Below are 56541 nucleotides of genomic sequence, written 5' to 3'. Positions count from 1 at the left end.
AGCCCGCCTATGCGCAGCCGGCTTATGCGGAGTCCCCGTTCGCCGAGGCGCCGGCCGTCAACCCGGTGTTCGCCGGTGGGACGGGACCGACCCCGCTGGTGCCGTCGGTCTACCCGACGCGCTGACATCCGGGCCGCCGCGCGCGGTCCGCGGCCCGGCGCCCGCCTCCGTTTTGGCCGCCGCCGGGCCGTCTCCAGGTCGCCCTGTGCGCAGGGCCTGTTCGTACATCCCGCAGCCCGTCCGGACCCTCCGGACGGGCTTTCTCGCGTGCGCGGGGCGTCCGATGCGGCCCCGCATAAAGATCATTAATGTCGGATAAAGATCGTTCTTTAAGATCTTTTCCGTTAGGGCTCGGGCCGCGCACCCATGCGGATCCCTTGCGGGAAAGGCGATCCCGCCGACCGGCCGCGAAGAAGATCTACCTTCGCAAAGGTAAAGAAATCGCCCATTTGACTCACGTGCGGTAATGCCGGATATAGTCAACGCCAGGTCGAGGTCAAAGCACCGCTGACCTGGCCAATCGCATAGCCGCCGCTTCCCGCCCGCCAGGCGGGATCCCTCCGCCGAACCACGGCCGTACCATGCACCGGCCGTGACCGTGCAGGGCCACCGAGCCCCCGGTCGGCATTCTTCCCGCTTCATCGAAGCCCGCGTCGCGCGCATGCCCGAGAACGGGCCCGCGCATCCGGACGCGAGCGCGGTCCGCCATGCCCGCGGACCGATTCAACGCGGGTTCCTTTTCGCGGCGGCATTCCGAGTCCCGAGTCTCGGACCCCGTTCCCATGCCCGGAAGCCCCCTGTGCCCCGGCGCCGGAACGGCAGCCCTGTACGCCGAACTAAGGATCCATATGCAGCAGCGGACGATCAATCGCGTGTTGACCGGTGTCACCGGCGCGGCTCTTGCCGGGATGCTGGTGGGCGGCGTGGCGGCCGCCAGCCACGACGACTCCGCTCCCCAGCCCGACAAGCTTCTGGCGCAGCAGCAGGACATGGCCGCGCAGGAGAACAAGGCCCCCAAGAAGGACGCCTCCACCAAGACCCTGGCCGAGTCCCGCTCGAAGGCCTCCTCCTCCAAGGACGAGAAGGCCAAGGCGGCGGACTCCAAGACCAAGGACTCCAAGAAGAAGTCCGACGGTCCGAAGGCGATCCTCAGCGGCTCGACCACCGCGTCCTACTTCTGGGACGACGGCTCGGGCGTGAACGGCGACACCGGCGCCCCCGCCAGTGGCAAGCCCATGCAGAAGGGCCTGTTCGCCAGCCCGAGCTGGCCGCTGAACACCAAGGTCAAGGTCACCTACAACGGCCGCAGCGTCACCGGCTTCATCGGCGACCGCGGGCCCGGCGCGCCTTCGCACGACGGCGTCATGCTCGACCTCGACACCTACACCTTCCGCTACCTGCTCGACGGCGAGAAGCCGGACAGCAAGTACGACGCCGGCACCGGCGAGGGACACCTCCAGGGCGTCAAGTGGCAGGTCCTGTCGTGGGGCTCGGGCCCGGGCACCAAGGGCGACCCGCAGCCCCTCGGCTGACGCTGTGAGGGACCTCACGGAGAACCTCTCAGCGACGCTTCCGTGAGCCGTCCCGCACCCGTCTCAGCGGCTATTCCGGCAGGGCTGCCGGAGCGCATGGAACGAGGACGTCCCGGCGATCATCCCGATCGCCGGGACGTCCTCATGCGTGCGGGCGCCGCCGCGCCGCCCGCGTCACGCCGCTAAGCGCGGGCGGGCGGCCAGGAGCCGGTAGAGCGCCTCGGACGCGGCGTCGATGCGCGCGACCGAGCACGTCTCGTCCGTCACGTGCGCCTGCTCGGGGTCGCCGGGTCCGTAGACCACCACGTGCGGCCCGCCGAGCATGCCCGCCAAGACCGACGCGTCGGTGAAGTACGTCGCGTACTCGGGCGTGGCGCCGGAGGAGCCGGGCGCGAGCAGGTCCAGGACCTCCGGCATGCCGGGCGCGGCGGGGTCGGTGGCCACGCCGGGCAGGTCCACGAGCCGTTCGATCTCGACCTCCCCGCCGCACAGCCCGGAGATCACCGCGACCGCCTCGTCCGCGCCGAACCCGGGGACGGTGCGGACGTCCAGCCGCATCTCGGCGTGGTCGGGCACCAGGTTCGGCTGCACGCCGGCGTGGAAGGTGCCCACGTTGACCGTCGCCGCCCCGTGCGTGGCGCTCACCGGCCACCCCGTGTGCGCGTGGACGCGGGCCGCGGCGCCGGCCAGCGCGACGAGGGCGTTGCGGCCGAGCTCCGGCCGGGACCCGTGCGCGGACACGCCCCGCGCCGTGGCCTTCAGCCAGAGCGTGCCCTTGTGGCCGAGGACCGTCCGGTTCCCCGTCGGCTCGGCGACGACCAGCAGGTCCGTGGCCGCGAGCGCGGCCGGATCGAGCACCGCCGCCCCGTCGCAGCCGGTCTCCTCCCCGAACGTGAACACCAGCTGCGGGGCCGGCAGGCCGTCGCGGGCCGCGCGCAGGGCAGCCTCGATCTGGCAGGCGACGCCCGCCTTCATGTCGCTGCTTCCCCGCCCGAGCAGCCGCCCGTCGCGCACGTCGCCGCACAGCGGGTCGAACGACCAGCCGGACGGATCGGCGGGCACCGTGTCCAGGTGCCCGGTGAACGTGACCGGGACGCGCGGCGCCGCAGGCCCGTGCCTGGCCACCACGTTCGCCCGGCCCTGCGCCGGCTCGTCCACGCGCACGTCGAATCCGGCGGCGTCGAGCACGCCGGCGACCAGGTCGGCGGCCATGCGCTCGCCGCCTCCCCGGGTGTCGATCCGCACCAGCCGCCGCGCGAGATCGAGCGCCTCGCCCATCTCCTGACCTCCTCTTCCGGGCCCGGCCGGCGGCCGGGGACGTCTCAGGCCCGCGCCCGCGTGCTCTCCCTGATCACCAGGGTCGGGACGAGCGCGATGTGCGCCGACGGCCCGCGGTCCCCGGCGGCCTCGCCCGCGGCGGCCGCCAGAAGCCGTACGGCCTCGGCGGCGATCCGCTCGCGCGGCTGGTCGACGGTGGTGAGCGCGGGCTCGCTGAGCCGCGAGAACTCGATGTTGTCGTACCCGGTGACCTGGACCCGGCCGGGGACGTCCACGCCGTGCGCCCGGCAGGCCCGGGTGACGCCGAGCGCGATCAGGTCGTCGGCGCACACGATGGCGTCGGGCAGGTCGCCGGCGGCGATCAGCCGCGCGGCGGCCGTCTCGCCCCATTCCACGCTGTAGTCGCCGAGCAGGATCCGGTCCGGGTCCACGGCGATGCCGAGGTCCTCCGCGCGGCGGCGGAACCCGGCGAAGCGCTGCTCGGTGGAGGAGTTGGTCAGCAGCGAGCCGGCGAACGCCGCCGAACGCGCCCCGCCCGCGTGCAGGTGGTCCATGACCTGGCGCATCGCGGCGACGTCGTCGACGCCGACCCAGTCGGTGCTGGTGCCGCCGACGAACCGGTCGAGCTGGACGAGCGGCAGCCGGCCGGCGGTCTCCTGGACGGCGGCGCCGCTCAGCGTGCCGTGGCTCGGGCTGACGATGATGCCGTCGACGTTGCGGGCGACGAGGGTCGCCAGGCGCCGGGCCTCGACCTCGGGGTCGGACCGCGCGTCGCAGAGGAACAGCTCCTTGCCCTCCCGGCCGAGGGCGTGCTCGACGCTCTCCACCAGCGAGGTGAAGAACGGGTTGGAGATGCTCGGCACCACCATGCCGACGGTGTCGGTGCGGCTGTTGCGCAGCGCGCGGGCGATGGAGTTGACCTGGTATCCGAGCTCGTCGGCGGCCTTCCTGACCTTGCGCTGGACCCCCGCGGACACGGGCCCGCGGCCCGACAGCACGCGCGACACCGTGGCGGTGGAGACCCCGGCCCGCTCGGCGACCTGGGCGATCGTGACCCGCTGCAATCGTTTACCTCTCCAGCTTGGCGGAAGCCCGGATGCTGGGCAGTGCAATGACGGCTGATCCGATCATAGCCCCTTGACGGCCTGCGCATCTCGTATCTACGGTGCAGGACAACACGACTGCAATCGATTACACAGGAGGCGACATGGTGAGGGCGACGGGGAGCGAGCGGGCTTTGGGCGTGTTCCCGCCGAAGCCGAACGCCGTCGAGGAGCTGTTCGGCACTCCCAAGGTCGTCGTCGGCGCCGTGCACCTGCCGCCGCTGCCGGGCAGCCCGCACTACGAGGGCGTCCCGCTCGACGAGATCTGCACGTTCGCGATCGAGGAGGCACGGGCCTACCTGGACGGCGGCGCCCACGGCGTGATCGTCGAGAACCACTGGGACATCCCGTTCCTCAAGCCGGGCGAGCACGGCTACGAGACCGCCGCCGCCATGGCCGTGGTGACCGACCGGGTCCGGCACGCGACCGCCGGGCGGGTCGGCGTCAGCATCCTGTCGAACGCCGCCGAGTGCTCGATCGCCTCCGCCTGGTCGGGCGGCGCCGGGTTCGTCCGGGTGAACCAGTGGGCCAATGCCTACGTCGCGAACGAGGGGATCATCGAGGGCCAGGCCGCGCACGCCACCCGCTACCGCAGCCGGATCGGCGCGAACCCCGTCAAGATCTTCGCGGACGTGCACGTCAAGCACGGCGCGCACGCGATCGTCGCGGACCGGACGCTCGCCGAGCAGACCGAGGACGCCGAGTTCTTCGGCGCCGACGTGCTGATCGCGACCGGCTCGCGGACCGGCGACGCGGCCGCCCTGGACGAGGTCGAGGGCATCGCCGCGCACACCACGCTGCCTGTTGTGATCGGCTCGGGGATCAGCGCCGGCAACGTCGGGGAGCTGCTGCCGGCCTGCGACGGAGTGATCGTCGCGTCCTCGGTCAAGGACAACGGCCGCTGGTGGGGCCGGGTCGACGCCGCCAAGGTGCGGGAACTGACCGCCGCCGCGGCGAAGGCGGGCGTGGTCCTGCCATGATCGTCTTCTGCGGCTACGCCAACGCCGACCTCACGGTCGCCGTCCCCGTCCTGCCGGGGCCGGCCGCGCGCGTCCAGGCGACCGCGGTGCGCCGCGGCGAGGGCGGGATGGGGGCGAACGCGGCGGTGGCGGCCGCGCGGATGGGCGCCGACGCGCGCTTCGCGGGCGTCGTCGGGCCGGACGCGGCGAGTACCGCCTTCCTCGACGCGCTCGCCGCCGACGGGGTCGGCACCGAGTGGACGTCCCGCACCGGCGTCCTCACCACGGCCGTCGTCCTGCTGACCCCCGACGGGGAACGTTCCATCATCAGCCAGGACGACCAGGTCACCACCGAGCACGTCGCCGTCGTCGCCGCGAAGGCCCGCGCGGCGGGCGCGGACTGGCTCTACCTCGACGGGTACCGCTTCCCCGCCGCGGCCGGCGTGCTCGGCGAGGGGCGGCCGGGGGTCGTCGTCGACCTCGACGGCTGCGACGGCGCCGAGGCGGCGCGGGCCGCGCTCGCCGCCGCCGACCACGCCGTCGTCGGCCGCGCACAGGCCGCCGCGTTCCTCGGCGACGACGCCGCGCTCGCGTCGGCCGCCACCCGGCATCGGGTAAACCTGGTGGTCACGGACGGTTCCCGGGGCTGGACGCTGTTCACGCCGGACGGCGCCCGGCACGCCGGCGCGGCGATCGAGGTGACCGCCGTGGACGCCACCGGCGCCGGGGACTGCTTCGCCGGCTCCTACTGCGCGGAACTGGACCGCGGCGCCGGCCCGCTGGAGGCGGCACGGGTCGCCGCCGTCGCCGCGGGCCTGTCCTGCACCCGTCCTGGGGCGCGCGCCGGGCTCCCATATCGCGAGGCCGTCCTCGCGTACATCGACTCCGCCGGAGCGGACCTCGCCCAGGCGAACACAACTCGAGCACACCCGGCCCATAAGGAAACAGCCGGCACCGGAACCGGTCCGGAAGCGCCCTCCGCGCTCGCGCGGCGCCAAGGAGAGGAGACATGATGCGACGCACGGTGTCCGCCGCGGTCGCGCTCGGCCTGCTGCTGACGGCGACGACCGCCTGCGACGTGCAGGCCCGCAAGGAGATCGCGGCCGAGAAGAAGGCCACCGAGCAGGGGCCGCCGCCGCCCAAGAGGATCGCGCAGTCCTGCAAGGTGCAGGGGCACACCCCCAAGATCGGGCTCGTCCCGATCAACCTCCAGGCGCTGTTCTTCAACCAGATCAACACGGGTGCCAAGGCCATCGCGGCCAAGGCGGGCGCGCAGGTGCAGGTCGTCAACGGCAACGACGACTCCACCACGCAGGCCAACGCCATCGACGACATGGTCGCCGGCCACTACGACGCGATCATCGTGGACGCGGTGGACACCGAGGGCATCAAGCCCGCGGTCCGGCGAGCCCAGGCCGCCGGCATCCCGGTCGTCGCGGTGGACGCCACCGTCGACGACCCGGCGGTCTCCACGCAGGTCGGCACCGCCAACGCCGAGGGCGGCAAGCAGCTCGCCGACGCGCTGCTCAAGATCTCCGGCGGGAAGGGCGACATCGGCGTGGTCGGCGCCCTCAACAGCACGATCCAGAACGAGCGGCAGAAGGGCTTCACCGACGAGGTCACCGGGCACGGCATGAAGATCAAGAACGTCGTGGACGGCCGCAACATCCAGGAGAACGCGCAGACCGCCGCGGAGAACCTGCTGACCGGCAACCCGGACCTGCCCTACGCCTACGCCACCGGCGAGCCCGCCCTGATCGGCCTGGCCGCCGCCGTCGTCAGCCAGCAGCGCACCAAGGACCTCCAGGTCGTCGGCTGGGACCTGTCCAGCCAGGCGGTGGACGGGCTGAAGGCCGGCTGGATCAAGGGCGTCGTCCAGCAGAACACCTTCCAGTTCGGCTACGACGCGATGAACGCCGCGATCGACCTGGCGTGCGAGCGCACGGCGCCGAAGGACGTCCCCGTCCCGACCCAGATCGTCACCCCCGCCAACGTCGGGGACTACCTGTACTACCTGGAGAAGTGATCATGGGCGATCGACCGCTGGTCACGCTGAAGGGCATCACCAAGTCGTTCGGCGCGGTGCAGTCGCTGCGCGGCGTCGACCTGACGCTGGCGCCCGGCGAGGTCCTCGGCCTCGTCGGCGACAACGGCGCCGGCAAGTCCACGCTGATGAAGGTGCTGGCGGGCGCGGTCCAGCACGACGCCGGGCAGATCGCGATCGACGGCCGGGAGGTGCGGTTCGTCAGCCCGGCGGACGCGCGCCGCGAGCGCATCGGCATCGTCTACCAGGACCTGGCGCTCTGCGACACCCTCGACGTCGCGAGCAACCTGTTCCTCGGCCGCGAACCCCGCAAAGGGCCGTTCATCGACCGGCGCGCCATGCACGAGAAGGCCGCCGAGACCCTGTCGGACCTGCACGTCCGGGTCAAGTCGACCTACCAGGAGATCGGGCACCTGTCCGGTGGGCAGCGGCAGGCCGTGGCGATCGCCCGCGCCGTGTCGTTCAAGCCGCGGGTGCTGATCCTGGACGAGCCGACCGCCGCGCTCGCGGTCGCCGAGGTCCGCCAGGTGCTCGCCATGATCAAGGACGTCGCGGCGCAGGGCGTCGGGGTCATCCTGATCACCCACCGGCTGCAGGACCTGTTCGAGGTCTGCGACCGCATCACCGTCATGTACGAGGGCCGCAGCGTCGAGGACGAGCCGGTGTCCGCGCTGGACATCGAGCGGCTCGTCGCCATGATCACCCGTTCCGGCACCGAGCACACCGAGGAGGTGGCCTGATGAGCGTGCAGGCCCCGCCCGCCCCGACCGTCCTGGCGAAGACCCCGAGCCGCTGGGAGCGCGCCAACAAGGCGACGCTGGCGATGCTCGGCGTCACCGTCGCGCTGTTCGCCGGCTTCGGCTTCGGCGCCGACAACTTCCTGAGCTTCGACAACATGTCGAACCTCGCCACCCAGGTGGCGATCACCCTGATCGTCGCGGTCGCGATGACCTTCGTGATCACCACCGGGCAGATCGACCTGTCGGTGGGCTCCACGGTCGCGTTCGTCGCGGTCGGCACGGCGGAGATGCTGAAGGCCGGCTGGGACTCCTCGATCGTGATCGTCGCGGCCCTGGCGGCCGGGCTGTTCTGGGGCGCCGTCAACGGCTGGCTGGCCGCCTACCAGAAGATCCCGCCGTTCATCGTCACGCTGGCGACGATGTCGGTGATCCGCGGGCTCGCGCAGCTGTGGACCAAGGGGTTCTCGGTGCCGATCGACCGGCGGCTGTACGTCGCCAAGATCGGCGAGGCGAAGTTCCTCGGCTTCTCCGCGCTGGCGTGGATCGCGCTGGCCACCGTGGTGATCGGCGGGATCCTGCTGGCCAGGACCCGGTTCGGCAACTACGTCAACGGCATCGGCTCGCAGGAGGAGTCGGTGCGCCGCGCGGGCGTCAACACCGCCCGGATCAAGATGATCACCTTGATGTTGGCCGGGCTCGCCGCGGGCGTGGCCGGGCTGCTCACCGCGGCGCGGCTCGGCTCCGGCTCGGCCAACTCCGGGCAGGGCTTCGAGCTGACCGTGATCGCCGCGGTCGTGCTCGGCGGCACCGACCTGTTCGGCGGCCGCGGCACCATGATCGGCAGCATCATCGGCGCCGTGATCACCGGGGTGATCGCCAACGGGCTGACGCTGCTCGGGGTGAGCCCGTTCCTCACCCCGATCGTCACCGGGCTGGTGCTGCTCGCCGCGATCTGGCTGAACCTGCGCGGCCGCTCGATCTCCGAGTTGGGCGCCAAGCTGCTGGGACGGACATGACCGTTCCCCAGAGCCGGCCGGGCACCGTGCCCGTGATGACGGTGTCCGGGCCCGTCTCCAGCGACGGGCTCGGGCTCACCCTGACCCACGAGCACCTGCGCAACGACGTCCGCAAGGCGGTGAAGCCGGCCACCGACCCGGCCCTGGCGTTCCTGCGCGATGCTCGGACGACGCCGGGCCTGTCGTGGCTGCTGCGCGAACGTCCCTACGACTGCCTCGATCACTGCACCCTGGACGACGACGCCGCGATGCTGTCCGACCTGCGGGCGTTCGCCGCGACGGGCGGCGGCACGGTCGTCGACGTCACGCCCGGCGGCCTCGGCCGCGACCCCGAGGCGTTGCGCTCGTTCGCCGAGCGCAGCGGCCTGCGGATCGTCATGGGCTCCGGCTGGTATCTGGAGCAGTACCACCCGGCGCATCTGGCGTCGGCGGGCGAGGAGCGGATGGCGGCCGAGCTGGTCGCCGAGTGTGCGAACGGCGTGGACGGCACCGGAGTCCGTCCCGGCGTGATCGGGGAGATCGGGGTTTCGCCCGACTTCACCCCGGCCGAGCACGTCGCACTGCGCGCCGCCGCCCGTGCGCAGCGCGAGACCGGCGTCCCGCTGTACGTCCACCTGCCGGGCTGGCAGCGCCGCGCCCACGAGGTGCTCGACATCGTCCTGGGCGAGTACGGCGTGCCGCCGGGCGCGGTGGTGCTGTGCCACATGGACCCGTCCGGCGGCGACCCCGGCTACCAGCACTCGGTCGCCGACCGGGGCGTGTGGCTGGAGTTCGACATGATCGGCATGCCGTTCCTGTATCCGGGCGAGGGGCAGTCGCCCGCACCGGACGAGACGGCCCGCGCCGTCGCCGGGCTGATCGCGCGCGGGCACGGCGGGCGCCTGCTGCTCAGCCACGACGTGTTCCTCAAGAGCATGCTCACCACCTACGGCGGCAACGGCTTCCAGTACGTGCCGGTGCTGTTCGCGCGGCGGCTGGCCGCGCTCGGCGTCGCCCCGGAGGCCGTCGACGGCCTGCTGCGCGGCAACCCGGCCCGGCTGTTCGAGTCCGCCGCCTGACCGGCCGCCGGCGCCCCGTCCCCCCGCGTTTTCCCATCCGAAAGAGAGGATCGATAGTGAGCCGCGTCCTGATCGCCGGCGAGAGCTGGGTCACGCAGTCCACCCACATCAAGGGGGTGGACTCGTTCACCACCAGCTCGTACGTGACCGGTGTCGAGCCGCTGCGCCGGGCCCTGGAGAGCCGGGGCCACGAGGTCGAGCACATGCCCGCCCATCTGGTGCCGGCCGAGTTCCCCGGGGACGCGGACGCGCTCGGACGCTACGACGTGGTCGTGCTGTCCGACATCGGCGCGAACTCCATCCAGCTCGCGCCGCAGGTGTTCGAGCGGGCCGTCCCTGGCACGGACCGGCTCGGCGCGCTGCGCGCCTGGGTCGCGGACGGCGGCGGGCTGCTGATGGTCGGCGGGTACCTGTCGTTCACCGGCTTCGAGGGCAAGGCCGCCTTCCGCAACACGGTGCTGCACGAGGCGCTGCCGGTCGAGCTGCTCCCCGAGGACGACCGCGTCGAACTGCCCGCCGGGGCGAACGCCGAGGTCGCCGCCGCCGGTCATCCCGCGCTCGGCGGGGCGGACGGCGACTGGCCCGCGCTGCTCGGCTACAACCGGGTCCGCGCCAGGCGGGACACCGACGTCCTGGCCACCCTCAACGGCGACCCGCTGGTGGCCGTCGCCCGGTACGGCACCGGACGGTCCGCCGTGTTCACCTCCGACTGCTCCCCGCACTGGGCGCCCCGGCCGTTCTGCGAGGAATGGGACGGCTACGCCCGCGTGTTCGGCGGCCTCGTCGAGTGGCTCGCGCAGTGACCCGTTCGCGGCGGCTGCTCGACGCCTGTTCCGCGACGATGGACCGGGCGCTGGCCATGCGGTTCGCCGAGGAGGTCGGCTCGGGGACCATCGGCGCCCAGGAGTACGCCGACTACCTGGAGATCGAGGCGTCGTTCGTGGCGACGGCGGCCCGGCTGCACGGCCTCGCGGTGTGGGACGCCCCGGACTGGACGGCGATGGAGCGCAACGCGCGGGCCGTCCACGCGCTGACCACCGAGCAAGCGGACTACTTCCGCGCCGCGCTCGCCGCCTGGCCGGTGCGGGCGCGCCCGGACGTGGCCGAGCGGGCGAGCGTCCTGTCCGACTTCGCCCTCGCCGCGGCCCGTGAGGGCGGGTACGGGGCGGTGACGACCGTGCTCTTCGCCGCCGAGAGCCTGTATCTCGCCTGGTGCACGCGGGCCCGTCAGGAGGGCGGCGCACCGCCCGGCCCGATCGCCGACTGGGTCGCGCTGCACGCGAACGAGGCGTTCCGCGAGGGCGTGGACGCGCTGGCCCGGCAGGTCGACGCCCTGCCCGGAACGATCCCCGACGACCTGCTCGTCCGCTGGTTCGGCGGGATGCTGGAGGCGGAGATCGCCTTCCACGACGCGGTCTACGCCTGACGGCGGGACCAGGCCCCCGGCGCGATGCGCCGGGGGCCTCCGCCTTCCCGGAACGGCGATTAGCATTCTCTTATCTCTCTCTTCGGCGCGATTCAGTTGCGTTTGTGAATTGTCATCGGCTCGGCCCGTAAGTTCATTTCTGCAAGGCCGCGAACGCGGCGAGGAGAAACCGAAGGGAAGCCGAGATGAGCTTCAAGAAGATCGCTCCCAAGCCCCGCAAGCGCCCGGTCAAGCCGGTTCCGCCGAAGAAGCACCGCCGCCGCAAGCCCGCCCCGCGGACGCACGCCAAGTAACGGGCGACAGCTGAGCCGGGCGGGAGCCGGCGGGCGGGAGAGCGGACTCGCCCGGCCGGCTCCCGTCCCTTTTTCGTGCGCGGGAACGCGCGGGAGCGAGGGGAGGGAACGTGGCCCGCACATCGGTTTCCGAGGCCGCGCCCGTCGTGTCGGTTCGCACGACGTTTCGGCATTTCTGGCCGCTCATGCGCGGGGACCGGAGACTGCTGCTGCTCGGCGGCGCCCTCGCGGTCGCGGCGGCGGCCTGCGAGGTGGCGGCGATCGCGCTGTTCGGCGTCATCACCGACCGGGCGCTGGCCGCCCGCGACCTGGCCGCCTTCTGGACGCCGGCCGCCGGGTGGCTCGGCATCGCGCTGGTCGCCGCGCTGATGACCTTCGTGGGCGACTACGCGACGACGCTGGCGGGCGAGCGGTTCCTGCTGCGGCTGCGCGACCGCGTGTTCGCGCACGTCCAGACGCTGTCCCCGGAGTTCTTCGACCGCGGGCGGCTCGGGGACCTGATGGCCCGGCTGACCGACGACATCGAGGCGATCGAGGAGCTGGTGGCCTCCGGCCTGGTCCGGCTGGTGACCGCGGTCGTCAGCGCCGTGTTCTTCGTGTCGGCGGCGTTCGCCGTCCGGTGGGACCTGGCGCTCGTCGCGTGCGCGCTCGTCCCGGTCTTCCTGCTGGTGACCCGCGGGTTCACCGGACGGTTCCGGACGGCGGCCGGGCGCGAGCGGCGCAGCAACGGCGCGATGGTCGGCACCGTTGAGGAGAGCCTGTCGAACCAGCCGCTCGTCCAGGCCTACAACCGGCAGGAGACGCAGGCGCGGCGGCTGCACGCCGAGGGCCGCACCTGGCTGGCGGCGAAGATGGCCGAGACCCGGCTGTCCAGCCTGTACGGGCCGCTGGTCGAGGTCGTCGAGACCGTGTGCGTGCTGGTCGTGCTCGGGGTCGGGGCGTGGGAGCTGCAGGAGCACCGCATCACCCTCGGCGGCCTGCTGGCGTTCGCCGCCTACCTCGGCTACCTCTACCCGAACGTGCAGAGCCTCGGCGAGATCGCGCTCACCGCGTCCGAGGCGGCGGCGGGCGCCGACCGCGTCCAGGAGGTGCTGCGGACCCGGCCCGCCGTCGTCGAGCATCCGGCGGCCCGGACGCGGGTCGCGCGGCGCGGCCGCATCGCCTTCGACCACGTCACCTTCCGCTATCCGGGCGCCGCCCACCCTGTCATCGAGGACCTGTGCTTCCGCGCCGGGCCGGGCGAGCTGGTGATGCTGACCGGGCCGAGCGGCGCCGGGAAGTCGACGGTCACCAAGCTGCTGCTGCGCTTCTACGATCCGGAGTCCGGCGGCATCCGGCTGGACGGGATCCCGCTCCGGGAACTGTCGCTCGCCACCCTCCGCGACACCGTCACGGTGCTCCAGCAGGAGACACTGATGTTCTCGGGAAGCGTGCGGGACAACATCGCCTACGGCCGGCCCGGCGCGACGGAGGCCGAGATCGTCGCCGCTGCGGTCGCCGCCGACGCCCACGACTTCATCACCGCGCTGCCCGACGGCTACGACACCGAGATCGGGCAGCGGGGACGGCTGCTGTCGGGCGGTCAGCGGCAGCGGATCGGCATCGCCCGCGCCATGGTGCGGGACGGGCCCGTCCTCGTGCTGGACGAGCCCACCACCGGCCTCGACGCCCGGACGGCCCGCAACGTCCTCGGACCGCTGCGCCGGCTGATGGCCGGCCGGACGACCATCCTCATCACCCATGACCTGCACCTGGCGCCGGAGGCCGACCGCGTCGTCAGGCTCGGTCCGGCCGGTCCGCGGGCCCTTCCGGCGTTCCGGGAAGGCGCAGGCGCATGAGCGCGCCGCCCTCGGGGCGGTTGCACGCCGACACCGTCCCGCCGTGCTGCTCGGCGGTGTGCCGGACGATCGCCAGCCCCAGCCCGGAGCCCGGCAGCGCGCGGGCTTCGGGCGCGCGGTAGAACCGCTCGAAGACGTAGGGGAGCGTCGCTTCGGGAATGCCGGGGCCCTCGTCGGCGACCAGCAGCTCCCCGCCCCGCAGGGCGATCCGGACGGTGCCGTCCGCCGGGCTGAACTTCACCGCGTTGTCCAGCAGGTTCGTGACCGCGCGGACCAGCGCCGGCTCCGAGCCGCGCACCAGCCACGGCTCCAGCCGCGTCTCGAACGTCGCCGACGGCGCCCGCAGCCGGACCCGTTCGACCGCCTGCGGGACGACCCGGTCCAGCCGGACCTCGGTCCGGACCGCGGCCTGCTCGTCGTCGCGGGCCAGCTCGACCAGGTCCCCGACGAGGTTCGTCAGCTCCCGCAGCTGCGCCTTCACGTCGCCGAGGAGCGCGTCCATGCTGCCGTGCGGCAGGGTGCGCTCGGGGTGCGCGCGGGCCTGGATCAGCAGGTCGATGTTGGTGCGCAGGCTGGTCAGCGGGGTGCGCAGCTCGTGCCCGGCGTCGGCGACGAGCCGCCGCTGCCGCTCCCGGGACCGGTTCAGCGCGGCGAGCATCGCGTTGAAGCCCCCGGCCAGCCGGCTGATCTCGTCGTCGCCCGACACCCGGATCGGCTCGGTGTTCAGGTCCTGGGTGCGGGCGATCGCGGCGACCGCCCGGGTGAGCCGGCGCACCGGCTGCAGCCCGGCGCCCGCCACCGCGATGCCCGCGCCGGCCGCCAGCACCGCCGCGCCCGCCCCGACCATGATCGTCATGTACTGGAAGCCGGTGACGGTCTCGTCGACCATCGTCAGCGAGCGGCCCAGCACGATCACCGTCCCGTCCTGCGCGCGCACGGTGATGACCCGCATGTGCACGCCGCCCGAGTCGCCGTCCGCCAGCACGAACGGCGGGCCGCCCGGCGACGAGACCCGCCTCACCGCCGCCGCGTCGACCGGCGGCGGCGTCCGCGTGCCCGGCGGCGACACCGTCCGGCCGTCCCGGACCGTCGCGACGCTCATGTCCAGCGCCGCGAGCAGGTCGCCGTCGTGCCGGTCGCCGGGACGGCCGTTGACGTTGTCGGCGAGCGTCTGCGCCTGGCCGATGAGGTTCTGGTCGATCTCGTTGTGCAGCCGCCCGGTGAACATCGTGAACGACACCACCGACGTCACCACGATCGCCGCGATGACCGTTCCGGCGGCGAGCAGCGCCACCCGCGCCCGCAGCGACAGCCCGTGCCGCCGCCACCCGCGCGGACGGAGCCTCATACCGGGTCCTCGCGCAGCGCGTACCCGACGCCCCGCACCGTGTGGATCAGCCGGGACTCACCCTCCTCCTCGGTCTTGCGGCGCAGGTAGCCGATGTAGACGTGCAGCGAGTTGGACGAGCGGCCGAAGTCGAAGCCCCACACCTCCTCGTGGATCCGGGCCCGCTCCAGCACCCGGCGCGGCGACCGCATCAGCAGCTCCAGCAGGTCGAACTCGGTGCGCGTCAGGCGCAGCGGGCGGTCGCCCCGCCGCACCTGCCGGGTGTCGACGTTCATCACCAGGTCCGCGAACCGCAGCACCTCGTCGCCGCCGGGCTCCGCGCCGAAGCCGCGCGAGCGGCGCAGCAGCGCGCGCAGCCGCGCCGTGAGCTCCTCCAGCTCGAACGGCTTGGCGATGTAGTCGTCGGCGCCCGCGTCCAGCCCGGCGACGCGGTCGTCCAGCCCGTCCCGCGCGGTCAGCAGCAGCACCGGGAGGTCGTCGCCGCGCCCGCGCAGCATCCGGCAGGTGCCGAGCCCGTCCAGGTTCGGCATCATCCAGTCCAGCACGACCGCGTCCGGGGCGGCCCGGTCGATCGCCTCCAGCGTCTCCAGCCCGTCCGCCGCGAGCTCCACCTCGTAGCCGTTGAAGCGCAGCACGCGCTCCAGCGCCGAACGCACCGCCGGATCGTCGTCGGCCACCAGGATCCGCGGTGCGCCCGCGTCCGCCTCCGTCATCTCGCCCCCTCGCTCCGTCGTCGGCACCACTGTGCGCCACGGACTCTGAGCGGACCGTGAGAGGACGCTTAGACGCCCCTCAGGACGTTCTTAACCGCGGCAGCGGCGGCGGGCCGGCGCCGTCGCGGGCCAGCTCGCGCGACAGCGACAGCGCGGCGGTCCGGACGGCCGGGGCGAGGCGGTCCAGGTCCAGCCGGCACACGTTGCCGGTGATGGAGAGGGCGGCGATCACCCGGCGCTGGCGGTCGAGGATGGGCGCGGCGACGGCGGACACCCCCGCCTCCGATTCCTCCCGGTTCACCGCGTAGCCGCGGTCGGCCGTGCGGGCCAGCTCCCGCCGCAGCAGCCCCGGCATGATGATGGTGTGCGGGGTGTGGCGGGCGAGCCCGGCCGCCAGCACCCGGTCCAGCCGCTCCCGCGGCCCGAGCGCGAGGAAGAGCTTGCCGGTCGCGGTGCAGTACGCGGGCAGCCGGCCCCCCACTCTGGAGATGATCGGCATGGACCGGTGCCCGCTGACCTTCTCCAGGAACAGCGTGTCGACCCCGTCCAGGACGGCGAGGTGGATGTTCTCGTGCGTCGCCTCGTACAGGTCCTCCATGTGGGGGAGCGCGGCCTCGCGGAACCCGCGCGGCCGGGGCGCCCGCTGGCCCAGCACGAACAGCCGCATGCTCAGCCGGTAGCCGGCCGCGGTCCGCTCGACGCCGCCCCACCGCACCAGCTCGGCCAGCAGCCGGTGCGCGGTCGGCTTGGGCAGCCCCGTGCGCGCGGCCAGCTCGGTCAGCGTCAGCTCGGTGTCGGCGGAGCCGAAGGCGTCCAGCAGGCTGAGCCCGCGCGCCAGCACCGACCTCGGCGGCCCTGGCTCCGGCGGCTCGGTTCCGGGGGCGGGTGCGTCCATGTCCCGATCGTCACCGCGATCGCGCGTCCCGGCAAGGGGCCGCGGCCCGCCGCTCACCGCGAACCCGGAGTCCGGCCGCGGGACGAGGGGGCGTGCCCGGCGACCGGGGCCTCGATCAGCAGCGGCGCCTCCAGGTCCTTCACCGCGGCGACCGCCTCCGCCAGTCCCGCCGCCGACTCGGCGCGGACGGAGGCGATGCCGAACAACCGCGCCGCCGCCTGCCAGTCCAGCGCCGGCGGCGCGAGGTCCATGCCGACGTAGCGGCCGTGCTCGGCGGACGCGCCGCCGCCCTCGTCGAGCGTCTCCTTGAGGGTGCGGTACTCGCCGTTGTTCATCACGACGAACGCGGCCGGGACCCGGTAGCGGGCGGCGCTCCACAGCCCCTGCACGCCGAACATCGCGCAGCCGTCCCCGAGCACCGCGACCACCGGGCGGTCACCGCAGCCCATCCGGGTGCCGACCGCCGCGCCGATGCCCCAGCCGAGCCCGCCGCCCACCGTGTGCACGTACGAGCCAGGCCGGTCCTGGCGGAGCACGGCGCGCAGCTTCAACCCGGTGGTGATCGCCTCCTCCACCACGATCGCGTCATCGGGCAGCGCGGCGGCGACCGCGTGCGCGGCGGCGCCCGGGTCCATCGGCGCTGGCCCGTACGCGGCGGCCGCCCGCTCCTCCGTGTCCGCGCGGGCACGGGCGTGCGCGGCGCCGAGCCGTTCGATCCGCTCCTTTGCGGACGGCACGCGCCCGTCCAGTGCGGCGGCGAGCGCGCGCAGCGTCCCGGCGAGATCACCGGTCAGGCCGTGCCGGACGGCGAAGTTGCGGCCGATCTCCGCCGGGTCCGCGTCGATCTGCACGATCGCGAGGCCGTCCGGGACCGCCGGGCCGGGCGTGTAGTGATGCGGCATGAACGCGTGGCATCCGGCGATCAGCGCCGCGTCGTGCGCGGCGAGCGTCTCCCGGATCACGGCGTTGCGCGGCGGCAGCATCCCCGCGTACAGCGGATGGCCGGTCGGGAAGTCGACGCCGTCGTTCATCGGCTGGTGGTGGACGACCGCGCCGAGCCGCTCGGCGACCGCGACCAGCTCCGCCACGGCGCCCGCCCGCCCCACCCCGTCACCGGCGACCACGACCGGACGTTCGGCCGCCGCGAGCAGCGCCGCCGCGTCCGCGACGTCCGCCGGTCCCGGGCCGGTCACGGGGGAGCGGGCCGGGACCGCGACGTCGCAGCCCTCCTCCAGCAGGTCCATGGGCACCGACACCAGCACCGGACCCGCCGGCGGACGTGCCGCGAGCGCGAACGCGCGCCGCAGCACGACCGGCAGGTCGCGGGCGTGCTGCACCTCGACCGCCCACTTCGTCGCCGCCGACGCCAGCCCCACCAGATCGCCCGACAGCATCGGGTCCTGGACGAGGTGCCGCCGGTCCTGCTGGCCCGCGACGATCACCATCGGGGTCCGCGACCGCAGCGCGTTCAGCATCCCGATCAGACCGTTCGCGACGCCCGCCGCGACGTGCAGGCTGACCATCGAGGTGCGGCGCGTGGCGCGGGCGTACCCGTCCGCCATCGCGACCACCGACGCCTCCTGCAACCCCAGCACGTACTGCAGGTCCGGCGCATCGACCAGCGCGTCCATCAGCGGCAGCTCGGTGGTGCCGGGATTTCCGAAGATGCGCGCGACGCCCTCGTCCCGAGCGATCTCCAGCAGCGCCTCGATCGGCCTCATGCCGTGCCTTCCTCGATGTCAGTGCTTGGCTGATCCGCCGTCGACGTTGATGGTCTGCCCGGTGAGGAAGCCGCTGCCCTCGTCCACCACGTACAGCAGCGTGGAGAGCAGGTCGCGCGGCTCCTCGACCGCCGGGACCACCTGCAGGTCCCGCACCCGCTCGAAGCCGCCGTCCGCGCCGGTCGTCCGGGCGGCGGTCGCGGTGCGGGTGAGGCCGGGCGCGATCGCGTTCACGGTGATCCCGTCGGGCCCGACCGCGCTCGCCAGCGCCCGCGTGAAGCCGACCAGCCCCGCCTTGGACGTGGTGTAGGCGACCAGGTCGGGCGGGCCGAGGAACACCACGGCCGAGACGATGTTGACGATCCGGCCCCACCCCGCCGCGCGCAGGTGGGGGAGCGCGGCGTGCGACACCAGGAACGGGCCGTCCAGGTTCACCCGCATGATCCGGCGCCAGTCCTCCAGCGTCGTCTTCTCGAACGGGATCGGCGGATAGATCCCGGCGTTGTTGACCACGATGTGCAGGGCGCCGAACCGGGCGACGGCCTCCTCCACCGCCGCACCCACCTCGTCCGGGTCGGTCACGTCCGCGCGGACCGGAAGGAAGAGGTCGTCCGGGATCCGGTCCGCGGTGTCCGACATGTCGGCCAGATCCAGCCCCGCGACCCGGTGCCCGCGCGCGGCGAGCGCGATCGCGAACTCCCGGCCCAGCCCGCCCGCGGCGCCGGTGACGAGGGCGACCCGCTGCGTTCCGTGCAAGGACGGCGTCTCGGTCATGGACGGCAGCGTGCGCCACCGCGGCGACGCCGACAAGGCGCCGTTTTCACTCACCGAAACGGCGTCCTTGTCGCGGCGAGCGGCCGGTCACATGCTCGCCGCATGTCAGTTCCACGGCCCTCGGCCGCCGCGCCGACGGCGAACGAAGACGACGATCCCGGCGCCCGGCGCCGGACGCGCCGCCCGGTCCCCGACGAGGCCGGCGTCGTCGGCGTGCTGATCCTGCTGGTGCTCGGCGTCGGGCTGTTCCAGCCGGACTTCCTGCGCACCGGCAACCTGCTCACCACCGCGCACAACTCGGTCTACGTCGGGCTGATGGCGCTCGGCATGGTGTTCGCGCTGGCGATGCGGGAGGTCGACCTGTCGGTCGGCGGCATGTACGCGATGGGCGTCGTCGTCGGCGCCCTCCTGATCCGCGACGGCTGGAACACCTGGCTGGCGGCGCTGGCCGTGCTGGCGCTGTCGGCGCTGGTCGGGGCGCTCAACGGCGCGGTGACGACGTACCTGAGGCTGCCGTCGTTCATCGTCACGCTCGCCACCGCGATGCTGCTGCGCGGTGTGGGGCTGGCGCTCGCCGAGGGCAGGCAGATCACCGACCTGCCGCAGGGCGACGCGCTGTTCCGCGTCCTCGGCGGCGGCGAGCTGCTCGGCGTGCCGAACGCGGTGTGGGTGTTCGTGCTCGCCGTCGTGGTGCTGAGCGTGCTGTTCACCCGGACGAGGTTCGGCGCGCGGGTGCGGGCGATCGGCTCCAACCCGGAGGCCGCCGAGTTCGGCGGACTGCCCGTCACCCGCACGCGGATCGCCGCGCTGGCGCTGTCCGGGCTGATGGCGGGCCTGGCGGCGGTGCTGGCGCTGGCGTTCTTCATCGCCGGCGACCCCACGATCGGGCAGGGCTACGAGCTCACCGCCATCGCCGCGGCCATCATCGGCGGCACCCCGCTGAAGGGCGGCACCGGCTCCGTCCTCGGCGCCGCGGCGGGCACGCTCATCCTCGGCGCCGTCACCGCGGCGCTGGTGTTCTTCGAGGTCCCCATCAACTGGACGACCTTCGCGACCGGCGGCGTCATCCTCGTCGCCGTCGGCGCCGCGCCGCTGCTGCGCCGCGTCCGTGCGCTGCGCCGCGTCCCCGACCCGAGCGGTGTCCATGACATGAGCGGTGTCCGTGATCCGCGCCCACCTGGGAGGAACCCATGATCCCGCGCCCCCGCGGGCCCCTCGCCGCGGCCGCCGCGCTGCTGCTCGGCGCCGCCCTGACCACCGCGTCCTGCGGGAACGGCGGATCGGGCGGCGAGAGCGGCCGGCTGAAGATGGGCATCGCCGTCGCCAACTACAGCCTCAACTTCGCCCGCGAGATGTACGAGGGCGCCACCGATGCGTCCAGGCGGGCCGGGAACGTCGACTTCAAGGTGGTCGGCCCGCCCAACACCGACGGGCCCGCCGAGCAGCAGCTGTTCCAGAACCTCACCGTCACCCATCCGGACGGGATCGTGCTGGAGAACCTCGACCCGCCGATCTTCACCCGCCCGGCGGCGCAGGCCGTCGACAAGGGCATCCCGATCGTCGCGCTGGACACCGCGCCCACCGACGGAAGCAAGGTCGGCTTCTACGTCGGCAACGACAACTACGAACTCGGCGCGCTGCTCGCGCAGGCCACGGTGAAGAAGCTCGGCAAGGACGCCAGGGGCACCATCGTCATCGGCGTCCCGAACCCGGGCACCCCCGTCCTCGACAGCCGCGCGAAGGGCATCAAGGACACGCTCGCGCAGCAGGCCCCGGGCATCCGCGTCCTCGGCCCGTTCCAGACCTACAGCGACCCGGCGCAGAGCTACGGCGCCTGGCAGGCGCAGGTGAACGCCCACCCCGACGCGCTGGCGTTCCTCGGCGTCGGCGACGCCGACAGCTACAACCTCGCCCGGCTCAAGGAGCAGCGGCACGGCAGGTACCTGACCGCCGGGTTCGACGTCGACCCGAAGACGCTGGACGCCATCAAACGCGGCACCAACTTCGCCGGCATCGACCCCGAGCACTACCTGAAGGGCTACATCGCGACCGCGCTGCTGATCAAGGCGGTCCGCGACGGCAAGGGCAAGCTGCCGTCCGGCTGGTTCAAGACGCCCGGCCTCGTGATGGACTCCGGCAACATCGACGAGATCCTCAAGCGGCAGCAGTCGGTGCAGAACGCCTACGCCTGGTACAAGCCGCAACTGGACAAACTGCTGGCCGACCCGACCGCGAGCATCCGGCCGCTCAAGGAGGCCCGCTGACATGCTGGTCGCCTCCGGCCTGGTCAAGCACTACGGCGGCGTCACCGCGCTGAACGGCGTCGGCATCACCCTGGACGCGGGGGAGGTGCACGCGCTCGTCGGCGAGAACGGCGCGGGCAAGTCCACCCTGGTGAAGATCATCTCCGGGGTGGTGCGGCCCGAGGGCGGCACCATCGAACTGGACGGCGCGCCGGTCCGGTTCTCCGATGCCCGGCAGGCCGCCGCGCAGGGCGTCGCGATCGTCTCGCAGGAGCTGATGACCTACGACGACCTGACTGTGCTGGAGAACCTGTTCCCCTATGGCGCGCCCCGCCGCCGCGGCCTGGTCAGCACCCGCGAGATGCGGCGGCTCGCCCGGCCCGTCCTGGACGAGCTGGGCATCGACCCGCCGCCGCACGCCAGGGCCGGGGACCTGCCACTCGCCGACAGGCAGCTGCTGGAGATCTCCCGCGCGCTGTTGCAGGAACCCCGCGTGCTGATCCTGGACGAGCCGACCTCCGCGCTGCCGCGCGCCGCTGCGGCCAGGCTCGCCGACGTGACCTGGCGCCTCGCCGAGCGCGGCTTGGCCGTCCTCTACATCTCGCACTTCCTGGAGGAGGTCATGCGGATCGCGACCCGGGTGACCGTGCTGCGCGACGGACGCGTCGTGCTGCCGGGCGCCGAGGCGGCGGACGTCGACCTGGACACCCTGGTCACCGCGATGCTCGGCCAAACCGCGGGCGGCCCGGCCGGAGCCGCCCCCGTACCCGCCGCCGCCCCGCGCCGCCCCGGCGGGGCGGCGGTCTCCCTCACCGGCGTCACGGTGCCCGGCCGGCTGCGGGACGTCTCGCTGACGGCGGCGGGCGGCGAGATCGTCGGGCTGGCCGGTCTGCAGGGCGCCGGCCATCTCGCGGTTCTGGACGCCGTGTGCGGGCGCGCCCGCCCGTCGTCGGGCTCCGTGCGGCTGCCGGACGGGCGGTCGCCCCGGTCGGCGCGGCACGCCGTCACGGCGGGCGTCGCCTACATCTCCGGCGACCGCAAGGGCCGCGGGCTGATGCTCGACAAGGCGCTGTGGGAGAACGTCACGTCGGTGAGCTGGCTCGGCCAGGGACGCGGCGGCTTCCTGCCGCGCCGCTCCCGCCTCGTCGACCGGTCCCGGGGCCACCTGGAAAGGCTGCGCGTCCGCGGCGACGTGCGCGTCCGCGCAGGCGACCTGTCGGGCGGCAACCAGCAGAAGGCCGTCCTCGCCAAGTGGCTGGACGCCGACCCGTCCGTCCTGGCGCTGGACGACCCGACGCGCGGTGTCGACGTCGGCGCCCGCGCCGAACTGCACGGCATCGTGCGGGACCTCGCCGAGAACGGGAAGGTGGTGCTGATCACGTCCTCGGACCTCGCCGAGCTGGTCGAGCTCTGCCATCGCGTCGTGGTGTTCCAGCGCGGCCGCGTCGTCGGGTCGCTGAGCGGCGGCCGGCTCACCGAGCCCGAGCTGAGCCTCGCCATGAACGCGGGGTTCGCCGGCTCCGCGCGCTGAGGCGCGTCACGCCAGGTGCGCGATGACGGGCGCGAAGGCGTCCATGGCCGCGTCGGGCACCTGGTAGTAGGTGAAGCCGTAGCGGTCGCGGCGGGCGAGCATCTGCTCGGCGATGTGCTCGGGCGGCCCGACGAACTGCGACGGCATCTCCAGCACCAGGTCGGTGGACGCGGTGCCCCAGCCGCGCGTGACCGCGACCTTGGCGGCCGCGCGGCGCGGGTCCGGACCGAACGTGGGCGTCACCAGCATGCTCAGCTCGACGTCGCGCCCGGCGGCGGCCTCCCGCACCCAGCCGACCTTGCGCTCGATGGTGTCCGGGAGCCGCTCGGTGATCTCCTCGGAGATCGTCCCGTCCGGCAGGGCGCGCGGCAGGATGCCGACGGTGTCGGCGAGCCGCCCGGCGATGCCGAGCATGCGGCGGCTGCCCGCCCCGACCACGAGGGGCACGCGGCGTTCCGGACGCGGGAAGACCGCCAGGCCGTCGACCCGGTAGTGCTCTCCGGCGAAGGTCGTCTTGCCGCCCGACAGCAGGCTCCGCAGGATCCGCAGCGACTCCTCCAGGCGGCCCACCCGCACGCCCGCGGCCTCGAACGGCATTCCGGCGGACGCGTACTCCTCGCGGAGCCACCCGGCGCCGACACCCAGCTCGAAACGGCCGCCGGACAGATGGTCGAGCGTGGCGGCCTCCTTCGCCAGCATCACCGGATGCCGGTAGTCGTTGCAGAGCACCATCGTGCCGACCCGCAGCGTGCTCGTCGCGGCGGCGGCCGAGGCCAGCGCGACCATCGGGGCGAGCTGGTCGCCGAACGGCTCGGCCGCGAAGTGGTCGCGCAGGACCAGCGCCGAGTAGCCGAGGTCCTCGGCGCGCCGCGCCGTCGCCGCCAGCTCCGTCCCGGAGCGGATCGACTCCCCGACCACACCGAAACGGAACGCGCGGTGGGCCTGGCCGGTGCGGGACCGATCCGAGCTTGCCTGGTCCGTGCGTGCTTCGTCCATGACCAGAGCATGCCGTGCGCCTGGACCGTTCCGCTGGCAGGAAAACGACACCCGGCTTCGACTTGGTCAACAAATCGCCCGGGGGCTGGTGCCCGCGGTCCGAAGATCGCAATATTGCGGGGGCGACATGCGCCCTGGCCGCTCGTTCCCCCGGCCCTGGAGGTCAGTCCGTGAGTGAAACGTCCCCCGCCCCGACACCCCCGCCACGCACGTCCGCACCCCGCACGTCCATGGCCCGCAAGGCGGTCGCGGGCGTCCTGCTGGTGGTCCCCTTCACCGTCTACCTGGCCGTGCCGACCTACGCCAAGGACGGCCCGCACCTGACCGGCTTCCCGTTCTTCTACTGGTGGCAGCTGCTGTGGGTGGTGCTCACGGCCGTCTGCATCGGCAGCGCCCACCTGCTGACCCGGAAGCGGGGTGCGGCGAAGTGAAGGACGTCAACGGCGTCGAGCTGACCATCTTCATCGTCTTCTTCGCGGTGGTGACCGCCGTCGGCTTCGCCGCCGCGCGCTGGCGCCGCGGCCAGACGATCATGCACCTGGACGAGTGGGGCCTCGGCGGGCGGAGCTTCGGCACGTTCATCACCTGGTTCCTGCTCGGCGGCGACCTCTACAGCGCCTACACCTTCGTCGCCGTGCCCTCCGCCGTGTTCGCGGGCGGGGCGATGGGCTTCTGGGCGGTGCCGTACGGGGCGATCGCCTACCCGATCGTGTTCCTGATCGGCCCGCGGCTGTGGTCGGTCGCGCACCGGCACGGCTACGTGACCGCCGCCGACTTCGTGCGCGGCCGGTACGGTTCGCGGTCGCTGGGTCTCGCCATCGCGCTCACCGGGATCCTGGCGATGATGCCGTACATCGCGCTGCAGCTCGTCGGCATCCAGGCCGTCCTGACGGTGATGGGCGTGTCCGGCTCCGGCTGGGCCAAGGACCTGCCGCTGTTCATCGCGTTCGCGCTGCTGGCCGCCTACACCTACACCTCGGGGCTGCGGGCGCCCGCGCTGATCTCGTTCGTCAAGGACGCGCTGATCTACATGGTCATCATCGTCGCGATCGTCTACATCCCGACCAAGCTCGGCGGCTGGGACGGCATCTTCGACAAGTCGGCCGCGGCCCTCGCCAAGCCGAGCCAGGCGACCGGCAAGCCCGCCGGGTCGCTGTTCACCAACGACATGACGCACTGGGCGTACGGGACGCTGGCGCTCGGCTCGTCGCTGGCGCTGTTCATCTACCCGCACAGCGTGACCGGTGCGCTCGCCGCCGGGCGCCGCGACGTGATCCGGCGCAACGCGGCGCTGCTGCCGGCGTACTCGCTGCTGCTCGGCCTGCTCGCGCTGCTCGGCTACATGGCGCTCGCCCACCCCGGCGTCGTCGCCGCCGTCAAGCACGCCGGCAACCCGCAGCTGGCGGTGCCGGAGCTGTTCGACCAGGTGTTCCCGGACTGGTTCGCCGGCGTCGCGTTCGCCGCGATCGGGGTCGGCGCGCTGGTGCCCGCCGCGATCATGTCGATCGCCGCGTCCAACCTGTTCACCCGCAACGTCTACACCTCCTACATCCGGCCGGACGCCTCGCCCGAGGAGGAGACCCGGGTGTCGCAGCTGGTGTCGCTGCTGGTGAAGCTGGGCGCGCTGGTGTTCGTGCTCGGCTTCGACAAGTCGCTGGCGATCAACCTGCAGCTGCTCGGCGGCATCTGGGTCGTGCAGACGTTCCCGGCGATCGGCATCGGCCTGTACACCCGGTGGCTGGACCGCTGGGGCCTGCTGGCCGGGTGGGCCGCGGGCATGGCGTACGGGACGTACACCGCCTACGACCAGTCGTCGGCGACGCAGAGCCACTTCGGGTCGCCGCTCGCCGACATCCCGTTCGTCGGCCACACCGGCTACATCGCGCTGACCGCGTTCGTGCTCAACATGGTCGTCGCGGTCGTGGTCACGCTGGTCGTGCGGGCGCTGAAGGTGCCGGCCGGCCAGGACGAGACGAGCGCCGACGACTACACCGCCGACGCGGGCGACCGGCTGGCCGCGCCGGAGGACCCGGCGGGCGAGCTCACCGGCAGCTCCGCCTGAGGGAGCGGCGCGGCCGGAGGGCCGCGCAGACCGGTGGGACGGGGCGAGCGGCTCGGTCGCCGTCCGTGCGGCGTAAGGGCGTCACCGACTGCCCCGCTCCCACCGGTCCCTTCCAGACTGCGCCCCGCCCGCCGCGATCCGCAAGGCGGGCGGGGTTCAGCCCGCGGCGTCGACGCGCTGGGCCAGCAGCCGCCCGGGCCAGTCGCCGACCTGGAACTCGGCGACGGTCTCGAACCCCTGCCGCCGGTAGTACTCGACGAGCCGCCCGTCCCCGCCGCCGTAGCAGTCGACGCGCAGCAGCCCGGCGCCCCGCGCCCGCGCCAGCCGTTTCGCCTCGCCGATCAGGGCGGACCCGACGCCCCGCCCGGCGAACGCCCGGTCGGTGACCAGCAGCGTGATGTACAGCTCCGGTTCGCCGGCCTCGCCGATGTAGGACGGCGGGCGCGGGGCGACCGCCATGACCCCGGCGGGGCGGCCGTCCGCCTCCGCCACCAGGATCTCGTCGTCGCGGGCGATGCCGGCGATCCGGTCGACCCGGCGCGGGTCGCGCGACCACGGCTCGGCGCCCCACTGGCCCGTCCGCCCGTCGCTCGCCAGCCACGCGACGGCGCCGTCCAGCATCGCCATGATCACGGGCGCGTCCTCCGGCCCGCCCTTGCGGATCTCCATCGCGGCACCTCCCACCCGTGATCATCGCATCAGCGGGGACGGGTCGGCGCTCCGTCTCCTCCGGACGTTCCAGTTCGCCGCCGCCGAACAGCCGGGCCGACGCACAGCCGCCGCGTCACCGCGAACGCCACCACCGGCCCGACGACGAGCGTCACGCGGAAGGACCAGGTGGTCGCGAACAGGGACACGTCGAACCGGTCGGCGATGACGTCGTTGCCGGCCGCCGCCCACAGCACGCCGTAGAAGACGATCCCCGTGACGCCCAGGCCCGTCCGGGTGGCGGCGTTGCGCGGCCGGTCCAGCACATGGTGGATCGCGGTGTCGCCGGTCGCGCGCTGCTCGATGAACGGGTACAGGGCGCCCGGATGCGCGGGCGGTCAGGAGGCGATGAACGCCTGCGCCCGCCGGAACAGCCCGAGCGTGATCGAGTGCAGCAGGTCGCCGGTCTCCTTCGGCGCCTTGCCCGCGAACGCGCGGGCGTGCGTGCCCTCCAGCACGATGCCGAGCTTGAAGCAGGCGAGCACCGCGTACCAGGTGATCGACGACAGGTCGCGGCCCGCCACGGCCTCGGCGCGCCCGGCGTAGGCCTCGACCAGCTCGTCCGCCGCCGGCAGGCCCCCGGCGGCGCCCAGCGGCCCGGCCAGTTGCGCGCTCTCGTCGCCGTGCTGCGGCCAGGTCGCCAGCAGCCAGCCGAGGTCGAGCAGCGGGTCGCCGATCGTGCACATCTCCCAGTCGACGATGGCCGCGACCTCGGGGCCGTCGAAGGAGTACATCAGGTTGGCCAGGTGGTAGTCGCCGTGCAGGACGCCGGGCCGCCACGTCGTCGGGCGGCGCTCCTCCAGCCAGCGCGCCACGTCGTCCACGCCCGGGATCTGCGGGCCGGGGTAGCCGTCCAGTGCGCTGTAGGAGTCCAGTTCCGACAGCCACCGGCTGACCTGCCGCTCCAGGAAGCCCTCAGGCTTGCCGAAATCGCCCAGGCCGGCCGCCTCGTGGTCGACCGCGCCCAGCGCGGACAGCGCCCGCGCAGCGTTCAGGCCCATCTCGTGCCGGACGGCTGCGTCGCCGGCGTGCAGGTCGGGCAGCGTCACCGACGCGTTGAAGCCCTCGACCGGCGTCATCAGGTAGAAGACCGCGCCGTTCATGACGGACTCGTCCGGGCAGGCCGCGATCACGCGCGGCGCGGGCACGTCGGTTCCGTCCAGCGCCGCCAGGACGCGCGCCTCGCGGCGCAGCACATCGTTGGTGCGGGCGCGCAGGTGCGCGGGGCCGCGCCGCAGCACGTAGTCCCCGCCGCCGCGGCGGAAGCGGACCAGCGTGTTCTGCGTCCCGCCGGTGAGCGGCTCCACGTCCTCGAACGCGCCGCCCGGCAGCCCCTGGCCGTCCATCCACCCGGCCAGGACGGCGAAGTCCACGAGGGCGGGGTCGATCTGCTCAGGCTGCACGGCGGTTCCCTTCGGGCACGGCGGTCTACCGGAGAGTAACAGTCATGCACTTGCATTATTCATTGAGGCGGCACGATTATTCAGGGGACGCAGCGCACCGACCGCAGGAGGCTCGCGATGGCCTGGGACTTCGAGACCGACCCCGCCTACCAGGAACTTCTCGACTGGGCGGACGCGTTCGTCCGCGACGAGGTCGAACCCCTCGACCTCGTGCTGGGCGACCCGTACGACAAGTCCGACCCCCGTTACAAGACGATCGTCCGGCCGTTGCAGGACCAGGCCCGCGAGAAGGGCCTGTGGGCCTGCCACCTCGGCCCCGACCTCGGCGGGCAGGGATACGGGCAGGTGAAGCTGGCCCTGCTGAACGAGATCCTCGGACGGTCCCGCTGGGCGCCGTCGGTGTTCGGCTGCCAGGCGCCCGACTCCGGCAACGCCGAGATCATCGCCCACTTCGGCACGCCCGAGCAGAAGGAGCGCTACCTGCGCCCGCTGCTGGACGGCGAGATCTCCTCCTCGTACTCGATGACCGAGCCGCACGGCGGCGCCGACCCGACCCTGTTCACCACCCGCGCCGTCCGCGACGGCGACGGCTGGGTCATCAACGGCGAGAAGTGGTTCTCCTCCAACGCCCGGCACGCCGAGTTCCTCATCGTCATGGCCGTCACGAACCCCGACGTGTCCGCCTACGAGGGCATGTCGATGTTCATCGTCCCGGCCGGGACGCCGGGCCTGACCACCGTCCGCAACGTCGGGGTCGGCGGCGAGCGCGAGGGCTCGCACGGCTACCTGCGCTACGAGAACGTCCGCGTCCCGGCCGAGAACCTCCTCGGCGAGGAGGGCGGCGCGTTCGTCATCGCGCAGACGCGCCTCGGCGGCGGCCGCATCCACCACGCCATGCGCACGATCGCGCAGGTCCGCAAGGCGTTCGACATGATGTGCGAGCGCGCCGTGTCCCGGCAGACCCGGTCCGGCCCGCTGGCGAAGATGCAGATGACCCAGGAGAAGATCGCCGACAGCTGGATCGAGATCGAGCAGTTCCGGCTGCTGGTGCTGCGCACCGCCTGGCTGATCGACAAGCACAAGGACTACAAGAAGGTCCGCAAGGACATCGCCGCCGTCAAGGCCGCGATGCCGAAGGTGTACCACGACGTCGCGCAGCGGGCGATGCACCTGCACGGCGCGCTCGGCGTGTCGAACGAGATGCCGTTCACCGCCATGATGATGGGCGCGCAGGCCATGGCCATCGCCGACGGCCCCACCGAGGTCCACAAGATCACCGTGGCGCGGCAGCTGCTGCGCGACGTCGAGCCCGTCGAGGGCCTGTGGCCGTCCGGGCACCTGCCGACCCGCCGCGAGGCGGCCCGCGCCCGCTTCGCCGACGCCCTGGAACACGCTATAGGTAACGAATGAACGAGACGCGGGAGCGCCTGCTGGACGCGGCCGAGCGGCTCTACGCCGAGCGGGGGATCGACGCCGTCAGCCTGCGCGAGATCGTGCAGGCCGCCGGCGCCCGCAACGCCACGGCCGTGCAGTACCACTTCGGCGACCGGGCGGGGATCGTGCGCGCGATCCACGCCCGGCACGCCCCGGAGGTCGAGGCGCGCCGGCACGCCCTGCTCGACGCCTACGAGGCGGACGGCGAGCGGGACCGGCGCGCGCTCGCCGCAGCCCTCGTCCGCCCGATGGCCGCCTGCCTGCGCGACGAGTCGGGGCGGGCGTTCCTGCAGATCTGGGCGGACGGGCTGAACCGGCTGCGTCCCGTGGTCCCCGTCGCCGAGGACGCGGCCGACAGCCTGCACCGGTGGCGCAGGCTCGTCGAGCCCGTCCTGGAGGAGGACGCGGCGCGGCTGCACCGCCGGTTCACCGCGATCCTGTACGCCGCGACCGAGCTGGCCCGCCGCGCCCGCACCGGCCCCCGCACCGACGACCGGCTGTTCACCAGCTACCTGATCGACGTCGTCGCCGCGATCCTGAGCGCGCCCGTCTCCGAGGAGACGCGCCGCCTCGCCGACGAGCGCGACGCCGCCCGCCGCTGACAGGGCCCGCCGGGCTCGCGGCTCCCATTCGTCCAAGACGCGCCGGGGAGGCGGCGCGGAGACTGGGCATGCCAGCGGACGACCAGGGAGGATGACATGACCAGTGAGATCCGGCGGACCTTCTACCCGCTGATCGCGACCGCCGACCCGCAGAAGTCGATGGAGTGGCTGGAGAAGGCGTTCGGGTTCGTCCCGCACGAGGTCTACCGGAACGACGGCGGCGACATCGTGCACGCCGAGATGCGCTACGACACCGGGATCTTCATGTTCGGCGCCGGCGTGCAGGTCAAGGCGGCGGTCTACGTCGCGGTCGACGACCCGGACGCCCACCACGACCGCGCCAAGGCGGCCGGCGCCGAGATCTTCCGCGAACTCGCCGACACCGACTACGGCTCGCGCGACTACGCCGCCCGCGACCTGGACGGCAACGAATGGTACTTCGGCACCTACCGTCCCTGACGCGGAAAACGCGGAGCTCGCCCCGTATCCCGGTGTTACGGTGCGGGGGCCGGCCGCGGGACTCCGGTGCGACTTCCGGAACTTGCCTTTCACGCGATGATTCGCAGTTCGCGCCTCCCTTCCCCGGCCGGCACCCCGAGCCCCCGGCCACCGTTGGGAAGCGATGAGCGAGACGTTCGCGGACCTGATCGCCTGCGAGGACGCGCTGATGTTCGTCAACGCGGCGATCACCTCCACCGGGCAGCGGGAGTTCCACCACCACCCGGGCGAGCAGCACCTCTCCCTCGAATTCCTGCACACCTACATGCTGGAGAACTACCGCGAGGTCTACGCCGCGGCGCTGGCGCTCGACGTGAACGACCACAACGCGGCGATCATCGTCCGCAACCTGCTGGTGCGGGCGGGCGACGCCGGCGCCGAGCGGCGCCGGCTGGAGGGACGGCTGATCGCGCGGCGGTTGGAGCTGATGCCGCGGCAGCGCGTGTACCGGCTGATCCGCGAGCTGCGCCGGCTGAAGGTCAACAACCGGCGGACGCGCGCGATCATCCGCGACTGGCTGGCCGGCCGCGCCGACCCCGCGTTCGACGCGGTCAAGTACCGCGGCGGCGTCAAGACCGCGATCCGCCACGCCCACGTCGAGCCGGACGGCGAGCTGCGCGACTTCCTGTTCGCCCCGCACCGCGTCAAGGCCTACGAGACGCCGATCTTCGAGCGGTGGCGCCGCGCGCACTACGAGAAGGCCGCGCTGTACGAGCTGCCCTACACGGTCGCCGAGGGGTTCGCCGCCAAGCACGGCGTTCCCCGCGAGGTGTTCCTGGAGCGCATCGCGCCGCGCCTGACCCGCCTGGAGCGGCTGCGCCTGCAGGAGAGCGCGCGGGAGGCGAAGGCCGGGGCGGTCGCCGCGGACCTGACCGTGATGCCGCTGACCAGGCTGGCCTCCTACGTGCTGTCGCTCCCGCTCGACGACCGCGCCGCCCGCCGCGCGGAACTGACCGAGGCGCTGCGGACGGCGGCCCGCCGCGTGGCCGGCGCGGCGCGCGGCTCGTGGGGCCGGGTCGCGGCCGTGCTGGACGACAGCCACTCCTCGACCGGCTCCGGGCAGAAGCGGCGCCGCCCGCTGGCGGTCGCGCTCGCCGCGCACTACCTGCTGGAGGCGCTGGCGAAGGAGTACGTCCCGCTGTGGACGTCGGGGCGCACCGACGAGCTGCTGGTCCACCCGTTCGGGCCCACGCCGCTGGGGGAGCGGATCCTCGACGCGCTGGAGGCCCGGCCCGAGCGGCTGGTCATCATCTCCGACGGCTGGGACAACGCGCCGCCCGGCCTGGCCGCGGACGTCCTGCGGATCTGGCGGACGCGCCTGGACCCCGGCCACCGGCTCGCGCCCGGGCAGCGGGTCCTGATCGCCCACCTCAACCCGGTGTACGACGCCGACGACTTCGACGTGCGGCGGCTGTCGCCGTCCGTGCCGACCGCCGGAATCCGCGACGCCGAGGACCTGCCGACGCTGGTCGAGCTGGCCCGGTTCGCCGAGGGACGGGTCGGCCTGGCCGGCCTGCGGGCCCACCTGGACGACCGGACGGCCCGTTTCCTGGGGGAGGGCGCATGACGTTCGCGCTGGACGGCCTGGAGACCAGGCCCGCTCAGGTGTGGGGTTCGATCCGGCTGGTCCCGCTCGTCCGGGACGAGCCCGTCCCGCATCTGCGCCTGCACCGGAAGGTCTACGAGGAGCCGGTGTCGGTCGTGGACGTCGGCGACGGGACCGCCTACGCCGCGTTCGTCCCGCACGCCTTCGTCGCGGACTGGAGCGACGGCGACCCGGGCCGTTCCGCCGCGTACGGGACGCGCCTGCTGGAGCGGGACACCGCCGCCGCCCCGCCGCGCATGCCCGTGCGCTTCACCCGGCGCATGGCGCGGAAGGCCGGCAGGGACCGGCTCCGCTTCCTGCCCCTGCACCTGGCCGTCGAGGGCTACCTCGCGCTGCACTTCGGCGGCCCCGAGATCGTGTGGGAGGAGTGGTCGAGGCGGGCGGTGGCGCGCGGCCTGTCGCCGCGGTGCGAGGAGACCTACCTCGGGCTGCGGGTGCGCGGCCTGGAGGACGCGCTGCGGATCTTCGAGATCCATCCGGGGCAGTGCGGCCTGCTCGTCTACGTGGCCGACGCCCTGGCGAGCGCGTTCGTCGTGCCGCATCCGGGCGACTACCGGGCCCTGCACGCGACGCTGGTCGAGGACCTGTTCGGCGAGCTGATCTACAAGTACGGGCTGCTCGGCGCGCCGGCCGGCGACGTGTCCGCGCCGATCGACGGCGTCGGCATCACCTCGATCCGCGAGCTGCGCGCCGCCGCGTCCCGCCGCCGCGAGGAATGGGCGGCGTTCCACGACGAGGTCATGGCCGGCGACCTGTTCGACGACGAAGGATCAACGCAGCTCGTGCAGCGGATGCACGGGTTCCGGCTGTCGCGCTTCCTGCCGTCCTTCGGGCTCCGCAAGGAGAACCACATCGGCGAGACGATCACGGACGAGGACGGCCGCGTCGCCTACCTGAAGACGTTCCGGCTCTCGGACACGCAGGTGCGCCGCGGCTACCTGCTCAAGCGGCTGGCCGAGAACGGGTGGCGGCTGGACGCGACCGCCGCCGTCCTCGGCATCGGCGAGGCCGCCCTGGCGCTGCGGCTGGAACGGGCGGGCTTCGCCTCCCTGCTGCGCCAGGACGTCCTTGACCACTACCGGGCCCGGGCGCGGCGCGCGGCCCCAGCCTGAGCCCGCCGCCCGAGCCCCGCGGCGTCCGGCGTCAGCGCAGGCCCGCGAACAGGTCGTCCTCGGTGGCGGGGGCGGCGTCGACGCGGTTGAAGTGCCGGATGAACGTCTCGTTCGAGAAGGCCATGTGCTGGACCTCCTCGGGCAGCCGCAGGAAGAAGATGTTCTCGCCCTGGCTCGCGTGCGCCTGCAGCGCCTTGACCTTGCGCTCGGCGTAGGGGGAGACGTCCACGGCGCTGGTGATCATCTCGTCCGGGACGCCGAAGTCGTCCGGGGGCTCGAAGCCCAGGTCGACCCCCGCCGACTTCGCGACCTCGAACATCTGCGCGACGCCGGACCGGGGGATCGCGGTGTAGTACAGCTTGTCCGGGATGCCGGTCTTCTCGGTGGCCGCGACGGCGATGCGGTGCGCCTGGATGTGGTCGGGGTGCCCGTAGCCGCCGTTCTCGTCGTAGGTGACGACGACCTGCGGGCGGTAGCGCTCCATCAGCTCGGCCAGCCGACCGGCGGACTCCTCCAGCGGGACGTTCGCGAAGGCGCGCGGGTCCTCGTTGGTGGACCAGCCCTCCATGCCGGAGTCGCGGTAGCCGAGCAGCTCCAGGTGCGTCACCGCGAGGATCCCCGCCGACTCGCGCACCTCGGCGAGCCGCCGCTGCGCGACCTCCTCGGCGTCGTGGCCCGGCTCGCCCGGCTTCACGCCGCCCGAGTCGTCGCCCTGCTCGCCGTTGGTGCAGGTGACCAGCACCGTCCGGATCCCCTCGGCGGCGCACCGCGCGAGCAGCCCGCCGGTGCTGAGGACCTCGTCGTCCGGGTGGGCGTGGACCGCCATCAGGGTGAGTTCGTGCTCCATTGCTCCGGGACTCCTCAAGGGCGCTCGTCCGACCCGGTCAACCCTACGTGCCCGCGGGTGAAGCGGATCACGTCTGCGACGTGGCCTCGGTCACCGAGAGATCGTCGGGGGACACCCGGTGGGCCGGCCGGTCGAACGGGAACAGCGAGGTCGCGGTGGAGCCCTCCGCGACCAGCAGCTCGCCGGGCTCCAGCAGCCGCCAGCCGGGGTCGTCGTCCATCCGCTCGCTGGCCAGGACGTGGGCGGCCGCTCGCTCGCGGTGCGCCGACACGTGCACCCGGCCGGGCTCGCGGCCGGACGACAGGTGGCAGACCGCCTCGTCCTGGCCGAGCTCCTGCTCCAGCACCCACAGCTCATGGGTGTCGGGGTAGCGCAGCGCCCACAGCCGCCCCGACTCGGCGAGCAGGATGTTCAGCGCGAAGACCGGTACCTCGGCGGCGATGCGCCGGACCGCGGCGATCAGGCCGGCGGCGGTGTCACTGTGCCGCCGGATCTCCGCCGTCACGTAGGCGAAGACCAGCTCGGAATCGGTCCGCCCCTGCACCGGGGCGCGCTCCACGTCGGTGAGCCAGGAGCGGATCACGTCGAGGCCGCGGACCATCCCGTTGTGCGCGAACAACCGGTCGTCCATGACGAACGGATGGGAGTTGTGCACCTCGGGCCTGCCCGTCGAGGCGTACCGGACGTGCGACATGAACGTGTGGGAGACGATGTCGCGGGCCTCGGCGTTGAAGTCGGCGTCCTCGAACGCCGCGATGGGCGCGCGGTCGCGGACGGGCTCCCCGCCGAGCGAGAACCAGCCGAGCCCCGTCCCGTCGGGCATCCGGCGGCTCTGGGAGTTCAGGCTGTCGGGGGCGTCCAGCAGCCAGAACGTGGCGTGCACGCGCGGCCCGCCGGTCGTCATCCCGAACAGTCGGCACATGCCCCCACAATGCCCGCCCGGCCGGGGCCGAATCGGTCCCGGCGGGTCAGGGATCGGTCATTCTTCCGCCGCGGCACCCGCGCGGGACGCCCGGACGGCCGCGATGCGGCCCCGCGCGCAGAACCAGCCGGCCACCAGCGCGGCGATGATCACCGGGACGGCCAGCACGGTGTTGTGCCCCTCGCCGTCGCGGTCGAACCACATCAGCACGAGCACCGAGGCGAGGAAGACCAGCGTGACGATCTCGGTGACCGGCGAGCCGGGCAGCCGGTAGGACGGCCGGCGGAGCGTCCCCTCGCGGGACCGCCGGACGAACAGCAGGTGCGCGATCATGATCATCGCCCAGGTGCCGAGGATGCCGATCGCCGCGAAGTTCAGCACGATCTCGAAAGCGTCCTTGGGGACCCAGGCGTTGAGCCCGACGCCGAGCACGCAGATCGCCGTGGTCAGCAGGATGCCGCCGTAGGGCACCTGCGACCTGCTCATGGCCATGGTGAACCGGGGCGCCGAGCCGGCCGCGCCGAGCGAGCGCAGGATCCGGCCGGTGGAGTACAGCCCGGAGTTGAGGCTGGACAGCGCCGCGGTGAGCACGATCAGGTTCATCACGCCGCCCGCCGCGGGCACGCCCAGCTTGCCCAGCACGGTGACGAAGGGGCTCTCGCCCTCCTTGTAGGCGCTCCAGGGCAGCAGCATCGTGAGCAGCAGCACCGATCCCACGTAGAACACCAGGATCCGCCAGACGATCGAGTTGATCGCCTTCGGCATGACCTTCTCGGGGTTCTCGGTCTCGCCGGCGGCGACGCCGACCAGCTCGGTCGAGGCGTAGGCGAACACGACGCCCTGGACGACCACCAGCATCGGCAGCACGCCCTTGGGGAAGACGCCGCCGTGGTCGAACATCATCATCGGCCCGGCGTCCTGCGCGCCGACCTTGTGCCCGGTGACCACCAGCACGATGCCGACGCACATGAACGCCACGAGCGCGCCCACCTTGACGATGGAGAACCAGAACTCCAGCTCGCCGAAGATCCGCACCGAGATCAGGTTGATGGTGACGACCACCGCGAGCGCGATCAGCGCCAGCACCCACTGCGGAATGCTCGTGAACATCTTCCAGTAATGGATGTAGAGCGCGATCGCCGTGATGTCGACGATGCCGGTCGTGGACCAGTTGAGGAAGTGCATCCAGCCCGCGACGAAGGCCCCCTTCTCGCCCATGAACTCGCGCGAGTAGGAGACGAACGACCCCGACGAGGGGCGGTGCAGGACCAGCTCGCCGAGCGCCCGCACGACCATGAACGAGAAGAACCCGCAGACCGCGTACGCGATGGCCAGCGACGGGCCGGCGCTGGCCAGCCGCCCGCCGGCGCCGAGGAACAGCCCGGTGCCGATGGCCCCGCCGATCGCGATCATGTTGACGTGGCGGGTCTTGAGGGACTTGCGGTAGCCGGCGTCCCCGGCGTCGACGTGCGACGTCCCGGCCGGCGCCGTCCTCAAATCCTGGTCGCTCACGCCTCGTTACCGCCTCTCCACAGGGTGTCGCCTCGATGAGCCCGGTGCAGTTTCGGTCATGGAGCCAAAACTGTCAAAACGCTGCCCAAAATGACCTTGATGTAACTTCCCTTCCGCATGCCGTAGGTTCTCGGGTATGGGGTCGCCGCTGGTGCTGCTGGACGTTGACGGAGTGCTCAATCCGTTCGAAAGGCCGCACCGGGGCTACAAGCGGCACCGGTGCTCGCCCAACGGCGTCACCTACCGCCTGTGGCTGAACGCCGCGCACGGCCCGTCCCTGCTCGAACTGGCCGAATCCACCGGGGCCGAACTGGCCTGGGCGAGCTACTGGTGCGACAACGCCAACGAGTGGATCTCGCCCCGGATCGGGCTGCCCGAACTGCCGTTCGTGCCGATCCCGCGGTTCCCCGGCATCGAGGAGGGCGGCACCCTCGGCGCCTGGAAGGCCCGGCACGTCGCGGCGTGGGCCGAGCGGCGGCCGTTCGTCTGGTTCGAGGACGAACCGGACGCGACGGAGTGCATCGCCGGCGAGGAGGGCGTGGGCGAGCACCTCCTGGTCGCCGTCGACCCGCTCGTGGGCCTCACCGACGGCGACCTCGAACGCGGCGCCGCCTGGCTGCGCGCCCTCGCCCGCTGAGGCGGAGTCCGGAACGTCGCGCGGAGGCCGCGGGTCTCCACATCGCCGGGCCACAACCGGGGCGGCGGCTCTTGTCAGGGCCCGCTTACATCGGTGGACGGCCGCCGGGCAGGATGGTGCTCCGCGTTCCGCGACCTGACGAAGGAGTGTCCATGAGTTCTCTCGCCGGCCGTACCGCCCTGGTCACCGGGGGCAGCCGGGGAATCGGCCGCGCCATCGCGCTGGCCCTGGCCGCCGACGGCGCCCGGGTCGCGATCGCCTACCGGCGCGACGAGGAGGCGGCCCGCAAGACCGTCGCCGACATCGAGGCCGCCGGGGTGGCGGGGCACGCCGTCCAGGCTTCCGTCGACTCGCTCGACGACTGCCGGGCGCTCGCCGCCGCGGTCGAGGAGGCGTTCGGCGCACTGGACATCCTCGTGCACAGCGCCGGGATCGCCAGCCGCGGCGCGACCGTGGCCGACACCGACCCGGCCGAGTTGGAGCGGGTTCTGCGCGTGCACGCCTTCGGCCCTCACCACCTCAGCCAGGCGCTGATCCCGCTGATGCGGCGCGCGGACCGCAGCGACATCGTGTTCGTGTCCAGCGTGGTCACCGACCTGATGCACGCTGCCTCGGCCCCCTACGCGATGGGCAAGGCCGCCCAGGAGGCGCTGGCGAAGGTCCTCGCGAAAGAGGAGCGCCCCAACGGCATGCACGTCAACGTGGTCGCGCCCGGCGTCGTGGACACCGACATGGGGCGGCGGCTGGTGCGCGCCACGATGGGGGTCGACGACATCCGGCAGGTGGACGCCTCGTTCCCCTACGGGCACGTGTGCACTCCCGAGGAGGTCGCCGGCGTCGTCCGGTTCCTGGTGTCGGACGGCGCGTCCTACCTGACGGGCCAGCGCATCGTCATCGACGGTGGCACGTTCTAGCCCGCCGAGCCGGCGGCCGCCCGGCTGGATTCCGCTAGTTGCGGGTCCAGTCGGGCTGGGCGAAGCCCGCCACCCGGGCCCGGCGCCCGAGCAGCACCACCTCCCGGAACTGCCACAGCATGGCGCCGGTCGGGGCGTGGACCCGCCAGTTCGGCCCGAGCCACATCTGCAGCAGGCTGCCGCCGTCCGGCAGCGGCACCCACTTCGGGGTGTCGTCGTCGGCGAGCCTGCGCAGGCTCGTGTAGTGGACGGAATGGACCTCGTCCGCGTTCGGCGCGAGCGGCCCCGGATCGGCCAGGACGACCACGACCGGGGTGATCGCGAAACCGGACGTGGCGGGGAAGTCGTCCAGCCGGCCGACCACGTCGCCCGGGCCCGCGCGCAGGCCGATCTCCTCGTGCAGCTCCCGCAGCGCCGCCTCCTCGGCGGTCTCGCCGTCCTCCAGCCGCCCGCCGGGCAGCCCCCACTGGCCGGCGTTGCGGCCCCGGTACGCGCGCTTGATCAGGATCACCGACGGGACGCCGCCGTCCTCGACCACGCACAGCACGACCCCGGCGCGGCGCAGGCCGGGCGCGTCCGGGACGGTGGTGTGCTCGAACCCGGCCAGCCGCTCCGCGGCGAGCCGGTGGAAGGCCGTCAGGTCATCGAGGGGGCCGGGGGTCGGGCGGGGGTCCGTCATGTCCCGATCCTGCCAAACCCTCCTCCCGCGCGTACCGGGCGGGGGAGGTGCCGACCGCGGCGGTGAAGTCGCGGGTGAAGTGGGCCTGGTCGGCGTAGCCCAGCTCGGCGGCGAGCCCGGCCCAGTCGACCCGGGTGCCCGCCGCGGCCCGCTCGGCCGCCTCCATCATCCGGAACCTGCGGATGACCCACTTCGGGCCGATCCCCACGTACTCGTGGAACAGCCGTTGCAGGGCGCGCGCGCTCATGCCCTCGTCCCGGGCCACCTCGCCGACGCGGACGACGCCGGGCCGGTCCGCGATCCGCGCGACGATCGCGGCGGCCCGCTCGGCGGCCGGGTCGGGTTCCGGCCGCAGACCGGCGAGGAAGCCCTCCAGGCGGGCGACGGCGTCGCCGTCGCCGGGCGTCGCGAAGATCTCCGCGGCGAGGGCCCGGCCCGGTTCGCCGAACACCTCGTCCACCGCCGCGAACCGGCCGGTCAGCGCGGACACCGGCCCGTCCAGGAACGGCCGGAACCCGCCCGGGCGGAACGCCGCGCCGATCACCCGGCCCTCGTCGGCGATCTCCTCCACGAAGTCGTCGCGGACCACCCCGGCGATCCGCGCCCGCGTCGCGCCGCTCGTCAGGTAACTGGTGAAGGTCACGTGGACCGACGGCCGGGTCAGCACCCGCTGCCGGTGCGGCGGACGGCCCGTCAGGTCCCAGCGCAGCACCCACATGTGCGCCACGAAGGGGGCCAACGCCGGGGGAGGCGCCGTCCGCTCGACCCGGAAACGCTCCAGGCCCGTCCGCGCGTGCAGGATTCCGCGCGTCCCGCCGGGTAGGGATCGGCCCATCGGCTCAGGCTAACGGTGTCGCGTTTCTTCAAGACCGCGCGCCGGGGCCTGGCCTAGCGTGGACACATGTTCGAACTGATGAGCGAAGGAGCCGCCATGGATGTCCGGAGCCGGATGCGGCCCGCCGCGGACGCCGCGGCGCGGATCGTCCTGGAGATCCCGCAGGACCGGCTGAGTGATCCCACGCCGTGCCCGGGCTGGGACGTGCGCGCGATGGTCAACCACCTGATCCTCTGGAACGCGCGGGGCGAGACCGCCGCGCGCAAGGAGCCCACCACCGGACCCGGCGAGGACCACGACTTCACCGCCGAGCCCGGCTGGGCCGAGCGGTTCGAGGAGCAGGCCCGCAGGACCGCCGACGCCTGGAGCGACCCCGCCGCCTGGGAGGGCAACACCAGCCTCACCGGCAACAAGGAGGGCATGCCCGCCGCGTTCATCGCCGGGATCGTCTTCGGCGAGTGCGTCGTGCACGGCTGGGACCTCGCCGCCGCCACCGGCCGCGACCCCGCCTTCCCGCCGGAGGTCGTCGAGGCGGCCTGGGAGCAGCTCGTCCCGACCGCCGAGATGAGCCGCGAGTACGGCGCGTTCGGGCCCGAGATCCCGGTCCCCGAGGACGCGCCGCTGCTCGACCGCCTCCTCGGGCTGGCCGGCCGCGACCCGCACTGGAAGCCCTGACCGCCGCGCCCGGTCCGGCGTCCGGGCAGGACGGGTGACGCCACGCCGGGCGGCGCGTCCTTATCGGGGCGCGAGCGGCCCCTCGCGCGCTCTACCCTTGGGGGCATGTCTTCGAGCTCTTCGATCCGGGTACGTTTCGCGCCCTCGCCGACCGGCATGTTCCATGTCGGCGGCGCCCGCTCCGCGCTGTTCAACTGGGTGATGGCGGCCCAGTCCGGCGGCACGCTCGTACTGCGGATCGAGGACACCGACGCCTCGCGCAACAGCCCCGAATGGACCGAGGGCATCATCCGCGCCCTGGCCTGGCTCGGCATGGACGGCGAGCAGTACGAGGGCCCCTACTTCCAGTCCGCCAACGCCGACAAGCACGCCGAGGCCGCCCGGACGCTGAAGGAGCAGGGCCGCGCCTACTACTGCGACTGCACCCGCGAGGCCGTCGTCGCCCGCACCGGCGACCAGCACAAGGGCTACGACGGGTTCTGCCGCGACCGCGGCCTGGAGCCGGGCCCCGGGCGCGCCCTGCGCTTCCGCACCCCCGACGAGGGCCAGACCACCGTCGTGGACCTGCTGCGCGGCAAGCCCGTCTTCGACAACGCCGTCCTGGAGGACTTCGTCATCGCCCGCGCCGACGGATCGGTCACGTTCCTGCTGGCCAACGCGGTCGACGACATGAGCCAGGGCATCACCCACGTCGTGCGCGGCGAGGAGCACCTGTCGAACGCGCCCAAGCAGCAGCTGCTGTGGGAGGCGCTCGGCGGCGAGCCGCCCGTGTGGGCGCACGTCCCGGTGATCGTCAACGAGAAGCGGCAGAAGCTGTCCAAGCGCCGCGACAAGGTCGCGCTGGAGGACTACCGGGCCGAGGGCTACCTCGCCGAGGCCATGCGCAACTACCTGATGCTGCTCGGCTGGGCCCCGTCCGGCGACCGCGAGATCGTCCCCTGGGACGTGATCGTCGACGAGTTCCGCATCGAGGACGTCAACTCCTCGCCCGCCTTCTTCGACGTCAAGAAGCTGCGCGCGATCAACGGCGAGTACATCCGGGCGCTGCCGGAGCAGAAGTTCATCGCCGAGTGCCTGCCGTTCCTGCAGGAGGCGCCGTTCGACGTGGACGTCGCGGTGTTCGCCGAGCTGGCGCCGCTCGCGCAGACCCGCGTCGCGCTGCTGTCGGAGATCGTGCAGATGATCGACTTCGCGTTCCTGGACGAGCCGCCGCAGGACGAGCAGTCCTGGACCAAGGCGATGAAGGAGCCGGCCGCCGCGATCCTCGCCGCCGCCGAGGCCGCCTACCGGGACGCGCCGTGGAACGCCGCCGAACTGAAGGACCGGCTCGAGCGCATCGGCACCGAGCACGGCCTCAAGCTCGGCAAGACCCAGGCGCCCGTCCGCGTCGCCGCCACCGGCCGCACCGTGGGCCTGCCGCTGTTCGAGTCCCTGGAGATCCTCGGCCGCGACCGGACTCTCGCCCGCATCGCCGCCGCCCGCGCGAAGCTCGCCGCGTCGTCCTGACCCGGCCGCCGCGGGTCAGCGGAACGTGATCGCCCCGGGGTAGTGGCCGGACGCGCACATGAAGCGCATCCGGCCCGGCTCCGGGGCGCCGAGATCGACCCGCGTCTCGCCGGTCGCCGGCAGGTACACGTCCCGGTCGCGGCTCGGGATGGTGAACACCCGCATGTGCCCGGACGTGTGCCGGGTCCGCAGCACGAGGACGGTGTGCACGCGGGCCCGCGCGGTCAGCAGCGCGGGCCGGTAGCCCCGGTCGAGCGCCCACACGGTCACGAACTGGGTGCCCGTCCCGTCCGTCCGGACGAACCGCGCCGAGTCGGCCGCCGCCGTCCCGCCGCCGCCCGGCAGCCAGCCGCCGAGCCGCAGTCCCGACAGCAGCGTCCAGCCGGACGCCGCGAGCAGCGCCACGGCGAGCAGCGCGGTCAGCCGCCCCCGCAGCAGCGCCATCGCCCGCCCGACCGTGACGCCGATCAGCCCGAACAGCGGTGCCGTGCCCAGCACGAACGCGCCCATCACCACGGCTCCGCCGAGCACCGACCGCGACGTCACGGCCAGCAACTCCGCCGACAGCGTCAGCCCGCACGGGACCAGCACCGTGGCCGCCCCCAGCACGACGGGCCGCCGCGACCGCCCGCCCCGAGGCACGTGACAGTGGCCGTCCGGCTCCTCGGAACCCGGTTCGAAAGCCCCGCGCCGCCGCAGCAGCCGGCGCGCGGGTCGGAAGCCGAGCAGATCCAGCGCGAACACCGCCAGGACCAGCGCGGCGGCCGCCAGCAGCGCCCCGCGCAGGCGCGGCCCCGGCTGCACCGCGCCGCCCAGCAGCCCGAGCAGCGCGCCCAGCGCCACATGCGACCCCAGCTTCGCCGCCAGGAACACCGACACCTGACGGACCGGACGCGGCACCCGCGATCCGGCACCGGCGGTACCGTCCGGGGTTCCGCCGATCGCGCCGGTCAGCAGGCCGATCTGCGTCGCCGCGCACGTGGTGCCGCCCGCCAGCAGCCCCGCCCCGGCGCCCGCGAGGAACAGCCCGGCGACGTCCACGGCCCACCTCCCGGCGGAACCCTCCCCGGCGCCGCGGGCTGCGAAGCGTCACTGACCGGACACGGCCAGTCGATCAGCGGCGGCCGGGCCCCGCCGCGCGGGAACGCGGCTGTCAGCCGCCGTCCAGGACCTCCCGCAGCGCGGCCAGGCGCCGCTCGAGCTCGTCGTACTCGCCGCGCAGCGCGGGCGGCAGGTGCTTGCCGACCGTCTCGGCCTGCTCCACCACCTCGGTCAACCGGTCGGAGGCCCGTGGGCCGTCGGCCTCCCCGTCGCCCTGGGCCGCCTCGTCACCCCTGGCCGCCCCGGCGTTGCGCGCCTTCAGCAGCGTCGACTGCTCCCGCAGCAGCGCGGCCTGCTCGCGCAGCAGGGCCGTCTGGTCGCGCAGCTGCTTGTTCTTGGTGTGCAGCTCCACGAACACCGACACCTTCGCGCGCAGCACCCACGGGTCGAACGGCTTGGAGATGAAGTCGACCGCGCCCGCCGCGTAGCCGCGGAACGCGTAGTCGGGATCGCTGTTCACCGCCGTCAGGAAGATGATCGGCAGGTCGCGGGTCTTCTTGCGGCGCTTGATGTCGCGGGCCGTCTCGAACCCGTCCATCCCCGGCATGACGACGTCCAGCAGGATGACCGCGTACTCGTCGGTGAGCAGGGCCTTCAGCGCCTCCTCGCCGGACCGCGCCCGGACCAGATCCTGATCGAGCGAGCTGAGGATGGCCTCCAGCGCGATCAGGTTCTCCTCGCGGTCGTCCACGAGCAGGATCTTCGCCTTGTCGTCCACGCGTCGTCTCTCCGATTTCCGGTCCGGCCCCCGCCGTACGGCCGCGCCCGTGCTCCCGCGCCCGCGGCCGTGCTCCTGCGCCCACGGCGACCCTACCTGCCCGGGGACCCCTCTCCTCAGCGGACGATGGAGGGTTGCAGCCAGTTCCTCATGACGTCAAGGAGATGGTCCACGTCGACGGGCTTCGGCACGTAGTCCGACGCGCCCGATTCGAGGCTCTTCTCGCGATCGCCCTTCATCACCTTCGCGGTGATCACGATGATCGGCAGCTCGGCGAACTGCGGCATCCGCCTGATCGCCGCCGTGGTCGCGTAGCCGTCCAGGCCGGGCATCATCACGTCCATCAGCACGATCGCCACGTCGGGGTTGCGGTGCAGCAGGTCGATCCCGGCCTGACCGTCCTCGGCGTACAGGACCTCCATCCCGTAGCCCTCCAGGACGGAGGTCAGCGCGAACACGTTGCGGACGTCGTCGTCGACGATCAGCACCTTGCGGCCCGACAGCAGGGTGTCGACGAAGTCCGCGGGCGGCTCGGCGAGCATCCCGTTCACCGCGGGCTCCGCCCGCCCCGGACGCTCGGCCCCCCGCCGCCCGGCCTGCCGCCCGTTCTCGCGGCCGGCGCCCGCCGCCGCGCGCGGCGCGCCGTCCTCGTCCGCGGCGCGGCCCGCCGGCAGGGCGGACACGGCCTGCGGCTCCCCGTCCGCCTCGTCCGGCGCCGCGGACCGGCGCCGGGCCTCGGGCTCGCTGTACTGGGCCGGGAGGTACAGCGTGAACACGCTGCCGCGGCCCGGCTGGCTCTCGGCCTGGATCTCCCCGCCCAGCAGCCGGGCGATGTTCCGGCTGATCGACAGGCCCAGCCCGGTGCCGCCGTAGCGGCGGCTGGTGGTCCCGTCGGCCTGCTGGAACGGCTCGAAGATCTCCTGCAGCTTGTCCGCGCTCACCCCGATGCCGGTGTCGACCACGCGGAAGGCGATCACGTCCGGGGTGTTCCACAGCGCCGGCAGCGTGAAGTCGATGTCCCCGGCCCGCTCGATCACCAGCCGGACCTCGCCCTCGGCGGTGAACTTCACCGCGTTCGACAGCAGGTTGCGCAGCACCTGCTGCAGCCGCTGCTCGTCGGTGTTCAGCGTCGCCGGCACGTCCGGCGCGACCTCCACCCCGAACTGCAGGCCCTGGTCCACCGACAGCGGGCGGAACGTGGCGTCGACGTAGTCGACCAGCGCCGGCACCGACAGCCGCTGCGGGTGCGCCTCCATCTTCCCGGCCTCCACCTTGGCCAGGTCGAGGATGTCGTTGATCAGCTCCAGCAGGTCGGTGCCGGACTCGTGGATCGTCCGGGCGAACTCGACCTGCTTGTCGGTGAGGTTGCCGCCCTGGTTCTCCGACAGCAGCTTGGCCAGCACCAGCAGGCTGTTCAGCGGCGTGCGCAGCTCGTGCGACATGTTCGCCAGGAACTCCGACTTGTACCGCGAGGAGATCGCCAGCTGCTCGGCGCGCTCCTCCAGCGTCCGCCGCGCCTGCTCGATCTGGAAGTTCTGGATCTCGATCGCGCGGTTCTGCTGGGCCAGCAGCGCCGCCTTCTCCTCCAGCTCGGTGTTGGAGTGCCGCAGCTCGCCCTGCTGGCGCTGCAGCTCGTCGGAGCGCTCCTGCAGCTCCTGCGCGAGCCGCTGCGACTCGCCGAGCAGCGCCTCGGTCCGGGTGTTGGCGCGGATCGCGTTCAGCGTCACCCCGATCGTCTCGATCAGCTGGCTGAAGAACGCCAGGTGGACGTCCGTGAACCGGCCGAACGAGGCCAGCTCGATCGCGCCGAGCACCTCGTCCTCGAACACGATCGGCAGCACGATGATGTTGACCGGGGACGACTCGCCCAGCCCCGACCCGATCTTGAGGTACTCGGCCGGCGCGTCGTTGATCAGCAGCGGCCGGCGCTCCTGCGCCGCCTGCCCGACCAGCCCCTCGCCGAGCGCGAACCGGACCGTGCCGATCCGGCTGCGCCGCGTCCCGTACCCGGCGATCATCACCAGCTCGGCGTCCTCGCCGCCCTCGGCCAGGTAGAACGCGCCGTACTGGGCGCTCGCGGTCGGGGTCAGCTCGCGCATGATCAGCTCGGCGACCTGCATCAGGTCGCGGTGCCCCTGCATGAGCCCGCCGATCCGGGCGAGGTTGGTCTTGAGCCAGTCCTGCTCCTCGTTGGCGCGGGTCGTCTCGCGCAGGGTGGCGACCATCAGGTTGACGTTGTCGGACAGCTCGGCGACCTCGCCGCGCGCCTCCACGGTGATCGTCCGGGTCAGGTCGCCGGTGGCGACCGCGCTGGCCACCGCGCCGATCGCGCGGACCTGCGTGGTCAGGTTGCGGGCCAGCTCGTTCACGCTCTCGGTCAGCCGCTTCCAGGTGCCCGAGACGCCCTCGACCTCGGCCTGCCCGCCGAGCCGCCCCTCGCTGCCGACCTCGCGGGCGACGCGGGTCACCTCGGAGGCGAACGACGACAGCGTGTCCACCATCGTGTTCAGCGTCGTCTTCAGCTCGAGGATCTCGCCCTGCGCGTTGACGTCGATGCGGCGGGTCAGGTCGCCGTGCGCGACCGCCGTCGCGACCTGCGCGATGTTGCGGACCTGGTAGGTCAGGTTGGACGCCATGCCGTTGACGTTGTCGGTCAGGTCCTTCCACATGCCGCCGGCGCCGGGCACGTGCGCCTGGCCGCCGAGCCGGCCCTCGGTGCCGACCTCGCGGGCGACCCGGCTGACCTCGTCGGCGAACGCCGACAGCGTGTCGACCATGGTGTTGAGGGTGTCCTTGAGCTGCAGGATCTCGCCCTGCGCGTCCACCGCGATCTTGCGGGTCAGGTCGCCCTGCGCGACCGCCGTCGTGACCTGGGCGATCCCGCGCACCTGCATGGTCAGGTTGTTCGCCATCGAGTTGACGTTGTCGGTCAGGTCCTTCCAGACGCCGCTGACGCCGGGCACGTTCGCCTGCCCGCCGAGGCGCCCCTCCGTGCCGACTTCGCGGGCGACGCGGGTGACCTCGTCGGCGAAGGCCGACAGGGTGTCGACCATGGTGTTCACGGTGTCCTTGAGCTCCAGGATCTCGCCCTGCGCGTCGACCGTGATCTTCTTGCTGAGGTCGCCCTCGGCGACGGCGGTGGTGACCTGCGCGATGTTGCGGACCTGGTAGGTCAGGTTGGACGCCATGCCGTTGACGTTGTTGGTCAGGTCGCGCCAGACGCCGCTGACGCCGGGCACGTTGGCCTGGCCGCCCAGGCGTCCTTCGGTGCCGACTTCGCGGGCGACGCGGGTGACCTCGTCGGCGAAGGCCGACAGGGTGTCGACCATGGTGTTCACGGTGTCCTTCAGCTGCAGGATCTCGCCCTGCGCGTCGACCGTGATCTTCTTGCCCAGGTCGCCCTCGGCGACGGCGGTGGTGACCTGCGCGATGTTGCGGACCTGGTAGGTCAGGTTGTTCGCCATCGCGTTGACGTTGTCGGTCAGGTTCTTCCAGACCCCGCTCACGCCCCGCACGTTGGCCTGGCCGCCGAGCCGCCCCTCGGTGCCGACCTCGCGGGCGACGCGGGTCACCTCGTCGGCGAACGCCGAGAGCTGGTCGACCATCTGGTTGACGGTGAGCTTCAGCTCCTGCAGCTCACCGGTCGCCTCGACCGTCACCTTCCGGGTCAGGTCGCCCTGCGCCACCGCCGTGGTGACCTCCGCGATGTCGCGGACCTGGGACGTCAGCCGCCCCGCCATCACGTTCACCGCCGCCGTCACGTCCCGCCACCGGCCGGTCATGCCGCGCGCCGGGGCCTGCCCGCCGAGCCGGCCCTCCGTGCCGACCTCGCGGGCGAACTGCGTGACCTCCCAGGTGAACTGGTCCAGCAGCTCCACCATGCCGTTCACCGACTTGGCCATCCGCAGCAGCTCGCCGCGCATGGGCCGGCCGCGGACCCGCAGCTCGACCCGCTGGCTCAGGTCGCCGGCCGCCACCGCCTCCACCACCCGGTGCATTCCGGTGGCGAGGTCGGTCAGCTTGTCGATGATCGCGTTGGCGTCCTCCACGGCCGTCGCCCACGTCCCGCGCAGGGGCCCGGGCGCCAGCCGGCCCCGCAGCTGGCCCTCGCGGCCGATCTCGCGCCGCACCCGGGCCAGCCCGGTGGCGAGGTCGTGGCCGTTCCGCCGGATCTCGTCGAGGATCCCCGCGGCCTCGGCCACGGCGCCCTCGCCGGGCACGTTCAGCTCGGCGCCCGTCCTGCCGTCGCGGACGGCGGCCAGCGCCTTCAGCAGCGGTTCGAGATCGGCGTCGCTGTAACGCGGCGTGGTGTCGCGAGACCCGCCCGCGGGGCGGGCACGGGACGCTGTACGCGGCATGCTCTTCATCCTCCTGGCCCGCGGTCGCCGGGTTGCCCGGCACGGGGACCGGTCCTTCGGGACCGCCTCCCGGCCGCATCTGTACTCTACGTTGCCGGCCGTTCCCCCACCCGAATCGCGCGCCCACGGTGGACACGCGGCATAGGTCGCGGATCGGGGCCCGTAGTCTTCGTGTTACGGTCTGTCGTGTTGTGGCGGGGGGCGCTCACCAGGTCAGAGACGTTCCGCGGCCCCGGTTCACGACTCTCGTGGCCGGGTGGCCGGACAGTCTGCCACGATGGCCAGACCCGGGTAATCAGGCTTCGAACGAGGGACGGCAGTTGGATCGGCAGACGGCGTCGGCGACGTTCCCGTCCGCCGCCGCGGCGGTGGCGGACGCGCGCCGCTTCGTCCGGAAGGTGCTCGCCGACTGGGGCATGGAGGAGGCGGCCGACGACGCGGTGCTGGCCACCAGCGAGCTCGCCACCAACGCGGTCGCCTACGCCGGCACGTCCTTCGAGGTGTCCTGCCGCCTGGAGGACGGCGACATCGAGATCGAGGTCCGCGACCGGCACCCCACCCGGGGCATCGAGATGCCGGGCGTCACCGCCTCCAGCGGTCGCGGGCTGCCGTCGATCGCCCGCCTGGCCGCCTCCTGGGGCGTCTCCTACGACCGCCGCACCAAGGGCGTGTGGTTCCGGCTGCCGCGACCCGGCGCCGACGCCGGCGCGGCCCCCGGCGAGACCGCCGAGACCGGGCGCGCCGAAGAGGCGCCGGCCCCGGGCGGCCCCGCCGCCGAACAGGCCCCGCCCGACCTCGACGAGCTCGCCGCGCTCGAGACGGCCGCCGCCGCCGGGCTCGGCGCCGCCGCCCCCGGAGGGCGGACCCGCGACGACCGGCTCGACGCCGAGCGGCTCGACACCGACGGCATGGCCGAGCCGCCCGCCGCCGGCGACCGGCTGCTGCGCTCCCCGGCCGCGGTCGAGGCCATGGACGACGCCGTCGCGGCCGTCCGGGACGTCCTCGGCGCCGACGGCGCGGCCGTGCTGCTGACCGAGCGCGACGGACGGCTGATCATGGGCGCGTCGAGCGGCACCGCCGCGGAGATGCCGCTCGGGGGCCTGACGGTCGGCGGCCTGGCCCCGGCCGTCCGCGCCGGCGCGCCGTGGGTCGCCGCCGGCCCCGGCGATCCGGCCGCCGCCGCGGCGCGGGCGGGCTCCCCGGCCGCCGCGCCGCTGGAGTCGCAGGGCCGCCTCACCGGCCTGCTGGTGGTGACCGCCTCGGCCACCGGCCGGTTCGAGGAGTCCGACGGCGCCCGCCTCGGCCGGCTCGCCGACGAGATCTCGCTGTCCCTGGAGAAGGCCAGGGTGGGCGAGCTGGAACGGTCCTGGCGCGGCTGGCTCAGCTTCGTCGCCGAGGCCAGCGACCTGCTCGCCGGCACCCTCGACCAGGAGCGGACGATGGCGCTGGTCGCCCAGCTCGTCGTGCCCCGGCTGGCCACCTGGTGCGCCGTCTACACCGTCACCGAGGCCGAACCCGCGCGGCTGGCCTACGTGTGGCACGCCGACGAGACCCGCGCCGACGGCCTGCGCGACCTGCTGGAGCAGGCCGGCGCCGCGCCCCCGATGGACGCCCCCGGACCGTGGAACGGCCCGGCCGGCGCGCCGAAGGAGGTCCGGGCCGCCGCCGGCGGCACCGCCGACGACCAGGCCTACGCCTTCCCGCTGATCGCCCGGGGCCGGCGCATCGGCAGCATCGTCATCGGCCGCCCGGCCGCGGACCGGTTCCAGCGCAGCGCCATCGAGCTGGCCGAGGAGCTCAGCCGCCGCGCCGCCCTCGCCGTCGACAACGCCCGCCTGTTCTCCGCGCAGACCGCCATGAGCAGCGCCCTGCAGCGCAGCCTGCTGCCGCCCGGCATCCCCGAGATCCCCGGCCTCGAGGTCGCGGTGGTCTACGAGCCGGCCGGCGAGGGCAGCGAGGTCGGCGGCGACTTCTACGACGTGTTCGAGTCCGGCGTCCGGCCCGGCGGCCCGCAGCCCGCGTCCCGCTGGCGGTTCGCCATCGGCGACGTGTGCGGCACCGGCCCGGAGGCCGCCGCCGTCACCGGCCTGGCCCGGCACGCGCTGCGCATCCTCGCCGCCGAGGACATGTCGGTGCCGGCCGTACTGACCCGGCTCAACCGGCTGATCCTCGGCGAAGGGGAGCGCGGCCGGCTGCTCACCCTGCTGCACGGCGAGATCGCGGCGCGCCGTCGCCGCGACGGCGTGACGATCAGGCTGACCAGCGCGGGACACCCGCTCCCGCTGGTGCTCGACCCGGAGGGCGGCGTCCGCGAGGCCGCCTCGCCCCAGCCGCTCCTCGGCGTGTTCGACGGCGTGGAGTTCCACACCGACACCGTCGAGCTGCGCCGCGGCGAGGTGCTGCTGTGCGTGACCGACGGGGTCACCGAACGCCGCTCGGGCAGCCGGCTGCTCGGCGACGGCCACGGTCTGGAACGGCTGCTGGCCGGCTGCACCGGGCTCAGCGCGGGGGCGGTGGCCGCCCGCATCCAGCGCGCGGTCCGCGACTTCGGCCCCGAACCCTCGAACGACGACGTTGCCCTCATCGTTCTGCGGGCGTCATGATGGAGACCAACAATCGGTAAGGTGGGGTGGCGTGGGGCTGGCCTTGCACACGACACGACAGGACGGCCGCGCGACGATAGCCGCGCGCGGCTCCATCGACCTGCACTCGTCGGATGAGCTGCGGGCCCGGCTGGCCGAGCTCGTGGACGCCGGCGAGCGCGTCGTCGTCGTCGACCTCACCGCCGTCGACTTCTGCGACTCCTCGGGGCTCAACGTCCTCGTCCGCGCCTACAAGCACGCGCGGGCGCAGAACGCCACGCTCACCGTCACCGGCGCCTACGGCCGCGTCGAGAACGTGCTGCGCACCACCGGCCTCGACCGCTTCCTGATCGAGGACACGGCGGAGGGGGCGTCCGCCGATGGGCGCTGACACCGCGCCGCCCGGCTCCGGGCGGCCGGACCGGAGGGGACGGACCACGATGCGGAACGGCGAGCGGGCGGAGTGACCGATCCCATGACGGAGACCACGTTGCGCGCGGCGCCCCAGACGGAGGCCGTCGAGTACGCGCGCCGCCTCGCCGCCCGCACCATGCGCACCTGGGCGCTGATGGAACGTGAGGAGCTCGTCACCGCGATCGTCGCCGAGCTGGTCGCCAACGCCGTCCGGCACGCGGGCACCGCCTTGGAGCTGCGCCTGCTGCGCGGGGCCGGGCGCGTCCGCGTCGAGGTCCGCGACCGCGCCGCGCAGCTGCCCCGGCTGACCGTCCCCGGCCCTCTCGACGAGTCCCACCGCGGCCTGTTCATCGTCGACCGGTTCGCCACCTCGTGGGGCGCCGACCCGGTCACCGGCGGCAAGGTCGTCTGGGCCGAGGTCAGCATCTGACGTCGCGCCCCCGAGGGAATGCGACGAACCGGAGATCTTCCTTCACGGATCACGCCGCCGCGGCGCGCGCCCGCGCGTGACCGCGGGCGCGCCCTTCGCGGACGGCTGTCAGGACGACTTGCGGTACAGCTCCGCGACCATGAACGCCAGGTCCAGCGACTGGCCGCGGTTCAGCCGCGGGTCGCACGCCGTCTCGTACCGCTGGTGCAGATCGTCCTCGACGAGGCCGTGGCCGCCGCCGGTGCACTCGGTCACGTCGTCGCCGGTGAACTCGATGTGGATGCCGCCCGGGTGCGTGCCGAGCGCCCGGTGCACCTCGAAGAACCCGGCGACCTCGTCCAGCACGTCGTCGAGCCGCCGCGTCTTGTGCCCGCTCGGCGCCTCGTAGGTGTTGCCGTGCATCGGGTCGCAGATCCACGCGACGGGGGCGCCGCTCTGGTGCACCTTCTCGATCAGCGACGGCAGCGCCTCCCGGATCCGGCCCGCGCCCATCCGCGTGATGAACGTCAGCCGCCCCGGCTCCCGCTCCGGGTTCAGCCTGTCGATCAGCGCCAGCGCGTCGTCGGCGCTCGTCGTCGGCCCGAGCTTCACCCCGATGGGGTTGCGGATGTGCCGCAGGAACTCCACGTGCGCCCCGTCCAGCTGCCGGGTCCGCTCGCCGATCCACAGGAAGTGCCCGGACACGTCGTAGGGCAGGCCGCTGAGGTGGTCGATGCGGGTCAGCGCCCGCTCGTACTCCAGCAGCAGCGCCTCGTGGCTGGAGTAGAACTCCACGCTGTGGAACTCGTCCGGGCTCACCCCGCACGCCTTCATGAACGTCAGCGCCCGGTCGATCTCCCCGGCGAGCTGCTCGTACCGGCGCCCGGACGGGCTCGTCGCCACGAAGTCCTGGTTCCAGGCGTGCACCTGCCGCAGGTCGGCGTAGCCGCCCTTGGTGAACGCCCGGCAGAGGTTCAGCGTCACCGCCGAGCAGTGGTAGGCGCGCAGCAGCCGGTGCGGGTCGTTGCGGCGGGACTCGGCGTCGAACGCCAGGCCGTTCACCGCGTCGCCCCGGTAGGCGGGCAGCTCCACGCCGCCGCGCACCTCCGACGGCTTGGAGCGCGGCTTGGCGAACTGCCCCGCCATCCGGCCGATCTTCACCACCGGCACGCTGGCGGCGTACGTGAGCACCACCGCCATCTGCAGCAGCGTCTTCAGCTTGTTCTTGACCGCGTCGGCGTTCGACCCCTCGAACGTCTCGGCGCAGTCACCGCCCTGCAGGACGAACGCCTCGCCCCGCGCGACCTCCGCGAGGCGCGCCTTGAGCTGGTCGCACTCGCCGGCGAAGACGAGCGGGGGCTGCGCGGCGAGTTCGGCCGCGACGGCGCGCGTTTCGGCCGGGTCGTCCCATTCGGGCTGCTGAAGGGCGGGGAGGTCGCGCCAGGCGTCGAGCGCCCCCGAGACGCTGGAAGTACTCACGCGGAAAGGTTATAGGGCGCCGCGCGCGCTCGACGCGCCGTCCGGGACCGGTCGACCGCTCTGTGCGGATTCCTCCCCGCGGAAGGGCGGGCCGGTCCGCCGCCTGCGCCCAGCAGAAAGCCGGCCGGGCGACCCTGGGGGCCGCCCGGCCGGCGAGAAAGTTACGCTATGCGGTCGTGTGCGTTCAAATGGTCATGCCGCGCGGATTCCGGCGGTGGCCCGGACGGGCTCCTCCGCAGGGGCGGGCGCGCCCGCCAGCGCCCGGCGGCCGCTCAGGTCGGTCTCGGTCGCCAGCTGACGCAGCCGCCGCAGCGAACGGTCGGTGATCTGCCGGACCCGGTTGTGGCTCAGGCCGTACCGGGCGCCGATCTGCGCGTAGGACAGCGGCTGGCCGTTGTCCATCCCGAACCGGGCCCGCAGGATCGCCGACTCCCGCTCGGGCAGCCGGTCCAGCAGCCGGCCGAGCCCCTCCAGGTCGTCCAGCGCCAGGATCTCCGCCTCGGGCGTCACGGCGTCCGGATCCTCCAGCAGGTCGCCCATAGGCGTCTCGCCGGCGTCGTCGACCGTCGCGTCGAGGCTCGCCGGGTCGCGCCGCCAGCGCAGCAGCTCGTCGACGTGCTCGGGCTCCGCGCCGAGCGTGCCGGCGAGCTCCTCGCGGGTCGGCTCGCGGCCCAGCTCGCGGCCGAGCTGGCGTTCGGCGCGCCGCAGCCGGGAAAGCTCCTCCTCCACGTGGACGGGCAGCCGGATCGTGCGGGCGGTGTGGCTGAGCCCGCGCCCGATCGCCTGCCTGATCCACCACGTCGCGTACGTGGAGAACTTGAAGCCGCGCCGGTAGTCGAATTTCTCCACCGCGCGCATCAGCCCCAGGTTCCCCTCCTGAATGAGGTCAATGAGGGGCAACGAATCGGTCGGGTACTTCCGGGCGATCGAGACGACCAGCCGCAGGTTGGCCTCGACGAAGCGCTGCTTTGCGCGCAGCCCCGCCGCGACCAGCTCCTCCAGCTCCCCACGGGACGCGCCCTCCGGCGTGCGCCCCTCCTCGAGAAGCTGTTCGGCGTACAGGCCCCCTTCGATCGCCTTGGCCAGATCGACCTCCTCCTGCGCGTCGAGCAGGGGAGTACGGCCGATCCGGTCGAGGTACGCTCCGACAAGATCCTTGTCGGGGACGTCGACCCTGTCGCCCTTGGTACGGGTTGCAGCCATCCTGACCCTTCTCCGGTGCGATCTCCCTACGAGGTCAACGCTAATTACCGTCCTGTGATTCCCGGGTGGGGAATACTGCGAGGCTGTCAGCCGCTCTACCGTCCTGATACCCCGGCAGAGGAGAAACCGACATGGCGACCGTCACACTCACCGCCGAGAACTTCGATGAGGTGGCACAGGGAGGCGGCATCGTGCTGGTCGACTTCTGGGCGGAGTGGTGCGGGCCGTGCAAGCGGTTCGCGCCCGTCTTCGAGAAGTCCTCGGGCAAGCACGACGACATCGTCTTCGGCAAGGTCGACACCGAGGCCCAGCCCGAACTGTCCGAGCGGTTCGGGATCGCCTCGATCCCGACGCTGATGGCGATCCGCGAGGGCGTGATCGTCTTCGCCGAGCCGGGGGCGCTTCCGGAGCCGGTGCTGGAGAACGTGATCGGGAAGGTCCGCGCCCTCGACATGGAGGACGTCCACCGCCGCGCCGAGACCTGAGGCCCGCCGCCCGGGCCGCGCGCCCGGCGGGTTGCGGGCAGGGGACGCGCGGCCGTCACCGGCGCGGCGGGATGGCAAAGATGCGGGCCGAGGCGCCCGCCGCGGGCCGCCGATGCACGATGATGGACGGATGCTCGCCGATGTCGTCCCGTACCTGGTGTGCCCCGTCTGCGGAGGGGATCTGGCGTTGGCGGAGCGGGGCCTGCTCTGCGCGTCCGGGCATGCGTTCGACATCGCGCGGCAGGGCTATGCGAACCTCCTGCCCGGCAACGCCCGCCCCGGCACGGCCGACACGCCCGAGATGGTGCGCGCCCGCGCCGCGTTCCTCGGCGCGGGCCATTTCGAGGCGCCCGCCGAGCGTCTCGCCGCCGGCGTCGCCCGGACGGTGGACGGGCGTGCCCTGGTCCTCGACGCGGGCGCCGGCACCGGCCATTACCTGAGCCGGATCCTGGACCGGTCCCCGGATGCCCTGGGGCTCGCCCTGGACATCTCCAAACACGCCGCCCGCCGCGCGGCGAAGGCGCATCCCCGAGCCGGAGCCGTCGTGGCCGACCTGTGGCGGCCGCTCCCGGTCCGGGACGGTGCCGCGGCGACGGTCGTGAACGTGTTCGCGCCCCGGAACGCCGCCGAGTTCCACCGGGTGCTGAGCTCCGACGGGACCCTCTTCACCGTGACGCCGTCGCCCGGGCATCTCGGCGCGCTTGTGGAGTCGCTGGGGCTGCTGTCGATCGACGAACGCAAGACGGAGCGCATGGACACGGCCCTGTCCGGCTACTTCAAGTTCGATTCACGGCAGCGGATCGAGGGCGAGGCCGTCCTCACCCATGAGGAGGTCGCGACCCTCGTGGGGATGGGACCCAGCGCGCACCACGTGCCGGCGGAACGGCTGTGGGAGCGTCTCCGGCCGCTACCCGACCCGCTGCCAGTTCCCCTGTCCTTCGTGCTGTCGGTCTACCGCCGGCTCGAATAGCCGTCGGCGGGACCGCGCCGGGACGTCCTGGACGAGGTCGAGCAGCGCCTGCGGCACTTCGCCGGGCGTGGTCACCTCGCGCACCCCGGGGACGCCCGCCGCCTCGAAGCTGAACGAGGCCGACACGGACCGGGCCGTCCCGCTGAGCAGCACCCGCTGGAGGGCCTGCCCCGCCCGGAGCCACGCCGCGCGGGAGTCGCCGGCGGTGGTCAGGACGGCGCGCTGTGCGACGCCGCCGGGAGCCGGTGGCAGGGGGTGAAGCGCCGCCCCCTCCAGCCTGGCCGCCTCGCGGAGCTCGTTGACGACGTGCATCGACGGGCGCGTTCCGGACGGCGATGGCGCGGTGGGGGAGGGGCGCAGCGTGGCCGCGCAGAGGAGCCGTTCCTCACGCGTCACGCGATGCCGTCCCGCGAGCCGGACGGTGGCGAGGAGAGCGGGCCGTCCCGCGTCGGGCAGCAACCGCACCACGGCCTCGTGCCCGAGCTGGGCGGCGGTCAGCCGCAGGTTCACCAGCGCGGCGCCGCTGGCCAGGTGTAGGCCGCGGCCCGCGGGGTCGTGCAGCGGCCGGAACCTGTCCGGGTCGGCGTGCAGTTCGATGAGCTCGGCCACGACCCTGAACCGCCAGGCGTGCACGTCATGGACGGTCGGCCCCATCGTCGCGGCGACCACCAGGCGCTCCGAGGAAGAGCGGACGGTTGCGGGGACACTCACGAGCGTTCCTCCTGACCTCGGCCGGCGTCGGGGGCCGGCCGCGAACGGGGAGCCCGCCGCCGCTGCGCCGGAGCGGGCTCCGGCCGGGCGGACGACGCGGGTGTGCGAACGGTACCGCACTGTGACCCGGTCCACGAAGCCTGTGAAGAGGGAGGTCATCGGGCCTGCCGATGGCATTCGGGTGGCAGGAGGGAGGGAGGCGGCGGCAACCTGATTTGACGCTTCATCGGACGGCTTCTAATGTCTCTCACGCCCCAAGGGATGCGGGACGCCGAGAGGCGGACGGCCCCGGGGAACCAGGCTTCGGAAAAACGGTTCGGGCGGCGCCCGGGCCGGGGTACGATGGCTGGGCCAGCCCGAGACGGGATGCAGGACGCCGCAAGGCGGCCGGCCCGAAGGGCACCTCCGCTGAACGATCACGACAGGTCATGGGCCTGTCCGGTCCGGCACGCGGAGAGCCAGGAACTTCCCTCGACCGTCAAAACGATCTTCACGGATCCGCTTGACAACGAGGATGGCTCTGGTAAGTTGGTAGGGTTGCCCCGGAGCGAGGTTCGCGAGAGCGGATCGAGCGCGGTGGGTGTCCGTTTCTTGAGAACTCAACAGCGTGTTAAAAGCCAGTGCCTTTATCGGTCCGGCCGGTTGGTCGGA

The 56541-nt window shown here is 73.2% G+C and carries 52 protein-coding genes (1 of these 52 only partly in view); 30 read left to right on the top strand and 22 right to left on the bottom strand.

The window, feature by feature from the left end:
• Window positions 1-125: the 3' portion of a hypothetical protein gene (locus tag ABD296_RS05560; RefSeq protein ID WP_344262147.1), read on the top strand. 358 nt of this gene lie to the left of the window's left edge; 125 of the gene's 483 nt are visible here — the last part of the coding sequence; its start codon lies beyond the left edge, outside the window; it ends in the stop codon at window positions 123-125.
• Between the two features lie 747 nt (window positions 126-872).
• Window positions 873-1532 carry an RlpA-like double-psi beta-barrel domain-containing protein gene (locus ABD296_RS05555; RefSeq protein WP_344262145.1) on the top strand — a complete coding sequence of 220 codons (660 nt, stop codon included), beginning with the start codon at window positions 873-875 and terminating at the stop codon, window positions 1530-1532.
• Window positions 1533-1706: 174 nt separating this feature from the next.
• On the opposite strand, the gene ABD296_RS05550 is transcribed toward ABD296_RS05555, so the two are convergent.
• Together ABD296_RS05550 and ABD296_RS05545 are read right to left on the bottom strand one after the other, a co-directional pair.
• Window positions 1707-2810: a M20 family metallopeptidase gene (locus ABD296_RS05550; RefSeq protein ID WP_344262143.1), complete on the bottom strand. Its 1104-nt coding sequence runs from the start codon at window positions 2808-2810 to the stop codon at window positions 1707-1709.
• Window positions 2811-2854: 44 nt separating this feature from the next.
• Window positions 2855-3874, bottom strand: coding sequence for a LacI family DNA-binding transcriptional regulator (locus tag ABD296_RS05545; protein ID WP_344262141.1), 1020 nt, complete (start codon window positions 3872-3874; stop codon window positions 2855-2857).
• A gap of 143 nt (window positions 3875-4017) precedes the next feature.
• Here ABD296_RS05545 and ABD296_RS05540 point away from each other — a divergent pair, with 143 nt between their 5' ends.
• The 9 genes from ABD296_RS05540 (at window position 4018) to ABD296_RS05500 (ending at window position 13287) form a co-directional block, all read left to right on the top strand.
• Window positions 4018-4893, top strand: coding sequence for a BtpA/SgcQ family protein (locus ABD296_RS05540; protein ID WP_344262139.1), 876 nt, complete (start codon window positions 4018-4020; stop codon window positions 4891-4893).
• Window positions 4890-5885: a carbohydrate kinase family protein gene (locus ABD296_RS05535; protein WP_344262137.1), complete on the top strand. Its 996-nt coding sequence runs from the start codon at window positions 4890-4892 to the stop codon at window positions 5883-5885. Before ABD296_RS05540 ends, ABD296_RS05535 begins: the two co-directional genes overlap by 4 nt.
• Window positions 5882-6898 carry a substrate-binding domain-containing protein gene (locus ABD296_RS05530; protein ID WP_344262135.1) on the top strand — a complete coding sequence of 339 codons (1017 nt, stop codon included), beginning with the start codon at window positions 5882-5884 and terminating at the stop codon, window positions 6896-6898. Before ABD296_RS05535 ends, ABD296_RS05530 begins: the two co-directional genes overlap by 4 nt.
• Window positions 6899-6900: 2 nt before the next feature.
• Complete coding sequence (locus ABD296_RS05525; protein ID WP_344262133.1) at window positions 6901-7656, top strand: ATP-binding cassette domain-containing protein; 756 nt, start codon at window positions 6901-6903, stop codon at window positions 7654-7656.
• Entirely contained in the window at window positions 7656-8672 is a 1017-nt protein-coding gene (locus ABD296_RS05520; RefSeq protein ID WP_344262131.1) for an ABC transporter permease, read from the top strand. Before ABD296_RS05525 ends, ABD296_RS05520 begins: the two co-directional genes overlap by 1 nt.
• Window positions 8669-9730: a phosphotriesterase family protein gene (locus tag ABD296_RS05515; RefSeq protein WP_344262129.1), complete on the top strand. Its 1062-nt coding sequence runs from the start codon at window positions 8669-8671 to the stop codon at window positions 9728-9730. The genes ABD296_RS05520 and ABD296_RS05515 overlap by 4 nt, the downstream gene beginning before the upstream one ends.
• A gap of 56 nt (window positions 9731-9786) precedes the next feature.
• Window positions 9787-10533 (top strand): glutamine amidotransferase, encoded by a 747-nt coding sequence (locus ABD296_RS05510; RefSeq protein ID WP_344262127.1) that lies wholly within the window; start codon window positions 9787-9789, stop codon window positions 10531-10533.
• Window positions 10530-11156, top strand: coding sequence for a TenA family protein (locus ABD296_RS05505; protein ID WP_344262125.1), 627 nt, complete (start codon window positions 10530-10532; stop codon window positions 11154-11156). The genes ABD296_RS05510 and ABD296_RS05505 overlap by 4 nt, the downstream gene beginning before the upstream one ends.
• Window positions 11157-11559: 403 nt before the next feature.
• The gene (locus ABD296_RS05500; RefSeq protein WP_344262122.1) at window positions 11560-13287 is read left to right on the top strand and encodes an ABC transporter ATP-binding protein; all 1728 of its coding nucleotides are present in this window, start codon (window positions 11560-11562) and stop codon (window positions 13285-13287) included.
• Here ABD296_RS05500 and ABD296_RS05495 read toward each other — a convergent pair.
• From ABD296_RS05495 to ABD296_RS05475, 5 genes are all read right to left on the bottom strand, one after another.
• Window positions 13226-14635 carry a HAMP domain-containing sensor histidine kinase gene (locus tag ABD296_RS05495; protein ID WP_344262120.1) on the bottom strand — a complete coding sequence of 470 codons (1410 nt, stop codon included), beginning with the start codon at window positions 14633-14635 and terminating at the stop codon, window positions 13226-13228. The genes ABD296_RS05500 and ABD296_RS05495 overlap by 62 nt on opposite strands.
• Window positions 14632-15348, bottom strand: a complete 717-nt coding sequence (locus ABD296_RS05490; RefSeq protein ID WP_344262118.1) for a response regulator transcription factor — start codon at window positions 15346-15348, stop codon at window positions 14632-14634. The genes ABD296_RS05495 and ABD296_RS05490 overlap by 4 nt, the downstream gene beginning before the upstream one ends.
• Before the next feature lie 79 nt (window positions 15349-15427).
• The gene (locus ABD296_RS05485; RefSeq protein ID WP_344262116.1) at window positions 15428-16243 is read right to left on the bottom strand and encodes an IclR family transcriptional regulator; all 816 of its coding nucleotides are present in this window, start codon (window positions 16241-16243) and stop codon (window positions 15428-15430) included.
• 53 nt (window positions 16244-16296) lie between these two features.
• Window positions 16297-17964 (bottom strand): thiamine pyrophosphate-binding protein, encoded by a 1668-nt coding sequence (locus ABD296_RS05480; RefSeq protein ID WP_344262114.1) that lies wholly within the window; start codon window positions 17962-17964, stop codon window positions 16297-16299.
• 18 nt (window positions 17965-17982) lie between these two features.
• The gene (locus tag ABD296_RS05475; RefSeq protein ID WP_344262112.1) at window positions 17983-18738 is read right to left on the bottom strand and encodes an SDR family NAD(P)-dependent oxidoreductase; all 756 of its coding nucleotides are present in this window, start codon (window positions 18736-18738) and stop codon (window positions 17983-17985) included.
• 102 nt (window positions 18739-18840) lie between these two features.
• Between ABD296_RS05475 and ABD296_RS05470 the strand changes: the two genes are divergently transcribed.
• Genes ABD296_RS05470 through ABD296_RS05460 form a run of 3 tightly spaced genes read left to right on the top strand, consistent with a single transcriptional unit; the run spans window position 18841 to window position 22512 of the window.
• The gene (locus tag ABD296_RS05470) at window positions 18841-19932 is read left to right on the top strand and encodes an ABC transporter permease (RefSeq protein WP_344262110.1); all 1092 of its coding nucleotides are present in this window, start codon (window positions 18841-18843) and stop codon (window positions 19930-19932) included.
• Window positions 19929-21002: a sugar ABC transporter substrate-binding protein gene (locus tag ABD296_RS05465; RefSeq protein ID WP_344262108.1), complete on the top strand. Its 1074-nt coding sequence runs from the start codon at window positions 19929-19931 to the stop codon at window positions 21000-21002. The genes ABD296_RS05470 and ABD296_RS05465 overlap by 4 nt, the downstream gene beginning before the upstream one ends.
• 1 nt (window position 21003) lies before the next feature.
• Window positions 21004-22512, top strand: a complete 1509-nt coding sequence (locus ABD296_RS05460; protein ID WP_344262106.1) for a sugar ABC transporter ATP-binding protein — start codon at window positions 21004-21006, stop codon at window positions 22510-22512.
• 6 nt (window positions 22513-22518) lie between these two features.
• Here ABD296_RS05460 and ABD296_RS05455 read toward each other — a convergent pair whose 3' ends face one another.
• Complete coding sequence (locus tag ABD296_RS05455; protein WP_344262104.1) at window positions 22519-23508, bottom strand: TIGR03621 family F420-dependent LLM class oxidoreductase; 990 nt, start codon at window positions 23506-23508, stop codon at window positions 22519-22521.
• A gap of 170 nt (window positions 23509-23678) precedes the next feature.
• On the opposite strand from ABD296_RS05455, the gene ABD296_RS05450 reads away from it, so the two are divergent.
• Complete coding sequence (locus ABD296_RS05450; protein WP_344262102.1) at window positions 23679-23939, top strand: DUF3311 domain-containing protein; 261 nt, start codon at window positions 23679-23681, stop codon at window positions 23937-23939.
• Complete coding sequence (mctP, locus tag ABD296_RS05445) at window positions 23936-25570, top strand: monocarboxylate uptake permease MctP (RefSeq protein WP_344262100.1); 1635 nt, start codon at window positions 23936-23938, stop codon at window positions 25568-25570. The genes ABD296_RS05450 and mctP overlap by 4 nt, the downstream gene beginning before the upstream one ends.
• 156 nt (window positions 25571-25726) lie before the next feature.
• On the opposite strand, the gene ABD296_RS05440 is transcribed toward mctP, so the two are convergent.
• From ABD296_RS05440 to ABD296_RS05430, 3 genes are all read right to left on the bottom strand, one after another.
• A complete protein-coding gene (locus ABD296_RS05440) occupies window positions 25727-26239 on the bottom strand; it encodes a GNAT family N-acetyltransferase (protein WP_344262098.1) in 513 nt (170 codons plus the stop codon).
• Between the two features lie 29 nt (window positions 26240-26268).
• A complete protein-coding gene (locus ABD296_RS05435) occupies window positions 26269-26544 on the bottom strand; it encodes a hypothetical protein (protein ID WP_344262096.1) in 276 nt (91 codons plus the stop codon).
• Window positions 26545-26616: 72 nt separating this feature from the next.
• On the bottom strand, window positions 26617-27681 hold the full coding sequence (locus ABD296_RS05430) for a phosphotransferase family protein (protein ID WP_344262094.1): 1065 nt from the start codon (window positions 27679-27681) through the stop codon (window positions 26617-26619).
• Window positions 27682-27798: 117 nt separating this feature from the next.
• Here ABD296_RS05430 and ABD296_RS05425 point away from each other — a divergent pair, with 117 nt between their 5' ends.
• The 5 genes from ABD296_RS05425 to ABD296_RS05405 all read left to right on the top strand — a co-directional run bounded on the left by ABD296_RS05425 (window position 27799) and on the right by ABD296_RS05405 (window position 32933).
• Window positions 27799-29091 (top strand): acyl-CoA dehydrogenase family protein, encoded by a 1293-nt coding sequence (locus ABD296_RS05425; RefSeq protein WP_344262092.1) that lies wholly within the window; start codon window positions 27799-27801, stop codon window positions 29089-29091.
• Window positions 29088-29717: a TetR/AcrR family transcriptional regulator gene (locus tag ABD296_RS05420; RefSeq protein WP_344262090.1), complete on the top strand. Its 630-nt coding sequence runs from the start codon at window positions 29088-29090 to the stop codon at window positions 29715-29717. Before ABD296_RS05425 ends, ABD296_RS05420 begins: the two co-directional genes overlap by 4 nt.
• Window positions 29718-29813: 96 nt before the next feature.
• The gene (locus ABD296_RS05415; RefSeq protein WP_344262088.1) at window positions 29814-30176 is read left to right on the top strand and encodes a VOC family protein; all 363 of its coding nucleotides are present in this window, start codon (window positions 29814-29816) and stop codon (window positions 30174-30176) included.
• 163 nt (window positions 30177-30339) lie between these two features.
• On the top strand, window positions 30340-31782 hold the full coding sequence (locus ABD296_RS05410) for a hypothetical protein (protein WP_344262086.1): 1443 nt from the start codon (window positions 30340-30342) through the stop codon (window positions 31780-31782).
• Complete coding sequence (locus ABD296_RS05405) at window positions 31779-32933, top strand: ARPP-2 domain-containing protein (protein WP_344262084.1); 1155 nt, start codon at window positions 31779-31781, stop codon at window positions 32931-32933. The genes ABD296_RS05410 and ABD296_RS05405 overlap by 4 nt, the downstream gene beginning before the upstream one ends.
• 31 nt (window positions 32934-32964) lie before the next feature.
• On the opposite strand, the gene ABD296_RS05400 is transcribed toward ABD296_RS05405, so the two are convergent.
• The 3 genes from ABD296_RS05400 to ABD296_RS05390 form a co-directional block, all read right to left on the bottom strand.
• A complete protein-coding gene (locus ABD296_RS05400) occupies window positions 32965-33780 on the bottom strand; it encodes a PIG-L family deacetylase (RefSeq protein ID WP_344262082.1) in 816 nt (271 codons plus the stop codon).
• A gap of 67 nt (window positions 33781-33847) precedes the next feature.
• Window positions 33848-34702 carry a class II glutamine amidotransferase gene (locus tag ABD296_RS05395; RefSeq protein WP_344262080.1) on the bottom strand — a complete coding sequence of 285 codons (855 nt, stop codon included), beginning with the start codon at window positions 34700-34702 and terminating at the stop codon, window positions 33848-33850.
• Window positions 34703-34759: 57 nt separating this feature from the next.
• On the bottom strand, window positions 34760-36214 hold the full coding sequence (locus tag ABD296_RS05390) for an amino acid permease (protein ID WP_344262078.1): 1455 nt from the start codon (window positions 36212-36214) through the stop codon (window positions 34760-34762).
• A gap of 136 nt (window positions 36215-36350) precedes the next feature.
• Between ABD296_RS05390 and ABD296_RS05385 the strand changes: the two genes are divergently transcribed.
• Both ABD296_RS05385 and ABD296_RS05380 read left to right on the top strand, forming a co-directional pair.
• Entirely contained in the window at window positions 36351-36851 is a 501-nt protein-coding gene (locus tag ABD296_RS05385) for an HAD domain-containing protein (RefSeq protein ID WP_344262076.1), read from the top strand.
• A 152-nt stretch (window positions 36852-37003) separates the two neighbouring features.
• Window positions 37004-37765, top strand: coding sequence for an SDR family NAD(P)-dependent oxidoreductase (locus tag ABD296_RS05380; protein WP_344262074.1), 762 nt, complete (start codon window positions 37004-37006; stop codon window positions 37763-37765).
• A gap of 34 nt (window positions 37766-37799) precedes the next feature.
• Here ABD296_RS05380 and ABD296_RS05375 read toward each other — a convergent pair whose 3' ends face one another.
• Window positions 37800-38444, bottom strand: a complete 645-nt coding sequence (locus tag ABD296_RS05375) for an NUDIX hydrolase (protein WP_344262072.1) — start codon at window positions 38442-38444, stop codon at window positions 37800-37802.
• A complete protein-coding gene (locus ABD296_RS05370) occupies window positions 38407-39279 on the bottom strand; it encodes a helix-turn-helix domain-containing protein (protein WP_344262070.1) in 873 nt (290 codons plus the stop codon). Before ABD296_RS05370 ends, ABD296_RS05375 begins: the two co-directional genes overlap by 38 nt.
• Window positions 39280-39375: 96 nt before the next feature.
• Between ABD296_RS05370 and ABD296_RS05365 the strand changes: the two genes are divergently transcribed.
• Window positions 39376-39954 carry a TIGR03086 family metal-binding protein gene (locus ABD296_RS05365; protein ID WP_344262068.1) on the top strand — a complete coding sequence of 193 codons (579 nt, stop codon included), beginning with the start codon at window positions 39376-39378 and terminating at the stop codon, window positions 39952-39954.
• Between the two features lie 105 nt (window positions 39955-40059).
• Window positions 40060-41460 carry a glutamate--tRNA ligase gene (gene gltX, locus ABD296_RS05360; protein WP_344262066.1) on the top strand — a complete coding sequence of 467 codons (1401 nt, stop codon included), beginning with the start codon at window positions 40060-40062 and terminating at the stop codon, window positions 41458-41460.
• A 15-nt stretch (window positions 41461-41475) separates the two neighbouring features.
• Here the strand turns inward: gltX and ABD296_RS05355 are convergent, their stop codons facing one another.
• From ABD296_RS05355 to ABD296_RS05345, 3 genes are all read right to left on the bottom strand, one after another.
• Window positions 41476-42501, bottom strand: coding sequence for a sulfite exporter TauE/SafE family protein (locus ABD296_RS05355; protein WP_344262064.1), 1026 nt, complete (start codon window positions 42499-42501; stop codon window positions 41476-41478).
• Between the two features lie 112 nt (window positions 42502-42613).
• Window positions 42614-43279 carry a response regulator gene (locus tag ABD296_RS05350; protein WP_344262062.1) on the bottom strand — a complete coding sequence of 222 codons (666 nt, stop codon included), beginning with the start codon at window positions 43277-43279 and terminating at the stop codon, window positions 42614-42616.
• 116 nt (window positions 43280-43395) lie between these two features.
• A complete protein-coding gene (locus ABD296_RS05345; protein WP_344262060.1) occupies window positions 43396-47637 on the bottom strand; it encodes a HAMP domain-containing protein in 4242 nt (1413 codons plus the stop codon).
• Window positions 47638-47957: 320 nt separating this feature from the next.
• On the opposite strand from ABD296_RS05345, the gene ABD296_RS05340 reads away from it, so the two are divergent.
• From ABD296_RS05340 to ABD296_RS05330, 3 genes are all read left to right on the top strand, one after another.
• A complete protein-coding gene (locus tag ABD296_RS05340; RefSeq protein ID WP_344262057.1) occupies window positions 47958-50240 on the top strand; it encodes a SpoIIE family protein phosphatase in 2283 nt (760 codons plus the stop codon).
• Window positions 50241-50271: 31 nt separating this feature from the next.
• A complete protein-coding gene (locus ABD296_RS05335; protein WP_344262055.1) occupies window positions 50272-50610 on the top strand; it encodes an STAS domain-containing protein in 339 nt (112 codons plus the stop codon).
• Window positions 50611-50694: 84 nt separating this feature from the next.
• Window positions 50695-51063, top strand: a complete 369-nt coding sequence (locus ABD296_RS05330; protein ID WP_034517645.1) for an ATP-binding protein — start codon at window positions 50695-50697, stop codon at window positions 51061-51063.
• Between the two features lie 108 nt (window positions 51064-51171).
• Here ABD296_RS05330 and ABD296_RS05325 read toward each other — a convergent pair whose 3' ends face one another.
• Together ABD296_RS05325 and ABD296_RS05320 are read right to left on the bottom strand one after the other, a co-directional pair.
• Window positions 51172-52521, bottom strand: a complete 1350-nt coding sequence (locus tag ABD296_RS05325; RefSeq protein WP_344262052.1) for a class II 3-deoxy-7-phosphoheptulonate synthase — start codon at window positions 52519-52521, stop codon at window positions 51172-51174.
• A gap of 192 nt (window positions 52522-52713) precedes the next feature.
• Window positions 52714-53724, bottom strand: a complete 1011-nt coding sequence (locus ABD296_RS05320) for a sigma-70 family RNA polymerase sigma factor (RefSeq protein WP_344262050.1) — start codon at window positions 53722-53724, stop codon at window positions 52714-52716.
• 131 nt (window positions 53725-53855) lie between these two features.
• Here ABD296_RS05320 and trxA point away from each other — a divergent pair, with 131 nt between their 5' ends.
• Window positions 53856-54209, top strand: coding sequence for a thioredoxin (gene trxA / locus ABD296_RS05315; RefSeq protein WP_344262048.1), 354 nt, complete (start codon window positions 53856-53858; stop codon window positions 54207-54209).
• A 130-nt stretch (window positions 54210-54339) separates the two neighbouring features.
• Window positions 54340-55179, top strand: a complete 840-nt coding sequence (locus ABD296_RS05310) for a putative RNA methyltransferase (RefSeq protein ID WP_344262046.1) — start codon at window positions 54340-54342, stop codon at window positions 55177-55179.
• On the opposite strand, the gene ABD296_RS05305 is transcribed toward ABD296_RS05310, so the two are convergent.
• Window positions 55117-55890, bottom strand: a complete 774-nt coding sequence (locus ABD296_RS05305) for a hypothetical protein (protein WP_344262044.1) — start codon at window positions 55888-55890, stop codon at window positions 55117-55119. The two genes, ABD296_RS05310 and ABD296_RS05305, sit on opposite strands and share 63 nt — an antisense overlap.
• Window positions 55891-56541 lie beyond the last annotated feature (651 nt).

The organism is Actinomadura napierensis (assembly GCF_039529375.1).
Lineage (GTDB): Bacteria > Actinomycetota > Actinomycetes > Streptosporangiales > Streptosporangiaceae > Spirillospora > Spirillospora napierensis.
The sequence above is the reverse complement of the archived record's forward strand: the minus strand, read 5'-3'. Positions and strand labels throughout refer to the sequence as shown.

Bases quoted from the DNA above. Each gene is read 5' to 3' on its own strand.
- gltX (WP_344262066.1), top strand. From the start codon at position 40,060: ATGTCTTCGAGCTCTTCGATCCGGGTACGTTTCGCGCCCTCGCCGACC.
- ABD296_RS05420 (WP_344262090.1), top strand. From the start codon at position 29,088: ATGAACGAGACGCGGGAGCGCCTGCTGGACGCGGCCGAGCGGCTCTAC.
- ABD296_RS05375 (WP_344262072.1), bottom strand. From the start codon at position 38,444: ATGACGGACCCCCGCCCGACCCCCGGCCCCCTCGATGACCTGACGGCC.
- ABD296_RS05485 (WP_344262116.1), bottom strand. From the start codon at position 16,243: ATGGACGCACCCGCCCCCGGAACCGAGCCGCCGGAGCCAGGGCCGCCG.
- ABD296_RS05370 (WP_344262070.1), bottom strand. From the start codon at position 39,279: ATGGGCCGATCCCTACCCGGCGGGACGCGCGGAATCCTGCACGCGCGG.
- ABD296_RS05425 (WP_344262092.1), top strand. From the start codon at position 27,799: ATGGCCTGGGACTTCGAGACCGACCCCGCCTACCAGGAACTTCTCGAC.
- ABD296_RS05550 (WP_344262143.1), bottom strand. From the start codon at position 2,810: ATGGGCGAGGCGCTCGATCTCGCGCGGCGGCTGGTGCGGATCGACACC.
- ABD296_RS05345 (WP_344262060.1), bottom strand. From the start codon at position 47,637: ATGCCGCGTACAGCGTCCCGTGCCCGCCCCGCGGGCGGGTCTCGCGAC.
- ABD296_RS05395 (WP_344262080.1), bottom strand. From the start codon at position 34,702: ATGTGCCGACTGTTCGGGATGACGACCGGCGGGCCGCGCGTGCACGCC.
- trxA (WP_344262048.1), top strand. From the start codon at position 53,856: ATGGCGACCGTCACACTCACCGCCGAGAACTTCGATGAGGTGGCACAG.
- ABD296_RS05320 (WP_344262050.1), bottom strand. From the start codon at position 53,724: ATGGCTGCAACCCGTACCAAGGGCGACAGGGTCGACGTCCCCGACAAG.
- ABD296_RS05405 (WP_344262084.1), top strand. From the start codon at position 31,779: ATGACGTTCGCGCTGGACGGCCTGGAGACCAGGCCCGCTCAGGTGTGG.
- ABD296_RS05535 (WP_344262137.1), top strand. From the start codon at position 4,890: ATGATCGTCTTCTGCGGCTACGCCAACGCCGACCTCACGGTCGCCGTC.
- ABD296_RS05400 (WP_344262082.1), bottom strand. From the start codon at position 33,780: ATGGAGCACGAACTCACCCTGATGGCGGTCCACGCCCACCCGGACGAC.
- ABD296_RS05540 (WP_344262139.1), top strand. From the start codon at position 4,018: ATGGTGAGGGCGACGGGGAGCGAGCGGGCTTTGGGCGTGTTCCCGCCG.
- ABD296_RS05530 (WP_344262135.1), top strand. From the start codon at position 5,882: ATGATGCGACGCACGGTGTCCGCCGCGGTCGCGCTCGGCCTGCTGCTG.
- ABD296_RS05495 (WP_344262120.1), bottom strand. From the start codon at position 14,635: ATGAGGCTCCGTCCGCGCGGGTGGCGGCGGCACGGGCTGTCGCTGCGG.
- ABD296_RS05310 (WP_344262046.1), top strand. From the start codon at position 54,340: ATGCTCGCCGATGTCGTCCCGTACCTGGTGTGCCCCGTCTGCGGAGGG.
- ABD296_RS05470 (WP_344262110.1), top strand. From the start codon at position 18,841: ATGTCAGTTCCACGGCCCTCGGCCGCCGCGCCGACGGCGAACGAAGAC.
- ABD296_RS05490 (WP_344262118.1), bottom strand. From the start codon at position 15,348: ATGACGGAGGCGGACGCGGGCGCACCGCGGATCCTGGTGGCCGACGAC.
- ABD296_RS05525 (WP_344262133.1), top strand. From the start codon at position 6,901: ATGGGCGATCGACCGCTGGTCACGCTGAAGGGCATCACCAAGTCGTTC.
- ABD296_RS05520 (WP_344262131.1), top strand. From the start codon at position 7,656: ATGAGCGTGCAGGCCCCGCCCGCCCCGACCGTCCTGGCGAAGACCCCG.
- ABD296_RS05480 (WP_344262114.1), bottom strand. From the start codon at position 17,964: ATGAGGCCGATCGAGGCGCTGCTGGAGATCGCTCGGGACGAGGGCGTC.
- ABD296_RS05365 (WP_344262068.1), top strand. From the start codon at position 39,376: ATGGATGTCCGGAGCCGGATGCGGCCCGCCGCGGACGCCGCGGCGCGG.
- ABD296_RS05460 (WP_344262106.1), top strand. From the start codon at position 21,004: ATGCTGGTCGCCTCCGGCCTGGTCAAGCACTACGGCGGCGTCACCGCG.
- ABD296_RS05440 (WP_344262098.1), bottom strand. From the start codon at position 26,239: ATGGAGATCCGCAAGGGCGGGCCGGAGGACGCGCCCGTGATCATGGCG.
- ABD296_RS05380 (WP_344262074.1), top strand. From the start codon at position 37,004: ATGAGTTCTCTCGCCGGCCGTACCGCCCTGGTCACCGGGGGCAGCCGG.
- ABD296_RS05475 (WP_344262112.1), bottom strand. From the start codon at position 18,738: ATGACCGAGACGCCGTCCTTGCACGGAACGCAGCGGGTCGCCCTCGTC.
- ABD296_RS05465 (WP_344262108.1), top strand. From the start codon at position 19,929: ATGATCCCGCGCCCCCGCGGGCCCCTCGCCGCGGCCGCCGCGCTGCTG.
- ABD296_RS05330 (WP_034517645.1), top strand. From the start codon at position 50,695: ATGACGGAGACCACGTTGCGCGCGGCGCCCCAGACGGAGGCCGTCGAG.
- ABD296_RS05455 (WP_344262104.1), bottom strand. From the start codon at position 23,508: ATGGACGAAGCACGCACGGACCAGGCAAGCTCGGATCGGTCCCGCACC.
- ABD296_RS05515 (WP_344262129.1), top strand. From the start codon at position 8,669: ATGACCGTTCCCCAGAGCCGGCCGGGCACCGTGCCCGTGATGACGGTG.
- ABD296_RS05415 (WP_344262088.1), top strand. From the start codon at position 29,814: ATGACCAGTGAGATCCGGCGGACCTTCTACCCGCTGATCGCGACCGCC.
- ABD296_RS05410 (WP_344262086.1), top strand. From the start codon at position 30,340: ATGAGCGAGACGTTCGCGGACCTGATCGCCTGCGAGGACGCGCTGATG.
- ABD296_RS05385 (WP_344262076.1), top strand. From the start codon at position 36,351: ATGGGGTCGCCGCTGGTGCTGCTGGACGTTGACGGAGTGCTCAATCCG.